This is a genomic window from Nocardioides sp. S5-5, from assembly GCF_054954065.1.
Genome location: NZ_CP199913.1, coordinates 1,126,213 through 1,182,697 on the forward strand (window position 1 = coordinate 1,126,213; position 56,485 = coordinate 1,182,697).

Consider the following 56,485-nt stretch of genomic DNA (forward strand, 5'->3'; position numbering starts at 1 on the left):
TGCCGGTTTTCGCGGAGTACCGCCTCACCGACCAGTACGACGCGATGCGCCTGGCCGGCGAGCTGGCCGGCGTACCCGTCCCGACGGTCGGCCTCAACGAGCCGACCGGCGAGGTGCTCGGCACCCCGTTCTTCCTGATGGACCGGCTCGACGGCGCGGTGCCACCGGACGTGCTGCCGTACCCGTTCGGCGACAACTGGCTCTTCGACGCCTCGCCCGAGCAGCAGCAGCGGCTGCAGCGCGGCACCGTCGCCGTGCTCGCCCGGCTGCACGCCATCCCCGGCGCCGCCGCCACCTTCGGCTTCCTCGACCCCGCGGTCACCGGCCACGCCGGCGCCACCCCGCTGGCACGGAACCTGGCGAAGACCCGGGCCTGGTACGACTACGCGATCACCACCGCCGAGGCGAGCCCGCGCTCGCCGCTGATCGAGCGCGGCCTGGCCTGGCTCGAGACCCACCTGCCCGCCGGCGAGGGGGAGCCGGTGCTGGTCTGGGGCGACGCCCGGATCGGCAACGTCATGTACCGCGACTTCGAGCCGGTCGCCGTCCTCGACTGGGAGATGGCCACCCTCGGTCCCCGCGAGATGGACCTCGCCTGGCTGGTCTTCGCCCACCAGGTCTTCCAGGAGATCGCGACCATGCTCGGCCTGCCCGGCATGCCGGACTTCCTGGCGACCGACGACGTCGTGGCGACCTACCGCGAGCTCACCGGCGTCGAGACCGGCGACCTGACCTGGTACCTGCTGCACGCCGCGGTCAGCTGGGGCTGCGTGTTCCTGCGCACCAGCGCCCGCCAGATCCACTTCGGCGAGATCGAGAGGCCCGCCGACCCGGAGTCCGTCTTCCACCACCGCCCGCTCCTCGAGCGACTCCTCGAGGAGGTCGGCGCATGAATCACCCCGCGAGCCTGCACGACGAGTACGTCGGCCTCGGCCCGCTCGACGAGTTCCCGATCCACCAGCTCCCGCGGCCCGTCGCCTGGGCGGGCAGCAGCGACCGCAACTTCTACGACCGCTGCTATCTCAACGCCCACGACCGCACCGGCGACCTGTTCCTCATCACCGGCCTCGGCTTCTACCCGAACCTCGGCACCAAGGACGCCTTCGTCCTGCTCCGCCGCACCGTCGACGGAAGGGACGAGCAGACCGCCGTCCACCTCGGCGACGCGGCCGACCCGCGCGGCGCCGACCGGATGGCCCAGCAGGTCGGCGGCTACCGGATCGAGGTGCTCGAGCCGCTGCGCAGGCTGCGCCTGGTCCTCGAGGAGACCGAGGGGATCGCGATGGACCTGACCTGGGAGGGCTCGTTCCCGGTCGTCCAGGAGCTGCCCCACGTGATGCGCCAGGGCAGCGGCACGACGCTCGACACGCAGCGCTTCGCCCAGCTCGGCACCTGGGAGGGCGTGCTCAGCGTCGACGGCACCGACATCGCGGTCACCCCCGAGCGCTGGGTGGGCAGCCGCGACCGATCGTGGGGCATCCGCCCCGTCGGCGAGGCGGCACCGGCCGGCAAGCCGGCCGACCCGGCCTTCGAGGGGATGTGGTGGCTGTACGTGCCGCTGCGCTTCGAGGACTTCTGCGTGGTCCTCATCATCCAGGAGACCCCCGACGGATTCCGCACGCTCAACGACTGCACCCGGGTCTGGCGCGACGGCCGGGTCGAGCAGCTCGGCTGGCCGCGGGTACGGATCCGCTACCCGCCCGGCACCCGGATCCCGACCGGCGCCACCATCGCCTGCACCACGCCCGACGGCGAGGAGCTCACCCTCGAGGTGACCTCCAGGCTGCCGGTGCCGCTCCACGTCGGCGGCGGCTACGGCGGCGACTCGGACTGGACCCACGGCCTGTGGAAGGGGCCGGCGTTCGCCGAGCGGCTGACCTACGACCTGAGCGACCCGGCCGTCGCCGGCCGGGTGATGTTCGGCGTGATCGACCACGTCGGGCAGGCCACGGTGCACGGCCCGGGGGCCGGCGTACCCGACGGCTCCGAGGGGTGGGGCCTGTTCGAGCACGGCGCCCTCGGGCGACACGACCCCTCCGGATTCAGCGACTGGTTCGATCTTGCGAAGGAGAACTCATGACCCTCGACCGCGACGCCCTGTTCATCGGCGGCAGCTGGGCGAAGCCCGCCACCGATGCCGTGCTGGAGGTGGTCTCGCCGCACTCCGAGGAGGTCATCGCGCGGGTTCCCGAGGGCAGCACCGCCGACATCGACGCTGCCGTCGCCGCCGCCCGCAGGGCCTTCGACGAGGGCCCGTGGCCGCGGCTGAGCCCGACCGAGCGGATCGAGATCGTGCAGAGCCTGTCCGGGCTCTACGCCGCCAGGCTGGAGGAGATGGCGAGGATCATCTCCACCGAGATGGGCTCGCCGATCTCCTTCAGCAACCTGGCCCAGGCCCCGGCCCCGTGGATGCAGATCGAGGCCTTCCTCGGGATCGCCCGGGAGTTCTCGTGGGAGGAGCGGCGTCCCGGCGTGCTCGGCGCCGACGTCGTGGTCCGGCACGAGCCGGTCGGTGTCGTCGCGGCCATCCCGCCGTGGAACGTCCCGCAGTTCACGATCCTGTCGAAGGTGGTCCCGGCGCTGCTGGCGGGCTGCACCGTGGTCGTGAAGCCGGCGCCGGAGACCCCGCTCGACGCGTACCTGCTCGCCGAGCTGCTGGTCGAGGCCGGCGTCCCCGAGGGTGTCGTCTCCATCGTCGCGGGTGGTCGCGAGGTCGGCGAGCACCTGGTCCGCCACCCGCTCGTCGACAAGGTCGCCTTCACCGGATCCACCGCCGCCGGCCGCCGGATCGGCGCGATCTGCGGCGAGCAGCTCAAGCGGGTCTCGCTCGAGCTCGGCGGCAAGTCCGCGGCGATCATCCTGGACGACGCCGACGAGTCCGCCGCGATCGAGGGCCTGAAGTTCCTCGGCGTGATGAACTCCGGCCAGGCCTGCGTCGCCCAGACCCGGGTGCTGGTCTCGCGGGAGCGGCACGACGCCTTCGCCGACGCCCTCGCCACCGCGATCGGCGACATGGTGGTCGGCGACCCGCTCGACCCGGCCACCGAGATCGGCCCGATGGTCGCCCGGCGCCAGGCCGAGCGGGTGGCGTCGTACATCCGGATCGGGCAGGACGAGGGCGCCCGGCTGCTCACCGGCGGCGACGGCCGCCCCGAGGGCCTCGACCGGGGCTGGTACGTCCGCCCGACCGTGTTCGCCGGCGTCGACAACCGGATGCGGATCGCCCAGGAGGAGATCTTCGGACCGGTCCTCTCGGTCGTCCCGTACGTCGACGTGGCCGACGCGGTCCGGATCGCCAACGACTCGGAGTACGGCCTGGCCGGCACCGTGTGGACCGCCGACCAGGAGGCCGGCCTCGAGGTGGCCCGCGGCGTGCGGACCGGCACCTACGGCGTCAACACCTACACCATGGACTTCGCGGCCCCCTTCGGCGGCTTCAAGGCCTCCGGGCTGGGCCGCGAGTTCGGACCCGAGGGGCTGGCGCAGTACACCGAGGCGAAGTCGGTCTACCTGCCGCCGCCGGCCTGAGCCGCTCGATACCGCTGGTGATGACCACGAGGCGAGGAAGCCGAGGTCGCGGCCTGGCCGGAACCGCTGGACCCGCAAGGGCACTTGACACTGCGGGGGAGTGTGTAAAGCAGCACATCTGTTACCGATCGGTAGCCGAGGGTGACCCTGCTCACCTACCCTCGTCCCATGAGCGAAGCGATTCCCGGTTCCGGTGGCCCGGTCGTGGACGGCCCGCACGATCCCGAGCACGACCCGCGGGCGTCGTACGCCCTCGAGCCGGAGCACGTCGCCCGGCTCACCGAGCGCATCGTCGCGACCACCGGGCGGACCACCCAGGTCTCCTCGCCGATCAACGGCGCCCCGCTCGCCAACATCCCGCAGTCGAGCACCGAGGACGTCGCCGAGGCGTTCCGCCGGGCGCGGGTCGCGCAGGCCGCGTGGGCGCGGGTGTCGATCGACGAGCGGGCCCGGATCCTGCACCGGCTGCACGACCTCGTGCTCGACCGCCAGGCCGAGATCATGGACCTGATCCAGCTCGAGTCCGGCAAGGCCCGCAAGCACGCGTTCGACGAGCCGCTGCACATCGCGCTCACCGCGCGCTACTACGCCCGCACCGCCCACCGGCACCTCGACACCCAGCGCCGTCCGGGTGTCGTGCCGGTGCTCACCAAGGTCGAGCTGAACCGGGTGCCGAAGGGCGTCGTCGGCATCATCTCGCCGTGGAACTACCCGTTCACGATGGCCCTGTGCGACGGTCTCCCGGCGCTGCTCGCCGGCAATGCCGTGGTCACCAAGCCCGACGCCCAGACCATGCTGTCCGCGCTGCTCGGCGCGCAGCTGCTCGAGGACGCCGGCTTCCCGCGCGACCTGTGGCAGGTCGTCGCCGGCCCCGGCCGTGAGCTCGGCACGCCGATCATCGAGCGCGCCGACTACATCTGCTTCACCGGCTCCACCGCCACCGGCAAGATCATCGCCAAGCAGGCCGCCGAGCGGCTGATCGGCTGCTCGCTCGAGCTGGGCGGCAAGAACCCGATCCTGGTGCTCCGCGACGCCGACGTGGAGCGGGCCGCCGAGGGCGCCGTACGGGCCTGCTTCTCCAACGCCGGCCAGCTGTGCGTCTCCACCGAGCGGATGTTCGTCGCCGACGCCGTCTACGACCGGTTCGTCGAGCGCTTCGTCGCCCGCACCAAGGCGATGAGCCTGGGCGCCACGCTCGACTGGGACGCCGACATGGGCACGCTGATCTCGGCGGACCAGCTCGAGACGGTCACCGCCCACGTCGAGGACGCGGTCGCCAAGGGCGCCCGGGTGCTGGCCGGCGGCAACGCGCGGCCCGACCTGGCGCCGCACTACTTCGAGCCGACCGTCCTCGAGGGCGTCACCCCCGAGATGACCTGCTTCGGCGACGAGACCTTCGGCCCGGTCGTCTCGATCTACCGCTTCCACGACGAGGCCGACGCGATCGCCCGCGCCAACGACGGCGAGTACGGCCTCAACGGCTCGGTCTACACCCGCGACACCGCCCGCGGCCGCGCGATCGCCCGCCAGATCAAGTGCGGCACGGTCAACGTCAACGAGGCCTTCGGCGCGACCTTCGCCAGCATCGACGCCCCGATGGGCGGCATGCGCGAGTCGGGCATGGGCCGGCGCCAGGGGGCCGAGGGGATCCACCGCTACACCGAGACCCAGTCGGTCGCCACCCAGCGGCTGATCCGGTTCGGGCCGATGCTCGGGATGTCCGACGAGGGCTACGCGAGGTTCATGTCGGCCTCGCTGCGGATCATGGACAAGCTGGGGCGGGCGTGAGACATGACTGACTTCGACTACGACGTCCTCGTCATCGGGTCCGGCTTCGGCGGCTCGGTCACCGCGCTGCGGCTGACCGAGAAGGGCTACAAGGTCGGCGTCCTCGAGGCCGGCGCGCGGTTCACCGACGCCGACTTCGCCGACACCTCCTGGGACCTGAAGAGATACCTCTACGCGCCGTCGGCCGGCTGCTACGGCATCCAGCGCATCGACATGGTCAAGGACTGCCTGATCCTCGCCGGCGCCGGCGTCGGCGGCGGCTCGCTGGTCTACGCCAACACGCTCTACGAGGCGCTCGAGCCGTTCTACGCCGACCCGTCGTGGGCCCACATCACCGACTGGAAGGCCGAGCTGGCGCCGTACTACGACCAGGCCAAGCGGATGCTGGGCGTGGTCACCTACCCGCGGATGACGCCGTCCGACGAGGTGATGAAGAAGGTCGCCGACGAGATGGGTGTGGGCGACAGCTTCCACGCCACGCCCGTGGGCGTCTTCTTCGGTGGCCCGGGGGCCTCGGCCGGGACGTCGGTCGAGGACCCGTACTTCGGCGGCGTGGGCCCGATCCGCAACACCTGCCGCGACTGCGGCGAGTGCATGACCGGATGCCGGCACAACGCGAAGAACACGCTGGTCAAGAACTACCTCTACCTCGCCGAGCGCAACGGCGCCGAGGTCCACCCGCTCACCACGGTCACCCGGGTCCGGCCCCTGGCCGGGGGCGGCTACCGGGTCGACACCCGCTGGACGAAGGCGAAGCTGTCGCGGCGCAGCGCCACCAAGACGTTCACCGCCGAGCAGGTCGTCTTCTCGGCGGCGGCGCTCGGCACCCAGAAGCTGCTCCACCGGCTCAAGGCGACGGGGGACCTGCCGCACGTCTCCGACCGGCTCGGGCACCTGACTCGCACCAACTCCGAGTCGATCCTCGGCGCGATCGCGCCGCAGGGCGCCGACGTCGACTACACCGACGGCGTCGCGATCACCTCCTCGTGGCACCCCGACGCGCACACCCACATCGAGCCGGTGCGCTACGGCAAGGGCAGCAACGCCATGTCGCTGATGCAGACCGTGCTCACCGACGGCGACGGCCCCGGCCCGCGCTGGAAGGTGTGGCTCAAGGAGCTGTGGAGGGAGCGGCGCCGGGTCCGCGACCTCTACGACGTCAGGCACTGGTCGGAGCGGGTGGTCATCGCGCTGGTCATGCAGTCGGTCGACAACTCGATCACGACCATCCCCAAGCGCGTCGCCGGCAAGTGGATCCTGTCCTCCAAGCAGGGCCACGGTGAGCCGAACCCGACCTGGATCCCCGCCGCCAACGACGCCGTACGCCGGATGGCGGCCGCGATGGGCGGCGGCACCGCCGGCGGCACCATCGGCGAGCCCTTCAACCGGCCGCTGACCGCCCACTTCATCGGCGGCTGCACCATCGGTGACAGCCCCGCGACCGGTGTGGTCGACGCCTACCAGCGGATGTTCGGCCACCCCGGACTGCACATCGTGGACGGCTCGACCATCTCGGCCAACCTCGGCGTGAACCCGTCGCTGACGATCACCGCCCAGGCCGAGCGGGCGATGGCGTACTGGCCCAACAAGGGGCAGGCGGACCCCCGTCCGGCCCTCGGTGAGGCCTATGCCTCGATCGAGCCGGTCGCTCCCCGCGCGCCCGTCGTCCCCGACGACGCCCCGGCGGCGCTGCGGCTGCCGATCGTCGGCGTGAGCTGAGGACTCGGCCGGCGCCAGAACTTTTCCCAACTTGTCCGAGACCGGCGTAACCCGCCCCGCGCGGCCTCGTTGATCCGAGCGAGCCCGGGAATCACGCTCCCTCCCGAAGCCCGGGCTCGGTCCAGGCACTGTCCATCAGCTGCGTGGACAATCAGGGCCCGGCCACCCTCCCTCCCCGGCCGGGCCCTGGTGCGTTTTCCAGGGTGGTTTCTCGCTACGATTCGCCCATGACGGCCGAGGAGAACCAGCCCGAGCACGATCTGGTCCTGGTGGTGGACTTCGGGGCGCAGTACGCCCAGCTGATCGCCCGCCGGGTGCGCGAGGCGCGGGTCTACTCCGAGATCGTGCCCCACACGATGCCGGTGGCCGAGCTGGTCGCGCGCAACCCGAAGGCGATCATCCTGTCCGGTGGCCCGTCGTCGGTCTACGAGGAGGGTGCGCCGGCGGTCGACCCGGCCATCTTCACGGCAGGCCCGTCGGTGTTCGGCATGTGCTACGGCTTCCAGCTGATGGCCGCCCACCTCGGCGGCACCGTCTCGGCGACCGGTGCCCGCGAGTACGGTCGCACCCGGGTCGCGATCCACCACCCCGGGACCCTGCTGAGCGGCATCCCGGCCGAGCACAGCGTGTGGATGTCCCACGGCGACTCGGTCAGCGCCGCGCCCGAGGGCTTCGCCGTCCTCGCCTCGACCGAGGTGACCCCGGTCGCCGCGTTCGAGGACGTCGACCGCGGCCTCGCCGGCGTCCAGTGGCACCCCGAGGTGCTGCACTCCGAGCACGGCCAGAAGGTCCTCGAGCACTTCCTCTGGGACATCGCCGGCTGCCGCCAGACCTGGACCATCGGCAACATCGCCGAGGAGCAGATCGCTCGGATCCGCGAGCAGGTCGGCCCCGAGGGCCGCGCCATCTGCGGCCTGTCCGGCGGCGTCGACTCCGCGGTCGCCGCGGCCATCGTGCAGAAGGCGATCGGTGACCGCCTCACCTGCGTGTACGTCGACCACGGCCTCATGCGCAAGGGCGAGACCGAGCAGATCGAGCGCGACTTCGTCGCCGCGACCGGCGCCAGGCTGGTCGTCGTCGACGCCGAGAAGCAGTTCCTCGACGCCCTCGCCGGCGTCTCCGAGCCGGAGGCCAAGCGCAAGATCATCGGCCGCGAGTTCATCCGCGCCTTCGAGGGCGCCGAGCTGGAGGTCGTCGAGGACGCCCCCGAGGGCGCCGGAGTCGGCTTCCTCGTCCAGGGCACGCTCTACCCCGACATTGTCGAGTCCGGTCACGGCGCCGGTACGTCGACCATCAAGTCCCACCACAATGTCGGCGGCCTGCCCGAGGACCTCGAGTTCGAGCTGGTCGAGCCGCTGCGCGAGCTGTTCAAGGACGAGGTGCGCGCCGTCGGCGCCCAGCTGGGCCTGCCCAGCGTCATCGTCCAGCGCCAGCCCTTCCCCGGTCCCGGCCTCGGCATCCGGATCATCGGCGAGGTCACCCGTGAGCGGCTCGACATCCTGCGCGAGGCCGACGCGATCGCCCGCGAGGAGATGACCGCCGCCGGCCTCGACGGCGACATCTGGCAGATGCCCGTCGTCCTCCTCGCCGACGTCCGCTCGGTCGGCGTCCAGGGCGACGGCCGCACCTACGGCCACCCCGTCGTCCTTCGGCCCGTCACCTCCGAGGACGCGATGACCGCCGACTGGGCGCGGCTGCCGTACGACGTGCTCGAGCGGATCTCCACCCGGATCACCAACGAGGTGGCCGAGGTCAACCGGGTGACGCTCGACGTCACCTCGAAGCCGCCGGGCACCATCGAGTGGGAGTGACCCGGGACCTCGGTCCCGGGGCGGCGGGTTCGGCTCCGCCCGGCCCGGCGCGTCCGTAGCATGGAAGGTCGGTGGAGCCGCCGTCTCGGAGAGCGCCTCGGCCGGCTCCCGGGAACGAGGTCACCATGGCGGGTGCTGCGCAGGCACTGACTGCGGAGCGGATCGCACGCGCCCTCGACCACGGGGACGTGGTCGTCCACTACCAGCCCTGCTACGACCTGCGCACCGGCGAGATGGTCGCGGTGGAGGCGCTGGCGCGGCTCTTCGACCGCGAGAGCGGTGACCTGGTGGAGCCGGCGGGCTTCCTCGACTCGCTCGAGGACTCGGGGCTGATCGTCCGGCTCGACGAGCTGGTGCTGTCGGTGGCGGCCGCCCAGGTCGCGCGGTGGCGCGGGCTCGCGGCCGGGCAGCGGCTGTGCCTGGCGGTCAACCTGTCGCCGGCCGACCTCGACGACCCGATGCTTCCGCGGCGCTTCCGTGGGGCGACCGAGGCGGCCGGGCTGCCGCTCGACGCGGTGATCGTCGAGCTCACCGAGACCGTGCTCTCGCGCACCGGGCAGGGCCACGAGCAGGTGCTCGCCGAGCTGGCCGAGCTCGGCTGCAACGTCACCCTCGACGACTTCGGCACCGGCAACGCGAGCTTCGACTACCTGCGCCGGTTCCGGGTCGACGGGGTCAAGATCGACCGCTCCTTCGTGCAGTTCCTGGGCTCGGGCGGCGCTCACGAGCGGATGGCCGAGTCGCTCGTCCGGTTCTGCCTGTCGCTGGGCGTCCACGTCGTGGCCGAGGGGATCGAGCGGCCGCAGCACGTCGCCGCCCTGCGTCGGCTGGGCTGCCCGTTCGGCCAGGGCTTCTTGATGAGCCGGCCGCTGGACGCCGAGGGGCTCGAGACGCTGCTGCGGACCGACGAGGTGCCGGCGGCGCTCGCCCACCCCGCGGACCACGGTGAGCTGCCGGCCCTCACGGCGGCGCCCACGGCACGGGTCTCGCTGCTGGAGCGGCTGGTGCCCCGCGTGCTCGCCGGCCTGGTGAGCCTGGTGCTCGTGCTGGTCGCCGCGCTCGTGGTGATGGGCCGGGCCGACACCGACGCCTCGCTGACCAGCGCCGCCGAGAACCGGCTCGAGGCGATCGACTCCCTGGCGGCCCGCGGGGTCGATCTGCGGCTGGGCGGGCTGCGCGACGCCGTGACCGCGTTCAGCCGCAGCGACGCCGTACGACGCGCGGTGGTCACCGGCGACCAGGAGCGGATGGACCTCGCGCTCGCGGCCCTCAGCTCGGCGACGACCGGCGTCTTCAACACCTCGCTGTACGACGCCTCCGGCACCATGCTCGACCTGGCGCCGCCCCAGCGCGAGCCGGAGGTGATCGGGCACGACTTCTCGTACCGGGAGTGGTACCGGCCCGCGGGTCGGCGCGACACGGCGTACGTGTCCCAGGCCTACCAGCTGATGACCCCTGAGCAGACCTGGGCGATCGCCGTCGCGGCCGCGGTGCGCGACCCCCGGGGCCGGATCCGCGGGTACGTCGTGGCGACCCTCGCGCTGTCGGGGATCCAGGCCGAGATGGAGGCGGTCTTTCGCCGGTACGGCGTCGCGGTCACCGTCGTCGACCGGCACGGCACCACCCTCGCCGACTCCAGCGGCGGGGTCGGCGTCACGACGACCGACCCGCGACTGCTCGGCGCGCGGGGCGCGGTCGACGGCACGGACGGCGAGCGGCTGTGGGCGGTCAGCGAGGTGGCCGCGATCGGCGGCTGGCTGCTGGTGGAGCAGGACCGGGACGCCGCCGTCGGGAGCGTCGAGGGCGGCACCGACCCGCTGCTCGCGGGCCTGGTCGTGGCGATCGGCTTCGTGCTGGTGCTGCTGTGGCTGGCCACCGACGCGAGGCGCCGGCGGCTCAAGGCCGACCTGCGCCGGTCGAACGCCTGGCTGACCTCGATCCTGGGCGCGACGCCCACGCCGGTGCTGGTGAGCGACACCGAGGGCCGGGTCCACCAGGCCAACGCCGCCGCGGCACAGCTGCTGGGCGTCCCCGTCGACTCCCTGCGCGGCCAGACCGTGCGCAGCTGGCTGACCACGCGGGACCAGCCGGCGACCGACGGCGGAGCGTTCACGGCCACCGTGGTGACCCGCGCCGGCGACGTGCGCCTGGTCGAGGTGCAGGTCCGCGGTCTCACCGGGCCGGGCGGCGAGCCGATGCGGCTGCACTCCCTGGTCGACGTCACGCCCCACCGCGAGGAGCAGGACCGGCTGCGCGCCCAGGGCCGGATCGACCCGCTCACCGGCGTGGCGAACCGGATCGCGCTCCAGGAGGCGCTCGCCGCCGCCTCGGCGCCCGGCCGGTCGCCGCACGCGCTGGTGATGCTCGACCTCGACCGGTTCAAGGCGGTCAACGACGACCTCGGGCACGCCGCCGGCGACAGCGTGCTCTGCGCGGTGGCCGACGTGCTGAACGATGCCGTCCAGGCCGACGACACGGTCTCCCGGGTCGGCGGCGACGAGTTCGTGCTCGTGGTCCGCCTCGACGAGCGCACCAGCCACGAGGTGCTCGCCGAGCACCTGCGCGGCCGGGTGCAGGAGGTCCTCGACGCGCACCCGTTCGCCTTGCACGTCCCGGTCGGGGTCAGCGTCGGCTCGGCCGCCGTCGGCCCCGACGGGCGTGACGCCGACGAGCTGCTGCGTCTCGCCGACGTGCGCATGTACGACGCCAAGCGGCGCCGTGGCCCGCGGGATCTACCGGGGCATCCGCACTCCGCGACGTCAGGCGGACTCTAGGTGAACAGGCTCACGCCGCCGGGCCCGACCAGCAGGCCGACCACGATCAGCACGATTCCCCAGAGCAGCTCACCCCGGAACAGGCTGAAGATGCCGGAGACCACCAGGATCACTGCCAGGATCCACAAGATGAGTGCCACGATTCCCTCCTTCGTCGGGGGCCTTCCGGCCCGGACATGAAGTACCCGGGTGTCGTCCGGGTAGACGTCACTCCTGCTCGTCGTCGGGAATGACGTGCATCGCTGCCTCCTCGGCGCTGGCCCCGGCGCCGTCGATGCCGACGTCCTCGGCCACCAGGTCCTGCTCCAGGTCGTCGCCGAGGCCCTCGTCGGGGTCGACCAGTCGCCCGGCGCGGTCGTCGCCGACCTCGGTCCCGGGCTGGTCGGCCTCGTGGGCGATCCCGTCGTCGGCACGCTCCGCCTCGGCCCGCGGGTCCGGCTCGGGCTCCTCCTCCGCGAGCCGGTCGTCGAGCGGCTGGTCGTGCGCCTGCTCCCACGGGGTGTTGCCGTAGCGCTGCCCCGCCGAGTACCTCTCCGGCGGGGAGTAGCCGCGGTCCAGCTCGTCGGCCACGTCGCCGTCGGCGAGGGTGTCCTCGGGCTGGAGCTGGGTCTCGTCGTCGACGCTGTAGTCGTCGTACTGCTCGGGGTCGTTCGGCTCGTTGGTCGTCATGCGCCTGCGGTACCCCATGGTCTCCGCGTCCTACGCGCTGGGCGCGTGGAATCACTCGCCCTGGCGTTCTCCTCGGGCTGGGCCGGTTCCGCGCCCACGGCTCAGTCGACGAGCAGCTCGGTCCGCTCCGCGGCGAGCAGCACGGCGCCGAGCAGCGAGGCGCGCTCGCCGAGCCGGCTGGAGACGACGGGGGTGAGGGCGAGGGTGTCGAGGGCGTGGCGGCGCAGCCCGATCCGGACCGACTCGAGCAGCAGCTCGCCGGCCCGGGCCATGTCGCCGCCGATGACGACGACCGAGGGGTTCATCAGGTTGACCACGGCGGCCAGGCCCCAGCCGAGGTGGAGGCCGGCGTCCTCGAGGGCGCGGCGGGCCAGCACATCGCCGGTCTCGGCGGTCGCGATGATCTCGTCGAGGCCGGCGCCGGGGAGCTGGCTGGCGAGCAGGCCCTGGACCGCCTGCACGGAGGTGTAGGTCTCCAGGCAGCCGCGGCTGCCGCAGCGGCACAGCGGGCCCTGCTCGTCGAAGGTGAGGTGCCCGATCTCGCCGGCGCTCCCGGCGGTGCCCTGGAACAGCTCGTTGCGCAAGATGATGCCGGCACCGACGCCGGAGGAGATCTTGACGAACACCGAGCTGTCGGCGCCGCGGCCGACGCCGATCCGGTGCTCGGCGAGGGCGCCGAGGTTGGCGTCGTTCTCGACGTCGACGGGTGCGCCGAAGGCCGCGGAGCCGACACTGCGGGCGTCGACGCTGCGCCAGCCGGGGAAGATCGCTGCGCTCTGCACCACCCCGTCGGTGACCGGCGCCGGCAGGCCGAGCCCGACGTGGCGCAGGGTCGCGCCCGCGGGCCGCAGCTCGTCGGCCATGGCGACGGCGAGCGCGAGCGCCTCCTGGTGGGGGAACTCCGGCGGGATCGCGCGGCGCTCCTCGGCGAGCACCCGGCCGGTGAGGTCGCCGATCGCGACGGCGAGGTGGCTGTGGCCGAAGTCGACGCCGGCGACGATGCCCGCCCCCTCCGAGAGTCGTACGGCGGAGCCGCGGCGCCCGCTGCCGGCCTCGGCGTCGACCAGCCCCGCCTGCCCGAGGTCGCGCACGATATTGGACACCGTGGCCCGGGCCAGCCCGGTCACCCGGGCCAGCTCCGCCTGCGTGAACACCGTCGCGGTCTCGCCGTCGGTGGTGGTGCGCAGGGCGTCGAGCACGCGCCGCTGGTTCGCCGTCCGCAGGGACGCGGTCGACCCGGGGGCGGCGAGGTCCGGGCGCTCCGACGTCATGGCGACACTGTGCATGCACGCGAGGTAATGGTCAAGAAATGGCCACAAAGTTGCTCTGGCGACAGTTTCGACGAAGTTTGTGTTCATGTCTTGACGTCTACGACGTGACGCACAACACTCGAACCACTGCTCAACGTCCGATCGAGGAGAGCCATGTCCACATCAGCTCGTCGTGTCGCCGCCGCCGGTGCGGCCCTGTTCCTCGGTGCCGTCGCGCTCAGCGCGTGCGGTGCCAACGACGCCGAGAAGGGCGGCAGCGACGGTGGCAGCGCAGGCACCATCGCGCTGCTCCTGCCGGAGTCCAAGACCACCCGCTACGAGGCCCACGACCGCCCGATCTTCGAGGCGAAGGTCAAGGACCTGTGCAGCGACTGCAAGGTCCTCTACTACAACGCCGACCAGGACGAGGCCAAGCAGGCCCAGCAGATGACGACCGCGCTCGACCAGGGCGCCGACGTCGTCGTCCTCGACCCGGTCAACGGCGAGGGCGCCACCGGCATGGTCGACGAGGCCCAGGGCCAAGACGTCCCGGTCATCGCCTACGACCGGTTCATCGAGAACGCCGACTACTACATGTCCTTCGACAACGAGACGGTCGGCAAGATGCAGGCCCAGGCGCTGGTCGACGCGATGGGCGACAAGGGCGACATCCTGATGCTCAACGGCGCCCCGAGCGACCCGAACGCCGCGCAGTTCAAGGCCGGCGCCCACAGCGTGCTCGACGGCAGCGGCGTGACGATCCTCGCCGAGTACGACAACCCGGACTGGAGCCCGGAGAACGCCCAGCAGTGGACCTCCGACCAGCTCAACAAGTACGACCCGGCCTCGATCGGGGGCGTGTACGCCGCCAACGACGGTCAGGCCGGTGGCGTGGTCGCCGCGCTGACCGACCACATCGCGGCCGACAAGCTGCCGCCGATCACCGGCCAGGACGCCGAGGTCGCCGCGATCCAGCGGATCTTGGCGGGCGAGCAGACGATGACGATCTACAAGCCGATCAAGATCGAGGCCGAGACCGCCGCCGAGGTCGCCGTCCTGCTCGCGCACGGCGACGACGTCCCGGACACCACCGACACCGGCATCACGAAGTCGGAGTACAAGAGCGTGCCGTCGTACATCTTCACGCCGATCGTGGTCACCAAGGACAACGTGGCCGACACCGTCATCGCCGACGGCTTCTACGAGGCCTCGGAGATCTGCACCGGCGAGTACGCACAGGCCTGCACGGAGGCCGGCGTCTCCTGATGTCGGTCATCGAGAACGAGGTCGCGGTCAGGGGCACGGGCGAGGTCGTCTTGTCCCTGACCGGGATCAACAAGAGGTTCGGCGCCGTCCAGGCGCTCACCGACGTCGGCCTGAGCGTCCGGGCCGGCGAGGTGGTCGCCCTGGTCGGCGACAACGGCGCGGGCAAGTCGACCCTGGTGAAGACCATCGCGGGCGTCTACCAGCCCGACGGCGGCGTCATCGAGTTCGCCGGCTCGCCGGTCACGGTCGCCGGTCCCGCGGGTGCCCAGCAGCTCGGCATCGCGACGGTCTTCCAGGACCTCGCGCTGTGCGACAACCTCGACGTCGTCGCCAACCTGTTCCTCGGCAAGGAGCACCATCTCGGCCCCGTCATCAACGAGGTCACCATGGAGCGGGAGGCGTGGCGGCTGCTGCGCAGCCTGTCCGCCAAGATCCCGTCGGTGCGGATCCCGGTCGCCGGCCTGTCCGGCGGCCAGCGGCAGACCGTCGCCATCGCCCGCTCCCTGGTCGGCGACCCGAAGGTGGTCATGCTCGACGAGCCGACCGCCGCGCTGGGCGTGGCCCAGACCGCGGAGGTGCTCAACCTGGTCGAGCGGCTGCGCGAGCAGGGCCTCGCGGTGATCATGGTCAGCCACAACATGGCCGACGTGCAGGCGGTGTCCGACCGGATCGTGGTCCTGCGCCTGGGGCGCAACGCCGCGGAGTTCCACACCGAGGAGGCGACCACCGACCAGCTGGTCGCCGCCATCACCGGCGCGTCCGACAACGTCGTGGCCCAGCGCGCCGCCCGCCGCGCCGGCCACCCCGAGGAGGAGCAGTGACCGACCAGCGCACCGTCCAGCCCCCACCCGCCGTCGACGCCGCCGACGAGCGGCTCGTCCGGGTCGTCTCGCCGGGCGACTACCTGCGCCAGCTCGGCGGCCGCCTGCGCGGCGGCGACCTCGGCATGCTGCCGGTCGTCCTCGGCCTGGTCGCGATCTGCGTGTTCTTCTACAGCCAGGAGCCCACCTTCCTGTCCTCGCGCAGCCTGGTCACGATGACCCTGTACGCCGCCCCGCTCGGTGTGATCGCGCTCGGCATCGTGCTCGTGCTGCTGCTCGGCGAGATCGACCTCAGCGTCGGCACCGTCTCCGGCTTCACCTCCGCGACCACCGCCGTCATGTTCGTCAGCCACGGGCAGTCGCTCGCGCTGTCGATCCTCGCGGCGATCGCGCTCGGCGCCCTCATCGGGGCCGGGTACGCCGTGCTCTTCGTCTGGATCGGCGTCCCCAGCTTCGTGTTCACGCTGGCCGGCCTGCTCGCCTTCGAGGGCGCGCTGTACTGGGTGCTCGGCGACCAGGGCACCATCAACCTGCCTCGTGACTCCGGGCTGCCCGTCTTCACCCGGCAGAAGTTCCTCACCGACGCGCAGGGCTACGCCCTCGTGGCGATCGTGGTCGCCGTCTACGTCGGCTCGCGGCTGTGGACCATCCGCCAGCGGCGCGCCGCCGGCCTCACCCCGCCCAACCTGCTCGGCGTGATCGTCAAGGGCGCCGCGCTGGCGGTCGGCCTCGGCTGGCTGACCTACTACCTCGGCATCGACCGCGGCTGGGGCTATCTGCCGGTGCTCTTCGCGGGCCTGGTCGTGCTCATGGACCTGCTGCTGCGGCGTACCCGCTGGGGGCGCTACGTCTACGCCGTCGGCGGCAACGAGGAGGCCGCCCGCCGGGCCGGCATCCGGGTGGGCCTGGTCTACGGCTCGGTGTTCGTGCTCTGCTCCACCTTCGCGGCCCTCGGCGGCGTGTTGGTGGCGGGCCAGCTCACGACGGTCTCGCAGTCCAGCGGTACGACGGACACCAACCTCACCGCGATCGCCGCCGCCGTCATCGGCGGCACCAGCCTCTTCGGCGGCCGCGGGTCGGCGTACTCCGCCCTGCTCGGCATCTTGGTGCTGCAGGCGATCCGCACCGGCCTCAACCTGATGAACGTCGACTCCGACGTCCGCCTGATCGTGACCGGCGCGGTGCTGCTGCTCGCGGTCGCGATCGACTCGGTCGCCCGCCGGGCCCGCTCCAGCAGCGGCAGAGGCTAGACCCGCACGGGGGGCTCACCGTAGAGCGTGGTGCGTTCGCGTACCGGCCGGTCGATGCCGTTGCCGATCTGGGTGAGCTCGGCGACGGTCTTGGCGGAGCCGTGCTCGGAGCCGGCCATGCGGGAGATGGTCTCCTCCATGAGGGTGCCGCCGAGGTCGTTGGCGCCGGCGTTGAGCATCGCTTGGGTGCCGGTGGTGCCGAGCTTGACCCAGGAGGTCTGGATGTTGTCGATCCTGCCGTGGAGCAGGATCCGGGCCATGGCGTGGACGGCGAGGTTGTCGCGCAGGGTGGGTCCGGGGCGGGCGACGCCGGCGAGGTAGATCGGCGCGCTGGTGTGGACGAAGGGGAGGGGCACGAACTCGGTGAACCCGCTCGACCCGTTCTCTCGGGCGGTGTCTTGGACCGACTTGAGGACGTTCAGGTGGCCGACCCAGTGGCGGGGGTTGTCGACGTGGCCGTACATCATCGTCGAGGTGGTGGGCAGGCCGATGCGGTGGGCGGTGGAGACGATCTCGACCCAGGTCCGGGCGGGCAGCTTGCCCTTGGTCAGGACCCAGCGGACCTCGTCGTCCAGGATCTCCGCGGCGGTGCCGGGCAGGGACCCGAGGCCGGCCTCGCGGGCCTTGATCAAGAAGTCCTCGACCGACAGGCCGGTGCGGGCGGTGCCGTTGACGACCTCCATCGGGCTGAACGCATGGACGTGCATGTCGGGGACGCGTTGCTTGACCGCGGCGGCGATGTCGAAGTACGCCGAGGCGGGCAGCTCGGGGTCGATGCCGCCCTGCATGCAGACCTCGGTCGCGCCCAGCTCCCAGGCCTCGGCGGCGCGGTCGGCGACCTCGGCGTAGGACAGGGAGTAGGCGTCCGCGTCACTCTTGCGTTGCGCGAACGCGCAGAACCGGCACCCGACGTAGCAGACGTTGGTGAAGTTGATGTTCCGGTTGACCACGTAGGTGACCGTGTCGCCCACGGTCTCGCGGCGCAGGTCGTCGGCCAGTCGGACCACCTGGCGCAGCAGGTCGCCCTCGGCGGTCATCAGCGTCAGCGCGTGCTCGTCGGACAGGTTGCCGGGATCGGCTTCCGCGGCCGCCATCGCCTCGCGGCCCTCGGCGTGCAGCACCGCGGGCGCGCCGTCGATCAGTCCGGTGATCGCGGCTGCCTCGCCGACCGCGGCCCAGTCGCCGTACACGGAGCCGAAGTCCGAGCGCCGGTCCTCGGTCCTGCCGTCGGTGTCGACAGCCGCATGCAGGTCGGTCCGGCCCCAACTGTTGCCGGCCGACTCGAAGCCGCCGTCGGGCTCCTGCCAGGGCAGCCCGGTGGGCCGGACCTCCGGGATCGCCAGACCCGGCATGGGGCCGTCGAGGTCCGCGAGCGCGGCGACGTGGGCGTGCAGGCGGGGGTCGATCCAGGCCTGACCGTCGCGCAGCGAGCCGACGACGTACTCGGGGTGGACCGTGAGCCGCGCCCGGAGCTCGAACCCGCAGGACGTGGTGATCGAGCGGAGCCGCTCCAGCGAGGGCCAGGGCCGCTCGGGGTTGACGTGGTCGGGGGTCAGCGGCGACACGCCGCCCCAGTCGTCGACACCGGCATCGAGCAGCGCCCGGCACTCGGCCAGATCAACGAGGTTGGGGGGTGCCTGGATCCGAGCCTTGGGACCGAGTACGAGCCGGGTGAGCGCGATCGCGGCCCGGTACGCGGCCAGGTCGAGGTCGTCGACATGACGCATCGCGGTGTCGGGCTTGGCCCGGAAGTTCTGGACGATGACTTCCTGGACCGACCCGTAGGCCCGCGAGACCTGCCGGAGCGCGAAGATCGTCTCGGCCCGCTCGCTCAGCGTCTCGCCGATCCCGACCAGCACACCGGTGGTGAACGGGATCGAGTGCCGTCCCGCGTCCTCGAGGACCCGGAGCCGGACCTCGGGGTCCTTGTCCGGCGAGCCGAAGTGCGCCAGCCCCTTGGTCGAGTAGAGCCGCGACGAGGTGGTCTCGAGCATCATCCCCATCGACGGGGAGACCGCCTTGAGCCGGTTCAGCTCCTCCCAGCTCATGACACCCGGGTTGAGATGGGGCAACAGCCCGGTCTCCTCCAGCACCCGGATCGCCATCGCCCGGACGTAGGCCAGCGTCGAGTCGTAGCCCTGCTCATCGAGCCAGGCCTGCGCCTCGGGCCAGCGGTCCTCGGGCCGATCACCCAACGTGAACAACGCCTCCAGACAGCCCAGCTCGGCGCCCTGACGGGCGATGTCGAGGATCTCGTCCGGCGACAGATACGGCGCCCGCCCCTCCCGAGCCGCCTGGGCCGGGGTCTCCACGAACGTGCAGTAATGACACCGGTCACGACACAACCGGGTGACCGGGATGAACACCTTCGGGGAATAGGTCACCACCCCCCGCCCATCGACAACACGCCCGGCCGCGACCAGGCCCGCGTCGCGGACCTTCGCGGCCGCGGCACACAGCCGGTCGAGCTCCTCACCGGTCGCGGCGAGCAAAGCGGACGTCTCCGCGAGGTCGAGCGCGGCACCACGCTCGGCACGCGCGAGCGCCCGGCGGATCTGCTGGGGGGTGGGACCATCCGTCATGACCCACTCAGGCTACCGGGCATCCCTGCGGATGGTTCGGGTGGTCGCGGGTCGGACCGTCGTACGGCCGCCGGTCAGTTCGGGATCTTCGCCGTCAGCCTGCCGACCCGGGCGACGAAGCTGCCGTGGTACGAGCCGGGGAAGCTCCAGGTCACCACGCTGCCGCGCCCGCCCGGTGCCGCGGTGACGGTGTTGGTGCAGCCGCCGCTGACCGACATGCAGCTGCCGCCGTTGCTGGTGAAGGTCGCGGTCACGGGGGCGAGGTCGCGGAACCCGGCGTAGTGGAGGCGGAAGGCGTAGCAGCCGGGCTCGGCGGTGCAACCGGTCTGGCGCTTCCACCAGATCCGCCGTGGCTTGGCCTTGCCGCAGAGCTCCTGCTCGGCGTGTGCCGTCGAGCCCCACGGGTAGGTCGTCACCGCCTGCGCCTGCACACAGGCCCGTGCGCCGCCCTCCTCGGTGTCGACCTTGGCCGACGTGCCGTCGAGGGGCGTCCAGGCCCCGGGCCCGCCGGTGCTGATGACGACGTCGCCCTCGGGGACGGCGAAGGTGAACTCCACCGCGCGGTACGCCGGACGGGCCGTCGCCTGCGGAGCCGGCGGTGTCTCCAGATAGCACTCGTCGAGCGCCGCGACCGCCGTCGCGGCGTCCACCTCGACGGTCTCCTTGTCGTCGGCGATGGTGAGGGTGCGCGCGAACCAGGCGCTCATCGTCGAGACGCCGACGTCGTCGAGACAGTCGGTGTCCGCGAGGTCCCACTCGGCGCCGACCTGCTTCGCCCAGTCGCCGGTGCAGTCGAGCAGGCTCGCGTAGTAGGCGGTGGCGTCCGTGGCCCGCCACTCGCCCCGGTAGGCCCAGCCGTCACCCGTGCGCTCGACCAGCCCGCGCTGCTCCAGCCCGCCCGAGCGGTGCTCGTGGACCAGGTCGTCGACCGCGCACTCGACATCGGCCGCGCCCGCCCACGCGGGCCGCTCGACACCGTCGACGATCGCCTCGGCGGCGTCCTTGTCGGCGGCACTGAGCGGGCCGATCCCGAACCGCCCGGTCGCGTACAGCCAGCCGGTCACGCCCAGAGCGACCACCAGGACCAGCGCGAGGACCCCCGCGATCACCAGGCCGACCCGGCTCCTGCGTGGCGGGGGCGGGCCGAAGCCGCCGTGCCCGGGGTAGGGGCCGTACGGCGGCGGGGGCGGGCCCGCCGGCGGTGGGGTCCACTGCGGCGGCAGGGCGGTGGGTGCCTGGGCGGGTGGGATCGAGGTCGGTGGTCCGACCGGCCGGCCCGGTGTCGTCTCGTCGCCCATGTGGCAGGTCCCTTGCTCCCACGGGCCGCCCGTTCGGCCCGTGGGAGCATCGTAGGCAATCGCGTCGACGAGGCTCAGACGCGCGTGGTCAGCCGGCCCGGATCGGCGGCCTCGGACTCGACCGCGGGCATGCCGTCGTCGAGCCTGCTCGGCCACCAGATCCTGCCGCCGAGGTCGAGGTTGAGGGCGGTGACCAGGACGGACCGGACGATCATGGTGTCGAGGAGGACGCCGAGCGCGACCGCCGTACCGAGCTCGACCAGGAACACCATCGGCAAGGTGGCCAGCGCCAGGAAGGTCGCGGCGAGCACCAGGCCGGCCGAGGTGATCACGCCACCGGTCGAGGAGAGCGCGATCAGCGAGCCCTTGCGGGTGCCGTGGTTGATCGACTCCTCGCGGACCCGGGTCATCAAGAAGATGTTGTAGTCGATGCCGAGGGCGACGAGGAAGACGAAGGCGAACAGCGGGAAGCCGGGGTCCGCGCCCTCGAACCCGAAGACGTACTCGAAGATCAGCGCCGACAGGCCGAGGGCCGCGCCGAACGACAGCACCACGGTGCCGAGCAGGATCAGCGGAGCGACCAGGGCCCGCAGCAGTCCGATCAGGATCAGCAGGACGACGACCAGCACGATCGGGATGATCAGCCTGTTGTCGTGGTCGGACGCGGTCTTCGTGTCGAGGTAGAAGCCCGCCGAGCCGCCGACCAGCGCATCGGCCCCCGGTACGGCGTGGGCCCGGTCGCGCGCCGCCTGCAGGATGTCCCACGCGGGCTGCGAGGCCATGTCCTCCGTGAGCGCGTACTCGAACCAGGACCGGCCGTTGCCGAGGTCGCTGACCGCGCCGGCGGTGCCGAGCCCGTCGACCTTCTCGACGGCCGCCCGGACCGCGTCGACCCGGTCGGTCGCGGTGACCACCTGGACCGTGTTCGAGCTGTCGGCGAGGCCGTGGTCGGACATCAGCCTCATCGCGGTGATCGACGCGAAGTCGTCGGTGACCGACTCCTCGCTGGTCAGCCCGCCGGCGTCGAGCCGGAACAGGCCGAGGCAGATCACGCCGAGGCCGAGGGCGGTGCCGATCCACACCCGGCGCGGGCTGCGGCCGATCCGCTCGCCGATCCGCGCCCAGAAGCCGTGGGAGGTGGGCTCGTCGGAGCCGAAGGCCGGCCGCTTGGGCCAGAACACCCAGCGCCCCAGGATCACCAGCAGGGCCGGCAACAGGGTCACCATGACCAGCACGGTCACGGCGACGCCGACGGCGAGCACCGGGCCCAGGCTGGCGGTGGAGTTGAGGTCGGCGAAGGACAGGCAGAGCAGGCCGATCACGACGGTCGCGGCGCTGGCCAGCACCGCCGGGGCGGCTCGGTGCAGGGCCACGGCCATCGCCTCGTGCCGGTCGTCGTGGCGACGCAGCTCCTCGCGGTAGCGGGCGACCAGGAGCAGCGCGTAGTCGGTGCCGGCGCCGATCACCAGGATGCTGAGGATGTACTGGCTCTGGTCGTTGACGACCAGGTCGGCGTACTTCGCGAGCAGGTAGACCACGCCGCCCGCCATCACGTTGGCCACGACCGCGCTGATGATCGGCAGCAGCCACAGCACGGGGCTGCGGTAGGTGAAGATCAAGATCACGATCACCACGAGCAGGGTGATCATCAGCAGGTTCATGTGGGAGCCCTCGAAGGACTCGGCGAAGTCGGCCGCCTGGCCGCCGTACCCGCCGACATAGACGTCGACGCCGTCGATCGCGGTGAGGTCGCGGATGTCGTGGACCGGGTCGGGTACGGCGTTCCAGCCGCCCTTGCCGAAGTTGAAGACGAAGTAGGTGTAGGCGACCTCGCCGTCCTGGGACACGAGGTCGGGGACGGGCGCGCCCTGGGCGCGGGCGGCGGCCGCGGCGTTGGGCGTCAGCACGCCCTGGTCGGTCTGCACACCCTCGACGGCAGTGATCTGCTTCGCCTGGTCGTCCATGGCCGCGAAGTCGGCGTCGGTGAGGCCGCCCTTGCGGTGGTAGACGACCAGGGTCGGGATGTCGTTGGGGTCGACGTCGCGTGAGAGCTCGTCGGCGACCTTGGTGGACTCCGCGGAGCCGGGGAGCCAGGAGGAGGACTCGTTGTTCTTCACGTCGGCGAGCTTGCTGCCGAGGAACCCGAGACCGGCTACGGCGACGATCGTGAGCACGAGCACGATCCACTTGGTGACGGGGCCGGTCAGCCGGCCGGCGATCTGACGGTGCATGGCGCTCACACTTCTCCACGGGGCGGGGACATCGACATCGGGGATTCCTCCGGACCGACCCTGAGATCGCCCCTGACTCATCGCGGGGCCGGGAACTCTTTGCCTACCGAGGATTCTGTGCCGCTCACCAGACACCCGACGACCCCGAAATGTGACATTCCGGGGTCGTCGTGCGCCGTGTGTGGTGGGTCAGAGGCCGAGGAAGCGCCCGATGATCTCCTTCTGGATCTCGGTCGTGCCGCCGTAGATCGTCTGGATCCGGGTGTCGGCGTACGCCTTGGCGATGGGGTACTCGAGCATGTAGCCGTAGCCGCCGTGCATCTGCAGGCCCTGGTCGACGATCTTCTTCTGCAGCTCGGTGGTCCACCACTTCGCCATCGACGCCAGCGCGGTGTCGACCTTGCCCTCATTGAGCAGCTCGACGCAGTGGTTGACGAAGGTGCGGGCGACGTAGGCCTCGGTCGCCATCTCGGCCAGCACGAAGCGGGTGTTCTGGAACGTGCCGATCGGCTTGCCGAAGGCCTCGCGGCTCTTGACGTAGTCGAGGGTCAGGTCGAGGACGTGCTCGATCGCCGCGATCGCGATGGTGGCGATCGAGACCCGCTCCTGGGGCAGGTTCTGCATCAGGTAGACGAAGCCCTGGCCCTCCTCGCCGAGCAGGTTGGCCTTCGGCACCCCGACGTCGTCGAAGCTCAGCTCCGCGGTGTCCTGCGCCTTGAGCCCGAGCTTGTCGAGGTTGCGGCCGCGGGTGAAGCCCGCCATGCCCTCCTCGACGACGAGCAGGCTGATGCCGTGGGCGCCGGCGTCCGGGTTGGTCCGGGCGACCACGATCACCAGGTCGGAGTGGATGCCGTTGGTGATGAAGGTCTTCGAGCCGTTGAGGACGTAGTGATCGCCTTTGTCGACGGCGGTGGTGCGGATGCCCTGCAGGTCGGAGCCCGCGCCCGGCTCGGTCATCGCGATGGCGGTGACGAGGTCGCCGGAGACCGTGCCGGGCAGCCAGCGCGCCTTCTGCTCGTCGTCGGCCAGGGCCACCAGGTAGGGCACCGTGATGTCGTTGTGCAGCGCGAAGCCGAGGCCGCTGGCGTGCGCGCGGGCGATCTCCTCGGTCAGCACCATGTGGTAGCGGAAGTCCTTGATCCCCGGGCCGTCGTACTCCTCGGGGACCTCGAAGCCGAGCAGGCCCGCCTGGCCGGCCTTGCGCCAGACCTCGCGGTCGATGAGGCCGTCCTTCTCCCACTGCTCGTGGTGAGGCACGACCTCGCGCTCGAGGAAGGTGCGCGCGGTCGTGCGGAAGTCCTCGTGCTCGGTCTCGTAGATGCTGGGACGCTCGGGCATCAGCTCACCCACTCCTTCATTCGTGCGATGGTGCCGGCGGCCGCGGCGCTGTCGGGCGACGCCGGCGAGACGGACAGGTTGGTCACGCCGGACTCCCGGAAGGCGGCGATCCGCTCCCGGACGTACGACGCCGGGCCGACCAGGTTGCCGGCCTCGAGCCACTCGAGGGGGACGAGTGCCTCGGCCTCCTTCTTCTTGCCGTCCAGGTAGAGGTCCTGGATCTCCTTGGCCTCCTTCTCGAAGCCGTACTCACAGGCCAGCTGGTTGTAGAAGTTCTTGTCGCGCGCGCCCATGCCGCCGACGTACAGGGCGTAGAGGGGGCGCATGAAGTCGAGCAGCGCCTTGGTCTCGGGGCCCTCGCCGATGGCGACCATGCCGCCGGCGGAGATCTCGAGCGGCTTCAGGTCGGCGGAGCGCTTGGCGGCGCCGCGCGCGAGGGGCTCGCCCCAGACCTCCGCGGCCTTCTCGGGGTAGTAGAGGAAGGGCAGCCAGCCGTCCGCGACCTCGGCGGTCATGGCGACGTTCCTGTCGCCGAGCGCCGCGACCCAGATCGGCAGGTCGGCGCGCTCGGGGCGGTTGAGCAGCTTGAGGGGCTTGCCCAGGCCGAGGCCCTGGCCCTCGGGGAGCGGGACCTGGATCGTCTTGCCCTGGTAGTCGAGGCGCTCGCCGCGCAGGCCGGCCCGGAGCACCTCGATCACCTCGCGGGTGCGGGTCAGCGGGCGGTCGTAGGCCAGGCCGTGGAAGCCCTCGATGACCTGGGGTCCGGAGGCGCCGAGGCCGATCACGGCGCGGCCGCCGGAGACGTTGTCGAGGCCGGCCGCGGTCTGCAGCAGGGCGCCCGGGGTGCGGGAGTAGACGTTGAGGATGCCGGCGCCGATCTCGACGGTCTCGGTCTTCGCGGCGAGGTAGCCCATCAGCGTGGGCGCGTCGAATCCGTACGGCTCGGCGACCCAGATGGTGTCGAGTCCGGCCTTCTCCAAGGCGACGACCTGGTCGGCCGACTCGCGCGGGTTCCCCGCGTAGACGAGGGGCATCGACAGCTTCATGACAGTCCCTTCCGGCCTCTCGGCCACGGTGACGGGTTGCCGGTGATGCGTCACCGACAGCGCAACTGTGACAGTAACGCTGTCACAATGTCCATGGCTGCCGAGGGTGAGACGGGCCGCCGTCGCCCGTCGTCCCCGTGATAGGAGGAAGCGTGACTTCTTCAGACACCTCCACTCGTTACACCGTCGCCGTGATCGGCGGCACCGGCCCCCAGGGCAAGGGCCTGGGCTACCGCTTCGCCCGCCACGGCCACGACATCGTCCTCGGCTCCCGCGCCGCGGAGAAGGCCGAGGCCGTCGCCGAGGAGGTGACCTCCCGGCTGGCCGACGTCGCCGGCGCCGGCACCGCCCGCGGCGCCGCCAACGCCGATGCCGTCGCCGCCGCCGACGTCGTGCTCCTCGCGGTGCCGTACGACGGCCACGACGAGCTGGTCGCCTCCCTGGCGGAGGGCGGCGCGCTCGACGGCAAGACCGTGATCTCCTGCGTCAACCCGCTCGCCTTCGACAAGCGCGGCGCCCACGGCCGGGTCATCAACGGCGGTGAGGGCTCGGCCGCCGAGTCCGCCGCCGAGCTGGTCCCCGGCGCCACCGTGGTCGGCGCCTTCCACAACGTCGCCGCCCCCGCCCTGTGGGGCGAGGACGAGTTCCTCGACGAGGACGTGATCGTCGTCGGCGACTCCGCCGAGGGCAAGCAGGTCGCCATCGACCTGGCCGCCTCCGTCACCGGACGTCCCGGCGTCGACGGCGGCAAGCTCCGCCTGGCCCGCGTCCTCGAGCCGTTCACCGCCGTGCTGATCTCGATCAACCGGAAGTACAAGACCCACTCGGGCATCCGGGTCACCGGGCTCGACCACTGAGGCCGAGCCGACACTAGCGGGCCAGCCCCTCGACGACCTCGGCCCCGGGGGCCTGTGCGAACAGGTCCCCGGGCACGAGCAGCTTGGAGCGGCGCAGCCCGGAGCCGATCACCGCCAGCTCCATCTCGGGCACCCGGGCGTCGACGAGCAGCCGCCAGCCGGCGGGCAGCCCGACGGGCGTGATGCCGCCGTACTCCATCCCGGACTCGGCCACCGCCCGCTCCAGCGGCAGGAACGACGGCTTGCGGACGTCGAGCAGGCGCTTGACGGTGTGGTTCACGTCGGCCCTCGTGTCGGCGCGGACCAGGCACGCGGCGACCCGCTCCTCGCCCTCCCGTTTGCCGGCGACCAGCACGCAGTTCGCGCCGGTCGTCATCGGCAGGTCGTACGCCGCGCTCATCGCGGCCGTGTCGGCATGCTCGGGGTCGATCTCCACGACCGCGATCCGCTCGGCGCCCGGCCACGCGGCCAGGGCTGCGGCGACCGGGGGAGCGACCAGGTCGGGGTGCTCGAGGGCGACGAGGGAGGCCAGTGCGGCCAGCCGGGGGAGGGTCACTGCCAGCCCCGCATCCGGTGGCCGTCCCAGCCCTGCTGTCCCTGGTCGTGACGGGGCCCGCGGAGCACGGAGGCGATCAGCCCGGCCGCTCCGGCGGCGAGCCAGGGCAGGCCCATGATCCAGCCGGCCCGCTCGATCCGCACCGTGTCGGTGATCGCCAGCGCCCACACGATCACCAGGCCGGTGAACGCGACGCCCATCACCAGGTGGCCGGTGTTGACCCGGTGCCATCCGGTACGACGCTCGCCGGCGGTGGGTCGCTCCTCACGGGGGAGCTCGGTGGTCTGCTCGTCGTGGCTCATGTCGTCGTTCATGCTGCGCTCCGGAACTCGATCTGGCCGAGGTCGAGGTCGGCGTTGATGGTCAGGGTGGGGTCGCCGGCGACGGTGCCGTTGTCGCCGCTGAGGTCGTCGCTGGTCCTCTTGCCGAAGATGGCGACCTCGCCCGCGTCGATGGTGCCACGCGCCTCGACGTTGAGGCCGTCCTTCGGGACGATCACCAGAATGTGGCCGACGCCGAGCTCGAGGTCGAGGGTCCGCCCGTCGAGCTGGTCGAGGTCACGCACCTCGCTGAGGTCGATCCGAAGCTCGCCGACGCCGAGGTCGTAGGAGCTCTTCAGGTCCGATGCCTGCTGCAGGACCGGTCGCTCCTGCCCGACCTCGAGGCTGTCGGCGACCGCGGTCGCCCCGGTCGCGCCGGCGGCGAGCAGCCCGACCAGGATCAGGCCGCCGGCCCGGCCGTAGAACGCGCCGACCAGCAGCATCAGGCCGGTGACGCCCAGCACCGTCGCCGGGTACGCCGACGGGGTGATGTCGACGCCCGCGAGCTGCAGCGTGGCCAGGGTGCCGAGGCCGAGGGCGGCCAGGCCGAGGGTGAACGGGAACAGCAGCGGTCCGCGCTTGCGCGGGCCGACCGGGCGGCGGTACGCCGGCGGCGGGGTCCGGTAGGCCGAGTAGGTCGCCCCGGTCGTCGGCGCCCCCGGCTCCGGCGGGGGAGGCGGGGCCGGGGTGCCGCGCAGCCACGGGTGCGTCGGGCCGCCCGGCTTGACGGCGTTCTTGCCGGCGAGGACCAGGATCAGGATCAGCCCGATCGCCAGCGGCGGCCAGGGGAAGCCGGGGCCGCCGACGGTGTCGCCGATGACCGAGGCGACGGCGATCACGCCACCGATGATCAGCGCTGCCGTGCGGATGCCCTCGTCGACGCGGATCACCGCGTCCTCGGTGCCCTCCTCGGGCACGAAGACCCAGCACACGGCGTACAGGATCAGGCCGCCGCCGCCGAAGAAGGTCAGGACCGCGAACGCGATGCGCACCAGCAGCGGGTCGATGTCGAGGTGCCGCGCGATGCCGGCCGCCACGCCGGCGACCTTGCGGTCGTCACGGCTGCGGCGGAGCCGGGCGAGGTCGCGGACCTCGTCGCGGGTCACCCGAGGACCCTCGCGGTGCGGCTCGTTCTCGGCGTCGGTCGGTGCGCTCATGTCGTCCAGCATGCTGTCACGACGGCGTGCGGACCATCGGGGACCGCCCTGATCCGCACCGGTCCCCTCCGGGGCGGCGTCAGGGTCGGGTCAGGGTGCTTCCCCCTGCTGGCGCGGGTTCGGCTGTGTGACGATGGGAGCACCATGACGACCACCGCGCCCCTGCCCGCACCGCCCGCGCCGCCTCGCGACGTACGGCGGGCCTGGCGCGACCTGCGCGAGCCGATGATCGGCGGCGTCGCGTCCGGTCTCGCCGTCCACCTGGGCGTCTCGGTGCTGATGGTGCGGGCCGGGTTCGTGATCGCGACGGTGGTCGGCGGCTCCGGCGTCATGGCGTACGCCGCCCTGTGGATCCTGCTGCCCGCCGGCCCGCCCCCGGAGTACCTCGCGCCGGGCCTCGCCAGCGCGTCGCGCGACGGCCGGCGCCCCGGCCGCCGCGGTCGCCGGCTCTCCGACGTCGGTCCGGTGATCACCCTGGCCGTCCTCGGCATCGGCGCGGTGTTCACCATCGAGGCCCTGCTCGGCACCGGTTGGTGGATCTGGCCGCTCGGCATCGCGGTCGTCGGGGTCGCGCTGCTGTGGCGCCAGGCCGACGAGGCGCAGCGGGAGCGTTGGCTCGACGCCACCGGCAAGGTCGATCCGGTCCGGCTGGTGCTCGGCGGTGGCGGTTGGGCCGCGTGGGCCCGGATCGGTGCCGGCGTGGTCCTCGTCGTCGTGGCGCTCGCGCTGTTCACCCTGCGCGACGGCTCGCTGAGCGTCGCCGGCGACGCGATGCTCGCGATCCTGCTCGCCTTCTTCGGCGTGGGGATCGTGCTGGGGCCGTTCGTCTACCGGCTGATGTCCGACCTCACCGACGAGCGGGCCGAGCGGGTCCGCACCCAGGAGCGCGCCGACGTCGCCGCCCACCTCCACGACTCGGTGCTGCAGACCCTCGCCCTGATCCAGAAGAACCCCGCCGACGCGGCCCGGCTCGCCCGCGCCCAGGAGCGCGACCTGCGTGCCTGGCTGTACGCCGGGGAGTCGCTCGACGAGGCCACCGTCGCCAGCGCCCTGCGCGCGGCCGCCGCCGAGATCGAGGACGCCTACGGCATCACCGTCGACGTGGTCGCCGTCGGCGACTGCGACTACGACGAGTCGGCTCGCCCGATCGTCCAGGCCGCCCGCGAGGCGACCACCAACGCCGCCAAGCACGCCGGCGTCGCCCGCATCGACGTGTACGCCGAGATCACCCCCGCCGGCATCGACGTCTTCGTCCGCGACCGCGGCGCCGGCTTCGACCCGGAGGCGACCCCGGAGGACCGTCTCGGCGTGCGGCGCAGCATCATCGACCGCATGGAGCGCCACGGCGGCCGGGCCGAGATCCGGTCCGCGCCCGGCGAGGGCACCGAGGTGCGCTTGCATGTCGGGTTCACGCGTGGCCCGGAGCCCAACAGAGTCGAGGAGAGCAAGCATGGGTGAGCTGGTGCGCGTGGTCGTCGTCGACGACCACGCCATGTTCCGTCGCGGCGTCAGCGCCGAGCTGGGCGCCACCGGCGCCGGCCGGGTCGAGGTCGTGGCCGAGGCCGCCGACGTCGACGAGGCCGTCGCCGCCGTCGTCGCGCACCGGCCCGACGTCGTGCTGCTCGACGTGCATCTCCCGGGCGGCGGCGGGGTCGAGGTGATCCGCCGGGTCAAGGACGGCGAGGTCCGGTTCCTCGCCCTGTCCGTCTCCGACGCTGCCGAGGACGTCATCGGCACCGTCCGCGGCGGCGCCCGCGGGTATGTCACCAAGACCATCACCGGCCCCGAGCTGGTCGACGCGATCACCCGGGTCGCCGAGGGCGACGCGGTGTTCTCGCCCCGGCTCGCGGGCTTCGTGCTCGACGCCTTCGCCGGCGCCGGGCTCTCCGCCGACCTGGCCAGCGTCGACGAGGACCTCGACCGGCTCACCGAGCGGGAGCGCGAGGTGATGCGGCTGATCGCCCGCGGCTACTCCTACAAGGAGGTCGCCAAGGAGCTGTTCATCTCGATCAAGACGGTCGAGACCCACATGTCGTCGGTGCTGCGCAAGCTCCAGCTCTCCTCGCGCCACGAGCTGACCCGGTGGGCCTCGGACCGCCGGCTGCTGTGAGGCGGGCCGCCGCCCTCGTCGCGGTGGCCCTGCTCCTGGCCGGGTGCTCCGACTCCTCGTCGCCCGTGACGCGCCCGACTCCCGCCCCCGCGCCGACGACCTCGAGCGCCACGCCGAGCGCCACGCCGAGCAGCGCGGCGCCGAGCAGCGGCCCGGCGTACTCCGACTGGGAGCTGGGGGTGCATGTCCTGCCCCGGACCGCCCAGGGGTTCGGCGAGATCCGGGCGACCCCGAAGGCGCTGCGGGTCCGCCGCTACCCGACCACCGACCTGCTGCCGCCGCCCGCCGACGGCGGGTTCCACGCCGGCGTCGGCCCGGTCACCGACGCGATCCGCGAGCGGATGGGGGAGACCTGGTCGCCGGCCTGCCCGGTCGCGCTGGCCGACCTCGCCTATGTCACCGTGACCTTCCGCGGCTTCGACGGCCTGGCCCACACCGGCGAGCTGGTGCTGGCAGCGGCGCAGGCCGAGGACGTCGTGTCGGTCTTCCGGGCGCTGTTCGCGGCCGACTATCCGATCGAGGAGATGCGGCTCCCGACGACCGCCGACCTCGAGGCCCCACCCACCGGCGACGGCAACGACACCGCCGCCCTGGTCTGCCGGGCCGCGCGCGGCCAGACGTCCTGGTCGGCCCACGCGTACGGTCTCGCGATCGACGTGAACCCCTTCCTCAACCCCTACACCAAGGGCGACGTGGTGCTCCCGGAGCGGGCCTCGGCGTACCTCGACCGGAGCCGGACCCAGCCCGGGATCATCCACGCCGGCGATCTGATCGTGCGGGAGTTCAAGCGGATCGGCTGGTCCTGGGGCGGCTCGTGGAGCTCCCTGAAGGACTACCAGCACTTCACGGCGACCGGTCGCTGAGACCGGGCCCGCGGCTGGATAGGGTGCGGGCATGGAGACCCTGCGCCTGATCCTGCTCATCCTCCACATCCTCGGCTTCGCGGCCCTGATCGGCGGGCTGCTGGCGCAGGCCGGCCCCGGCGACAAGAGGGTCACCGGCGTGATGCGCGACGGTGTCGGCACCGCGTTCCTCGCCGGCCTGCTCCTCGTCGGCGTCCTCGAGGGCGGCGACGACCCGGTCAACCACGCCAAGGTCGGCGTCAAGCTCGCCATCGGCCTGGTGCTGCTGGTGCTGGTGATGGCCAACATGCGCAAGGCCAAGATCCCCAACGGCCTGTGGGCCGGCCTGCTCGTCCTCGCCGTCGCCGAGGTCTGCATCGCCGTGCTCTGGTCGCCCGTGCACAGCAGCTGATCCGGCACCCGTACCGTCGGAGGGGAGCCGTAGGCTGGCCGGAGCATGATCGACTCCGCGACGCCCCCGGCCCTGACCGCAGAAGCCCTCCTCGAGGGGCTCAACGAACCGCAGCGTGCGGCCGTCAAGCACGAAGGCTCACCGCTGCTCGTCGTCGCGGGCGCGGGCTCGGGCAAGACCCGGGTGCTGACCCGCCGGATCGCGTGGACGATCGCGGTCCGCAAGGCCCACCCCGGCTCGATCCTCGCGATCACCTTCACCAACAAGGCCGCCGCCGAGATGAAGGAGCGGGTGGCCGAGCTGATCGGCAACCGTGCCCGGATCATGTGGGTGAGCACGTTCCACTCGGCCTGTGTGCGGATCTTGCGCAAGGAGGTCGAGCACCTCGGCTACGAGCGGGTGAGGTCGAACTTCTCGATCTACGACACCGCGGACCAGAAGCGGCTGATCCAGCTGGTCTGCAGCGACCTCGAGCTCGACCCGCGCCGCTACCAGCCGGGCCCGGTGCTGCACTGGATCAGCAACCAGAAGAACGAGCTGCGCGAGCCCGACGAGGTCGCGGCGGAGGCCAAGAACTCGATCGACGAGACGTTCGCCGCGGCGTACGCCGCCTACCAGCGTCGGCTGCGCGAGGCGAACGCCATGGACTTCGACGACCTGATCATGGAGACGGTGCGGCTGTTCCAGCTCAAGGCGGAGATCCGTGAGACCTACCGGCGCCGGTTCCGCCACCTCCTGGTCGACGAGTACCAGGACACCAACCACGCGCAGTACGCCCTCATCCACCAGCTCTGCGGCCAGGACCTCGAGGAGCACGACCCGACCACCCTCGACGGGCTGCCCGCCCACCGGGTGCCGCCGTCGGAGCTGATGGTCGTCGGCGACGCGGACCAGTCGATCTACGCCTTCCGGGGCGCCGACATCCGCAACATCATGGACTTCGAGAAGGACTTCCCCGACGCCACGACCGTCCTGCTGGAGCAGAACTACCGCTCCACGCAGACCATCCTGACCGCCGCCAACGCGGTCATCGAGCGCAACGAGGGCCGCAAGCCCAAGCGGCTGTGGTCGGATGCGGGCGACGGCGAGAAGATCGTCGGGTACGTCGCCGACGACGAGCACGACGAGGCCCGGTTCGTCTCCGGCGAGATCGACAAGCTCACCGACGACCAGCAGCTCGGCCTGCGGCCCTCCGACGTCGCGGTGTTCTACCGCACCAACGCGCAGTCGCGGGTGTTCGAGGAGATCTTCGTCCGCACCGGCCTGCCGTACAAGGTCGTCGGCGGCACCCGCTTCTACGACCGCAAGGAGATCCGCGACGCGCTGGCCTACCTGCGGGTGCTGGTCAACCCCGACGACCAGGTCTCGCTGCGCCGCATCGTCAACACCCCGCGCCGCGGCATCGGCCAGCGCGCCGAGGCCGCCGTCGCCGCCTTCGCCGAGCGGGAGCGGATCACCTACTGGGAGGCGCTCCAGCGCGCCGCCGAGGCGCCGGGTCTGGCCACCCGCAGCCAGACCAGCATCGAGTCCTTCGTGAAGCTGCTGGCCGAGCTGCAGCAGATGGTGGAGGCCCGCGAGCGGCCCGACGTGATCCTCGAGACCGTGCTCGACCGCTCCGGCTACCTGGTCAGCCTGGAGAGCTCCGACGACATGCAGGACGAGACCCGGCTGGAGTACCTCGCCGAGCTGGTCGCCGTGGCCCGCGAGTTCGCCGAGGACCCGGTCGCCGGTCCCTCCGCCGACCCCTCCGACGTCGACGCCGGGATCCTCGAGCCGGGCCTGGCCGACTTCCTCGAGCGGGTGGCGCTGGTCGCCGACGCCGACCAGATCCCCGACGCCCCCGCCGATGACCCCGACGCGCCCGAGGACCAGGGCGTCGTCACCCTGATGACGCTCCACACCGCCAAGGGCCTGGAGTTCCCCGTCGTCTTCCTGACCGGCATGGAGGACGGCGTCTTCCCCCACTCCCGGGCCCTCGGCGACCGGCCCGAGCTGGAGGAGGAGCGCCGCCTGGCGTACGTCGGCATCACCCGCGCCCGCCAGCGCCTCTACGTCTCGCGGGCCATGGTCCGCTCGGCCTGGGGCGCGCCGGCCATGAACCCGGCATCCCGCTTCCTCGGTGAGCTCCCCATCGACCTGGTCGACTGGCGCCGCACCGAGGCCGACCAGACCCGCTGGACCCGGCCGTCGTACGACTCCGGTCGGTCGGGCGGCGCCGACGACTACGCCGGCAACCGCTTCGGTCAGCCCACCGCCGCCGGGCGCCGCAACTTCAGCTCGGCCGCCGCGCGGGCCGACGCCGCAGCCAAGGCCAAGCCGGCGCGCCCGATCCCGGTCCTGGCGCCCGGCGACAAGGTCACCCACGACTCCTTCGGCCTCGGCACGGTCGTGACCGTCGAAGGCGCCGCCGAGAAGTCGGTCGCCTCGATCGACTTCGGCTCCGAGGGCGTCAAGCGGCTGCTGCTGCGCTACGCCCCGGTCGAGAAGCTCTAGGGCAGCGGCACGCTCGTCGTCCAGGTCACCGCGGCGGTGTCCGGGCCGGCGCCGTCGGCCTTGGTGCCCTCGACCGTGCGCGCCACCTGGATCCCGGTGGCCGGTCCCTCGGCCACGACGCGCGCGACGAGGGTGGTCAGCCGGGCGTCGACGACCTCGCTCGTGGACGCCGGGGTGCCGGTGAGCGTGGAGGCGTCGGCGATGGCCGAGGTGGTGTAGCGCGACCCGCGGCGGGTGAACTCGTCGACCCGGGTCTCGACCTGGGCGACGGTCCAGCCCTGGTCCGACCAGCCCCGACCGGGCAGGTACGGCACGGTGGCCGCCGTCCAGGTACACGCCACGCGCGCCGTGCCGCCCGCGACGTCGCCGCCCCCGCACTCGCCCGAGGACGGCTCGGCCGGGTCGGCGAAGGCGGTGGCGAGCTCGCCGTCGACCTCGCCGGTGCCGGTGTCGACCCGGGCGGCGACGCCGCCGAAGTCGACGGTGAGCACCGGATCGGCGCCGGTGGGCAGGGCGACATGGACGATGCCCGCGGTGCGGGCGTCGGCGGGGGTGCTCGTCGTGGAGGCGACGTCGCCGAGGGGGTAGGTCTCGTCGGCGACGGAGAGGGCGAGGGTGGTGCGCGGTCCGTCGTCGTCGGCCATCAGGGTGCGCTCGAATGCCGGCAACCCGGCCCCGGGCTCGAAGCGCCAGTCGACGGCGACCCACGCACCGCCGTCGGGCGCCGGGTGGCGGTGGCCGTCGGCCGCCTGCTCGTCGCCGATCTCGTCGGCGGGCTTGCCGAGGGTGATCGTGACCTGCCCCGAGGGCAGCTGGACGACGTACGCCTCGCCGGTGAGCTCGCCGGTGCGGCCCTGCACGAGGTCGCCGATCTCGGCGTCCTGCTCGGACCCGGTGCAGCCGCCCAGGACCAGGACCGCGGCCGTGAGCGCGACCAGGGTGGTGCGCCGCATCAGGCCCAGCGCTCGCGCTTGTACTCGGCGAGCACCTGCAGCCAGCCGGCCACCATGTCGTTGGCCGCCACGGTCAGCGCCGCCCCGAGCCCCTCGCCGCCGAGACGGGCGGCGGTGCCGGGCTGGAGACGTACGGCGAAGTGGCGCATGCCGATCGACGACACCTCCACGTCCCCGCCGGCGGCCACACCGGTGACGTGGGCCTGCTCGGTCGAGTCCTCCAGCTGGTCGCGCATCCGGCGCAGGGTCACCGGGTCGGGCTGCAGGTGGACCTCCATCAGCCGGTAGTACTCGCGGGTCCGGGCGACGAACAGCGCTCGCGCCAGGCGCTCCAGGGCCCGCTCCAGCTCGGCGTCGGGCTGGAGCGTGGCGGCCTCGGCCACGACGACCCGGACCTGATACCAGCCGGTCAGCTCGGCGTACAGCCGGCCCTGGTCGGCGTCGGCGGAGACCCGCATCTGGTCGACGGCCTTGCCGAAGGGGCTGATGTGCCCCTCGGTCTGCGGCAGGTACTGCAGGTTCCCGGTCATCCGTCGTAGCCTCCCAGACCCCCGGGGCCCTGGGCGAAGCCGGTGGGCTTGAACTTGAAGCGGGGGTACTCGTCCCCGGCGAACTGGGTCCGGTCGATGTCCGTGTTGACCGCCGCCGCGAAGTCCCGCAGGCCGTCGCGGATCTCCTGCTGTCGGGTGCTGACGTGCTCCTCGACCTTGCCGACGGCCTTGTAGAAGTCGTCCATGATGTCTTCGGGGCTGTCGCCGCTGAAGTCCAGGCTGGTGGCGGCGGCGCCGGTGCTGGCCGCACCCGAGGCGACCGCGATGGTGATCGCGACGCCGGCGGCGGTGCCGGTGCCGGCGGTGAGGACGGTGACCGCCACGGTGCCGACCGCGGCGAGCACGGTCAGCGCGAACGTGCCGGCGGCGCTCCCGCGCCCGTCGGCGGCCTCGAGGGCAGAGAGCGTCTTGTTGCCGATGTCGAGGATCGACTCCTTCGCCGACCCGTAGAGCTCCTTTTGGGCCTCGACGGCCGCGGCGAGCACCGAGATGCCGGTGAAGTTGGAGTCGGCGACGTAGGGCAGCTGCGCGTAGTAGTTGTCGTTGAAGTCGTCGGCGGAGTCACCCGTCCAGTCCAGGACGTCGGGGATGATCCGGGCCATGTTGGCGAACGCCTGGTTGGGCGTGACCACGCCGGTCCCGAGGACGTCGGAGCTGCCCTGCCCCGGCACGGCCACGCTGTTGAGCGCGGTCGACAGGTCGGTGCGGGTGCCCTCCAGCTTGGTGACCGGCAGGTCGTCGTAGTGGCTGAACGACGGGCCGATGTCGGCGTACGAGCCGCCGATGGTGACATACCCCGGCGGTGTGCCCTCGATCAGCTCCGAGGCCTTGGCGCCGACCTGGCAGCCGATGTCGTAGCACGAGGTCATTCGAGTGTCCCTCCCGCGGCCAGGTACGCCGCCTTGATCGCCTCGTCGGTCTTGGCGAAGTCGCGCGCTGTGGTCACCAGCGCCGCCGACACGTCGTCGAGCACGCTCCCCGAGCGCTGGGTCGACGAGGTCATCGCCTCGATGAGCGAGTCGAACGACGTCTGCGGACAGTTCGCGGAGAACGGGCCGTCGTCGACGAACATCCCGCTCGTCGTGATGCCCGACAGTGCCGTGCTGGCGCCGCTGAAGGCGTCGGCGATGGCCGGCAGCTCGGTGAGCCCCGCCTTCTCCAGCTCCTCCAGGCTCGCGCCCATTTCCTGCTTCGTGCCCACGTGGCCCCCTTGTCGACTTCGCTGGCGACGACCTACCCGGTGGCCAACCGACGAAACAAGGCCGGCCGCTCAGGAGAGGACGCGGGGCCGAGTCGCGCAGCGAGCGGGGAGGAAGAAACGGCGCCGAAGGCGGCGCGACATGCGAGCGGAGCGAGCCAGAAGCTACGGCGTGACGCCGTGCTGCCGCAGCGCCGCGTCCGGGTCCACCGGGTCGCCGCCGCCGGGGCGGACCTCGAGGTGGAGGTGGGGGCCGGTGACGTGGCCGGTGCTGCCGACGTACCCGATGACCTCGCCGGCACGGACGGTGTCGCCGGCGGAGACGTTGAAGGAGGTCTGGTGGCAGAACCAGAGCTCGGTGCCGTCGTCGAGGGTGACCACGGTCTTGTTGCCGTAGGCGCCGTCGAACTGGGCGGAGGTGACCGTGCCGTTGGCGACGGCGCGGATCGGGGTGCCCGGAGGGGCGGCGAAGTCGAGGCCGGTGTGGTAGCTGGACCACAGGCCGTACTCGCCGAAGGTGGCGGTGAGGCGGTAGCTGTCGAGCGGCAGCACCCACTTGTTGAGCGCGATCTCGGAGGCTTCCTTCTGCGCCTTGGCGGTCAGGTCGCTGAGCGCGGTGGTGCGCTCGGCGGCGGAGCGCTCGGCCGCCTTGACCAGGTCCGAGTCGGCGCCTTGGGCGAGGGCGTCACGGTCGGAGTCGCGGCTCACGGTGGCGGTGCGGTCGCCGACCGTGCCGCTGCCGAAGGAGCCGGTCAGCGCGTTGGGAGAGGTGAGCCGGTCGCCGGCGGAGGCCAGCTGCGGGTCGGCGGAGGTGACGACGCCGCCGACCGCGATCGCGATCGTGGCGACGCCGACGGCGACGGGCAGCGTGGGCAGGGCGCGCAGCGGTCCGGGGCTGCCGGCGCGCTTGACCGCGCGGCGCTTGCCGGCGGGCTGGACGGCCCGCAGCGTGGTCGAGGAGTCGGACAGGGCGTCGGGGAGCGGGATGTCGCGCAGTGCGGGCAGCTCGACGGTCGGCATCCGGTCGAGGGTGCGGACCGGGGCCACGGCCTCGGCGGCCAGGGTGGGCTCGGTGATCGGCTCGAGGACCGGCCTGGCCACGGGTACGGCGGGCGCGATCGTCGCGAGGGGTACGGCGGGCTCGAGCGGGGCGGGGGTGGTGGCCGGCCGGGCGACGCGCTTGCCGACGTACGTCGACGGGGTCTCCTCGACCGCGGCCCGCCGGGCCACGCGCTTGCCGACGTACGAGGAGTCGGAGGGGGAGCCGAGGGGCGATTCCGGGCGCGGCGCGGGGTGCTCCGCTCGGTGGTTACCCATCGACTGCTGACTCCTTGGGGGGACGTTCGTGCAGGCGCGCTTCTCCCCGTGTGCCCGGCTCCTGGCGCCCCGAGTGACGGCCCCAGCCGAGGTGGCCGTCGGGTGACAGCCGGGTGAAACGTGCGTGCCGACCCTAACCGATGCCGACACGGCCCCGAAATCGTACGTCCCGCCCCTGGGGACGGTCAGGCGAACGCCGAAACCCGTGGCGGTGCGTGAGCCCGGTCACGTCCGGCCCCCACATCGGTTCCCGGACTCGTCCTACTCGTGGGTCAGGACTATCGTGCCCGGGGGTGTGCCGCTGTGCGCACCGAACCTCTGACCAAGACGTGAGGACGTATCAGTGGACCTGATGGAGTACCAAGCGAAGGAGCTCTTCGCGAAGCACGGTGTGGCCACGACCCTCGGGACGGTCGTCGAGACCGCCGAGGAGGCACGGGCGGCGGCCGAGCAGATCGGCGGCGTGACCGTCATCAAGGCGCAGGTCAAGGCCGGTGGTCGTGGCAAGGCGGGTGGCGTCAAGCTCGCGAAGACGGCGGACGAGGCGTTCGAGCACGCGTCCAACATCCTCGGCATGGAGATCAAGGGCCTGACGGTCAACCGCGTCCTGGTCACTCCGGCGACCCCGCCGGAGGAGGAGTACTACTTCTCCTTCCTGCTGGACCGGTCCAACCGCCAGTACCTGTGCATCGCGTCGGTCGAGGGCGGTGTGGAGATCGAGGAGGTCGCCAAGACCAACCCCGACGCCGTCAAGCAGATCGGCATCGACCCGGGCAAGGGCGTCGACGCGGCCAAGGCCCGCGAGATCGCGACCGAGGCGAAGTTCCCCGAGGCCGTCTTCGAGCAGGCCGTGAAGATGATCGAGGACCTCTACAAGGTCTTCGTCGAGGAGGACGCGACCCTCGTCGAGGTCAACCCGCTCGCCCGCCTCGCCGGCGACAAGCTCGAGGCGCTCGACGGCAAGGTCTCGCTCGACGAGAACGCCTCCGAGGTGCGCCACCCCGAGCACGAGGAGTTCGAGATCCGCGAGGAGGCCGACCCGCTCGAGGCGAAGGCCAAGGACCTCGGTCTCAACTACGTCAAGCTCGACGGTCAGGTCGGCATCATCGGCAACGGCGCGGGTCTCGTGATGAGCACCCTCGACGTCGTCGCGTACGCCGGCGAGAACCACGGCGGCGTGAAGCCCGCCAACTTCCTCGACATCGGTGGCGGCGCCAACGCGCAGGTGATGGCCAACGGCCTCGACGTCATCCTCAACGACGAGCAGGTCAAGTCGGTGTTCGTCAACGTCTTCGGTGGCATCACCGCGTGCGACGAGGTCGCCAACGGCATCAAGGGCGCCCTCGAGCTCCTCGGCGACAAGGCCACCAAGCCGCTCGTCGTCCGTCTCGACGGCAACAACGTCGACCAGGGCCGCGCGATCCTCGACGAGCTGAACCACCCGCTCGTGACGCAGGTCGACACCATGGACGGCGCGGCTGACAAGGCCGCCGAGCTGGCGAACGCCTGAGGGGACGAGACATGAGCATCTACCTGAACAAGGACAGCAAGATCATCGTCCAGGGCATCACGGGTGGCATGGGTGCCAAGCACACCGCCCTGATGCTCGACTCGGGCGCGACGATCGTCGGTGGCGTCAACTCGCGCAAGGCCGGCACCACGGTGACCCACCAGGACCACGACGGCAACGACGTCGAGCTCCCGGTGTTCGGCACCGTCGCGGAGGCCATGAAGGAGACCGGCGCGAACGTGTCGGTCCTCTTCGTGCCGCCGGCGTTCACCAAGGACGCCGCGATCGAGGCGATCGACGCCGAGATGCCGCTGATCGTCGTGATCACCGAGGGCGTCCCGGTGCAGGACACGGCCGAGGTCTGGTCGTACCTGCAGGGCAGGTCGACCCGGATGATCGGCCCGAACTGCCCCGGCATCATCACGCCGGGCGAGTCGCTGGCCGGCATCACCCCGCACACCATCGCGGGCAAGGGCCCGGTCGGCCTCGTGTCGAAGTCGGGCACGCTGACCTACCAGATGATGTACGAGCTGCGGGACTTCGGCTTCTCCACCGCCATCGGCATCGGCGGCGACCCGATCGTCGGCACCACGCACATCGACGCGCTCCAGGCCTTCGAGGAGGACCCGGAGACCAAGGTGATCGTGATGATCGGCGAGATCGGCGGCGACGCCGAGGAGCGGGCCGCGGACTACATCAAGGCCAACATCACCAAGCCGGTCGTCGGCTACGTCGCGGGCTTCACCGCCCCCGAGGGCAAGACCATGGGCCACGCCGGCGCCATCGTGTCGGGCTCCGCGGGCACCGCCCAGGCGAAGAAGGACGCGCTCGAGGCCGTCGGCGTCAAGGTCGGCAAGACGCCGTCCGAGACGGCCGCGCTGGCTCGGGAGATCCTCCAGGCGCTCTGACGCGCTCAGCAACGCCGAGGCCCGCCACCCTCAAGGTGGCGGGCCTCGGCGTCTCGGGCTCGGTGGGCTCAGCCGCCGGGCTGGAGCAGCGCGGCGGCGCGCGGGACCATCCGCTCGACGGGGGTGCCGTCGACGAAGTCGTAGTCCTGTCCGACGATCGTGGAGCTGAGCACGGCGATCCGGTCCCCGACCCGGATCAGGCCCGTCTCCGCGATGAACGCCAGGTCGCCCGTCTCGTCGATGTCCTTCGGCACCGGGCCGTAGTGGGCGTCGACGACCTGGGCCTGGCTGTCCTCGAGTCCGGTGGCGACCGGCCGCGGGTCGAAGGCGGTGTAGTCGGGGCTCTCGGTGGCGGCGACCTGCTCGGAGCAGTCCTGCACCCAGTCGGCGATGGTGTCGTACGCCGCGGCCGCGCTCGCGGCGTCCGGGAACTGCGCGATCGCCTCGGCGAAGGAGTCCCCGGTGACCGCGACCGACGGGTCCTGGGTGTTGCGCAGCTCGAACTCGCGCTGGAGGACGGCGCTCGCGCCGAGGCCGGTGAGGCTCTTGCGGGCGCACAGGTGGAAGGCGGCCTGACCGTCGCCCTCGAAGGTGTCGGTGGCGAACCAGTCCGCGCCGTCGCTGTAGACGGTGTCGTCGTCGGTCAGCAGATCGTGCTGGCCCAGCGGGTGGCTGCGGGCCGGGTCCTTGGTGGTCAGGTCCCCGTCCGGTCCCCCGTGGCCGGCGAGCAGCAGGATCGGGGTGGTGACGGCGGCGACGGCGAGGGCGGCGCCACCCGCGACGAGCGCGGTACGCCGCCGGCGGATCCGGTCGCCGCGGTGCCGTACGTCGGCAGCAGAGAGCGGCATGTCTCCTCCTGCGCGGCCGAGCTCGGCTCCGAAGCGGGCGAGCTCCTCGATGGGGTCGTGCTCAGGCATGGGTCGTCCCTCCTCCCGCCAGGCCGGGCTCGTCGGCCAGCAGTGCGGCGAGCGCCGTCCGGCCGCGGCTGAGCCGGGCCTTGATCGTTCCCTCGGGCACGCCGACCTCGGCCGCGACCTGCTGGACGGGGAGGTCGGCGATGTGGTGCAGGACCAGCGCCTGGCGCTGGGTCTCGGGCAGCCGGCGCAGGGCCGCGACGAGGGCGACGTGCGACTCGTCGACGGCGGCCGCCGTACCGACGGGCTGGAGGGCCCGGTCGGGAGAGCGCTCACCGCGCCTGCGGCGTCGCCAGCGGCTCACGGCGAGGCGATAGGCGGTGGTGCGGACCCACGCCTCGGGGTACGCGGTGCGCTCCAGCCGGCGGCGGTGCGCCCAGGCCCGGGCGAACGCCTCCTGGGTGCAGTCGGCGGCCTCGTCGTAATCGCCGATCATCGCGTAGACCTGTCCGGTCACTCGGCGCAACGAGGTCGCATAGAACTCGTCGAACTCCGTTGCGTCCACGCCGACCTCCTCTCGTCCTGTGCGGGACTGTCGAGGTGGATACGCTCGAGGCCGGGAGCTGGTTGCATGCTCCCGCGATCTTTTCGCTACGGAGCGTAGGGAGTCGCGCGGGCCAGGCGCTCGAGGGCGCGCTGCGCGAGCGCCACGAAGTCCTCGTTCGCCATGGTCGCCTTGGGTGCCGCGACATAGGCGAGGACCGAGACCGCGGTGCCCTGGCGGAGCACCGCGACGTCGTACTCGATGGTGCGGTCGCCGGGCAGGGCCGTGCTGAGGTGCCAGGCGGAGAGTGCCTGCGGGCCGGTGCCGGTCGTGAGCAGCTCCTGGACCTCGGTGCCGGCGGTGGCGTCGAGGTCCGGGCACGCGGCCATCTGCTCGCGGAAGCGGGTCACGAAGCCGCCCGCGGCGCCGGCGGGCAGGGTGCCGACGGTCTGGGTGAGGCCGACCTGGGGAGGCAGCTTCGCGCCGCTGAACACGAAGGTGCGGAAGTCGTTGCCCTGGATCGTCTTGGCGCGGAACGTGCCGTAGAGGTGGACGGTGTCGCAGCCGATCGCACCGGCGTCGATCCGGTCCTCGGCCAGCCTGGCCGCCGGGGTGCCGACCCACGGGCCCGGGTCGGGCGTGATCGGCGGCAGGTCGATCTCGGAGAGCATCCAGGTCGTCGTACCGGCGGGGAAGGGGGCGCGCGGGGTCGGCGCCGGGCTCGGGGCGGCGCAGCCGCCGGCGTCGGGCAGCTCGCAGATCCGGGTGACGGCGGTGCCGAGCAGACGGGCCACGCCGGCCCGGTTGGCCCTGGCCGGCGGCGCCGTCGTGGCCAGCGAGGTGACAATGGTGAACAGGCCGCTGCGGGCCACGCCCACGACGTAGGTCATCGCGTCGGCGCGCGAGCGCAGCACGAACAGCGTCGACTGGTCGCCCACGCCGGGGATCTCGGAGGTGCTCACCAGCTGCACCCGCGGGACCGTCGCGGCGTCCTCCTCGGGGGAGGGGCAGGTCGCGAACCAGCGGCGGGCGTGCCGGTAGGTGCGGACCGCCCGCTGCTCCGAGGACGACGCCTCGGCGACCTGGACCAGGTTGCGCTGGGCCTGCGGCCTGGTGCTGTCGCGGAAGGAGCGCACCCAGGCGGCGGTGCCCTGCGGGTCGGCGTACCGCACCGGCTGGCAGGGGAGCACCAGGCCGTTGCCCGTGGAGTTGTCGCTCGTCGTGCCCTGCTGCCAGCCGCGGCCGCTGACGGCCTGCCGGACCGCGTCGACCGGGAGCAGCGTGGTGTCGGGCAGGGTGGTGATGGCGGGTCCGGCCGGCGGCGGGCCGGCGGCGGCGGGCAGGTCCTCGCGGTCGAGCGTGGGGCGTACGCCGGTGCTGTCGGTGGCCAGCGCGCCGCCGGCCACGAGGGCGACCACGGCCACGGCCCCGCCGACGATGGTGTGGGCCCGGCGGCGCGCCGCGCCGGCGCGCCGGATGATCGTCACCCGTGGCCAGGTCACCGTCCGGGTCGCGTCGGCGAGCCCGTTGAGCGCCAGCGGGATCGCGGAGGTCGGGATCTCGAGCGCGGTGGCGAAGTGGGCGGCACCCAGCTGGAGCTCGCGCTCGGCGGCCTCGGCGGGCAGCCCGATCTCCTGGGCCATCTCCTCCATCGTCACCGCGGCGAGCTGGGTGAGCAGCAGCGCCTTGCGCTGGACCACCGGCAGGGCACCGAGCGCCTCGAGGGTGCGCCGGGTCTCCTCGCCGAGATCCCTCTTGCGGTGCCAGGGGCGGGTGCTGGCGCGGCGCAGCGCCTTGCGCCAGGCGTCGGGGCGCACCGCGGACTCGGGCTCCGTCAGCCGCCCGGTCTTGCGCCAGTGGTGCCAGGACACGACGAACGCCTCGCGCACCGCGCTCCGGGCGAGTGCCAGGTCGCCGGTCAGCGCGAAGGTCTGCAGCAGCAGACGGTCACGGGCGTCCTTGTAGAAGGTGTCGAAGCTGTCCGTCAGGTCCGCATGGCTCACGTAGACGGACCGGGGCTGCTCGGTGCTGGGGGTCACCTGGTCGTCCGCGGTCATGGCCGCACCAACCTACCCCGGACCGGGAGTAGCGCCGAGCGCGGTCGTCTCGCGCCGGTCTTCGACGGATCCCGGCGTGGCGGGGCCGAACCGGCCGGGTCGCGCGTGAAGATGGACGGACCATGACCTCCCTCCAGTCGCCGCCGGCACGCCGCAGTGGACCCGGGCGCTCCCGGGCCGCCTCGGACGCCGACCTGCGCCGCCAGCTGGCCACGACCCGGCCGCTGGTGCCGACGGCCAGCATCGGTGGCGTGATCGCCGCGGGCGCCCCGCTCCTGGTCTGCCTGGCGGTGGCGGTGGTCGGCTGGTTCCTCACCGACGCGGGCGGCGAGGGCGCGCCGAGCGGGGCGCTGCGCGTCGGCGCCCACGGCTGGCTGATGGCCCACGGCTCCACCGTCGCGGTCGAGGGCGTGCGGATCACCGCGATGCCGCTGGGCCTGAGCGCGCTCTGCGCCTGGGTGGTCTGGCGGGTCGGGCACCGGGTCGGCGAGTCGATCTCCGGGCACGGCCCCGACGCCGACCGGATCGCCGACGGCGCCCGCGACCTCACCGTCCCGTACGCCGCCGGCCTGTTCACCGTCGGGTACGCCGTCGTCGGCGTCCTCACCGCCTCGGTCGCCGCCACCGCGGCCTCCTCGCCGTCCGAGGCCCGGGTCGTGGTCTGGTCGGTGCTGCTCGGTCTCGGCGTGGGGGCGCCCGCCATCGCGTTCGGGTCCGGGCGCGCGGCGATCTGGCTGCCCGTCGTACCCGCCGCGGTGCGCGACGCCGCCCTCGTCGCCCGCCGGATCCTCACCCGCTGGGCCCTGATCTGCCTGGTCGCGCTGGTCGCGGCCTTCGTGCTCGACTTCTCGACGGCCGCCAACGTGGTCTCGCAGCTGCACGCCGACACCGGCGCGGTGCTGCTGATGACCGTGCTCACGCTGCTGCTGCTCCCCAACGCGCTGCTCTTCTCCAGCGCCTACCTGCTCGGTCCGGGCTTCACCGTCGGCGCCGGCACCACCGTCTCCACGACCGCCGTCGTGCTCGGCCCGCTGCCGATGTTCCCCCTGCTCGCGGCACTGCCCGACCAGGGCAGCCAGCCGTGGTGGACCGACTGGCTGATGCTCACCCCGCTCCTGCTCGCCGCCCTGGTCGCCGGCCAGGTCCAGCGCGACCGCCCGGTGCTCGCCTGGGACCGGGCCGCGATCCGGGGCTGCGCCGGCGGGATCGGCGCGGGTGTCGGGCTCGCCCTGGTCTCGGTCTTCGCCGGTGGCGCCGTGGGGCCGGGCCGGATGCAGGACGTCGGGCCGTACACCTTCGACGTGCTGCTCCACGCGATCACGTCGTTCGGGATCGGCGGCGTGCTGGGCGCCCTGGTCGTGTGCTGGTGGCAGCGCGACGCCGACGGCCGGGTCCGCCGGACCCTGCGGGCGGTCGGCGCCCGGCTGCCGCGTCGGTCCTGAGCGACCCGAGGTCCTAGACTCTGGGCCGTGCCCGCTCGTCCTCGCCTCGTCGTCCTCGTGTCGGGCTCCGGCACCAACCTCCAGGCGCTGCTCGACGCCGGCGCCGACCCGGCGTACGGCGCCCGCGTGGTCGCCGTCGGCGCCGACCGCGACGACATCGAGGGCCTGGCCCGGGCCGAGCGGGCCGGTGTGCCGACCTTCGTGGCCAAGGTGGGCGACTACAGCAGCCGGGGCTACTGGGATCGGGCGCTGGCCGACAAGGTCGCCGCCTTCGAGCCGGATCTGGTGGTGCTCGCGGGGTTCATGAAGCTGGTGGGGGAGAAGTTCCTCGACCGGTTCGGCGGGATCACGGTCAACACCCACCCGGCGCTGTCGCCGTCGTTCCCCGGCATGCAGGGGCCCGCGGACGCGCTGGCGTACGGGGTGAAGGTCACCGGCGCGACCCTGTTCGTCGTCGACGCCGGGGTCGACACCGGCGCGATCGTGGCCCAGAGCGTGGTGCCGGTGGAGGACGACGACACCGTCGAGAGCCTCCACGAGCGGATCAAGGTGGCCGAGCGGGCGATGCTCGTCGAGTCGGTCGGCCGGATGGCCCGGGAGGGGTTCACGGTCGACGGCCGGCGGGTTCGCCTCGGGGGCTGAGCCGCCGTAGAATCACGGTCACACGACTGGCGCAGGTGGGCCACCACCAGGGAGTGACGAGTCGGCATCGATCGCCTGGGTGCCCTCATCGAGACCGACGACCGATGAGGAGCCCCTCGATGTCCGCCACCTCCGACACCCCCGAGATCGGTGCAGTGAAGATCAAGCGCGCGCTGGTCTCCGTGTTCGACAAGACCGGTCTCGAGGACCTGGTCCGCGGCCTGCACGACGCCGGCGTGGAGCTCGTCTCCACCGGCGGCTCGGCCGCGCTCATCGAGTCGCTCGGCCTCCCCGTCACCAAGGTCGAGGACCTCACCGGCTTCCCCGAGTGCCTCGACGGCCGCGTGAAGACGCTGCACCCGCGCGTGCATGCCGGCATCCTGGCCGACCGCCGGCTGCCCGACCACGTCCGCCAGCTCGAGGAGCTCGAGGTCGCGCCCTTCGACCTGGTCGTGGTCAACCTCTACCCGTTCGCCGCGACCGTCGCCTCGGGCGCGGGCGTCGACGACTGCATCGAGAAGATCGACATCGGCGGCCCGTCGATGGTCCGCGCGGCCGCCAAGAACCACCCGTCGGTCGCGATCGTCACCGACGGCGCCGACTACGCGGCGGCGCTGAACGCCGCGCAGGGCGAGGGCTTCACCTACGACGAGCGCAAGGCGCTGGCCGCCAAGGCGTTCGTCCACACCGCGACGTACGACGTCCAGGTCGCCTCCTGGATGGGCTCGGTGCTCACCGACTCCACCGAGGGCACCGGCTTCCCGGCGTGGATCGGCGGCACCTGGGACAAGCACGCGGTGCTCCGCTACGGCGAGAACCCCCACCAGCCCGCCGCGCTCTACCGCGCCGGCCACGGCCCGGGTGGGCTCGCCGCCGCCGAGCAGCTGCACGGCAAGGAGATGTCCTACAACAACTACGTCGACACCGACGCGGCCCGCCGCGCGGCGTACGACCACGGCGCGGCGCCGACCGTCGCGATCATCAAGCACGCCAACCCGTGCGGCATCGCGGTCGGCGCCGACGTCGCGGAGGCGCACCGCCGGGCTCACGAGTGCGACCCGGTCTCCGCCTTCGGCGGGGTGATCGCCACCAACGTCTCGGTGTCGGTCGCGATGGCTCAGCAGGTCGCCGAGATCTTCACCGAGGTCATCGTCGCGCCCGGCTACGACGAGGGCGCGGTCGAGGTGCTCTCACGCAAGAAGAACATCCGGATCCTCGTCGCCGAGCCGCTGGCGGCGGGCGGGGTGGAGACCCGCCCGATCAGCGGTGGCCTGCTGATGCAGCACGCCGACCGCTTCCAGGCCGACGGCGACGACCCGGCCAACTGGACGCTCGCGACCGGCGAGGCCGCCGACGAGGCCACGCTGGCCGACCTCGCCTTCGCCTGGCGCTCGGTGCGGGCCGCCAAGTCCAACGCCATCCTGCTCGCCAAGGACGGCGGCGCGGTCGGCATCGGCATGGGCCAGGTCAACCGGGTCGACTCCTGCCGGCTCGCCGTCGAGCGCGCCAACACCCTGGTCGAGGGCGTGGAGCGGGCGCGCGGCTCGGTCGCCGCGTCCGACGCGTTCTTCCCGTTCGCCGACGGCCCGCAGATCCTCCTCGACGCGGGTGTGAAGGCGATCGTCCAGCCGGGCGGCTCGGTGCGCGACGAGGAGACCATCGCGGCCTGTGCCGCCGCCGGGGTCACCCTGTACGTCACCGGCACCCGCCACTTCTTCCACTAGGCCGACCCGGCGCAAAGTAGACAGACCGCGCCCGCCGACCCGGCGCAAACCGCCCCGGCTCGCTGGCGCTCGCGGGCAGTTTCCGCCGGGTCGGCTACGGCGCCTCGCTTCGCTCGCGCCCCTGACGGGACGTACGTTCGCAAACTGAGAGGATGAGCACGTGACTGCACACAAGCTCGACGGCAACGCCACCGCTGCCGCCGTCAAGGACGAGCTCCGCGTCCGCATCGAGAAGCTGCGCGAGCAGGGGATCACCCCCGGGCTCGGCACGGTGCTGGTGGGCGACGACCCCGGCTCGCGGTGGTACGTCAACGGTAAGCACAAGGACTGCGCCGAGGTCGGCATCGCCTCGATCCGCGTCGACCTGCCCGAGGTCGCCACGCAGGAGGAGATCGAGGAGGCCGTCGCCGGCCTCAACGCCGATCCGGACTGCACCGGGTACATCGTCCAGCTCCCGCTCCCGCGCGGACGCGACGAGAACCGCGTGCTCGGGCTGATCGACCCGGCCAAGGACGCCGACGGGCTGCACCCCACCAACCTGGGCTGGCTGGTGCTCGGCAACGAGGCGCCGCTGCCGTGTACGCCGTACGGCATCGTCGAGCTGCTGCGCCGCCACGACGTCCCGATCGCCGGCGCCGAGGTCGTGGTCGTGGGCCGCGGCATCACCGTCGGCCGCCCGCTGGGTCTGCTGCTCACGCGGCGCTCCGAGAACGCCACCGTGACCCTGTGCCACACCGGCACCGTCGACCTCGCCGCGCACGTGCGCAAGGCCGACATCGTGGTCGCGGCGGCCGGCGTACCGGACATCATCGGCGGCGACATGGTCAAGCCCGGCGCCGCGGTCCTCGACGTGGGGGTCAGCCGGGTCGACGGCAAGATCGCCGGCGACGTCGCCGCCGACGTCTGGGACGTCGCCGGGTGGGTCTCGCCCAACCCCGGCGGAGTGGGCCCGATGACCCGAGCGATGCTGCTCGCCAACGTGGTCTCGATGGCCGAGAAGCAGGCAGCGCTCGGCGCGAAGGCAACGCGCTGAACGACGAGAGCCCCGAGCCGCCCGAGGAGCCGCGCCGGTACCCCTCGACGATCGGTGGCGCCTGCTACATCGCCGTCTTGGTGGTCGTCGGCGTCGGTCTGGTCGTCGCGGCCGCCTCGGACTGGCGCGTCGGCCTGCGGATCATGTCCGGGGGGTTGGCCGCCGCCGCCGTGCTGCGGCTCGGCCTGCCGGAGAAGGACGCCGGCATGCTCGCCGTACGGCACCGGTTCCTCGACGTCGCGATCCTGGTCGCCGTCGCGGTCGGTCTCGTCCTGCTCGCCGGGAGCATCCCGGAGCAGGGCTGAGCACCCAGCAGGTACGGCGAAGGGCCGGTGCCGCCCCGGCACCGGCCCCTCGTGGTGGGGATCAGATCAGGCCGAGCTCGGTGACCGCGGCCTTCTCGTCAGCCAGCTCGGCGACGGACGCGTCGATCTTGCCGCGCGAGAAGTCGTCGATCTCGAGGCCCTGGACGATCTCCCAGTCGCCACCCGAGGTGGTGACCGGGAACGAGGAGACCAGGCCCTCCGGGACGCCGTAGGAGCCGTCGGAGACGACCGCCATCGAGACCCAGTCGCCGGCGGGGGTGCCGTTCAGCCAGTCGCGGGCGGCGTCGCAGGTCGCGGACGCGGCCGAGGCGGCCGAGGAGGCCCCCCGGGCGTCGATGATCGCGGCGCCGCGCTTGGCGACGGTCGGGATGAAGGTGTCGGCGATCCAGGCCTGGTCGCCCACGACCTCGGCGGCGTTCTTGCCGGCGATCTCGGCGTGGAAGATGTCGGGGTACTGGGTGGCCGAGTGATTGCCCCAGATCGTGATCTTCTTGATGTCGGTGACGGCCGAGCCGGTCTTGGCGGCCAGCTGCGAGATCGCCCGGTTGTGGTCGAGACGGGTCAGCGCCGAGAACCGCTCCTTGGGGATGTCGGGGGCGTTGCTCGCGGCGATCAGCGCGTTGGTGTTGGCCGGGTTGCCGGTGACCCCGATCCGCACGTCGGACGCCGCGACCTTGTTGAGGGCCTTGCCCTGCGCGGTGAAGATCGCGCCGTTGGCGGAGAGCAGGTCGCCGCGCTCCATGCCCGGGCCGCGCGGGCGGGCACCGACGAGCAGGGCGAGGTTGACGCCGTCGAAGATCTTCTCGGGGTCCGAGCCGATCTCGACGCCGGCGAGGTTCCGGAACGCGCAGTCGTCGAGCTCCATCACGACGCCCTCGAGGGCCTTGAGCGCGGGCTCGATCTCGAGCAGCCGCAGCTCGACGGGACGGTCGCCGGCGATCGCGCCGCTGGCGATGCGGAAGAGCAGGCTGTAGCCGATCTGGCCGGCCGCGCCGGTCACGGCCACCTTGAGCGGGGTGGTGCTCACTGGGTCTCCTCAAGAGGTTGCGGTGGGACGCTCGTGACGCTAGCAGCGCCCGGCCCCGCGCGGTGAGCCGGTCCGGGTGCTGCGACGATGACGGCCATGCGCAGACGTGCGACCAGGGCGATCGCGGCCCTCATCCTCGCCCTGCTCGCCGGCGCGGCGCTGGCCGGCTGCGGGTCCGCGTCCGCGCCCAGCCCGCCCACCGGCGTCGACGGCCTGGTCATCCCGACGCCCGATCCGGCCCCGGCCGACTTCGTCGCCCGCATCGACAACCCGTGGCTCCCGCTGGCCCTCGGCTCCCGGTGGGAGTACGCCGACCTGACGAGCGGCGAGCCCACGCTGACCCTCACCGTGGAGGCCGGGCCCTCGGTCGAGGGGGTGGGGACCACCGTCTTGGTCCGCACCAGCGCCGACGGCACCGTCGTCCGGGACCTGTACGCCGAGGACCGGGCCGGCAACGTGTGGTGGTTCGGCCGCGAGGGGGAGTGGCAGGCCGGACAGAGCGGCGCTGAGGCGGGTCTCGCGATGCCTGCCGCCCCCCGGTTCGGCGACGGCTTCCGCACCGCCTCGGCCCCCGGGCTCGCCGAGGTCGCCACCGTCGAGGCGGTCGGCGAGGAGACCCGGACCCCGCTCGCGACGTACGGTCGCACGGTGACGTTCGAGGTCGAGACGGCCCTCGGCTCCCGCACCGAGGTCTACGCCCGCGGCGTCGGGCTGGTCCGGACAGACAGAACGGGGCTCGTCGGGTACGACGAGCCCCGTTAGGTCGAGCGAAGCCGGTACTACTGCGGCGGTCGCACCTGCGTCTGGTCGCTGGCCGGCGGGGCCCACCCGGTCTGCGGGTCGGGCGCGGCGGGAGCGGCCGGGGCCGCCGGGGTCGCCGGCTGCTGGGCGGGGATCCACTGCTGGGCGGCCGGGTCCCACTGCCAGCCGTCCTGGATGATCGGCTGTCCCTGCTGCTGCATCGGCTGGGCGGCCTGCTGGGCCGGCTGGGCCTGGTGCTGGCCGTACGCCTGCTGCTGGCCGTAGGCCTGCTGGTTCCACTGCTGGGTGAAGGCCGGGTCGGACGAGCCGCCGGCGCCGAAGTTCAGGCCGGAGCCGGGGACCGGGTCGGTGCCGTGGCCGAAGACCAGCGGGTACAGCACGCCCGCGACGGCGCCACCGATCAGCGGGGCCACGATGAACAGCCAGAGCTGGACGATCGCGTCGCTGCCGGAGAAGAAGGCCACGCCGATGGAGCGGGCCGGGTTGACCGACGTGCCGGTGGCGGGGATGGCCACGAAGTGGATCGCGGCGAGGGTGAGGCCGATGGTCAGCGGGGCCATCGCGGCGACCGCGCGGTTGCGCTCGTCGGTGGTGCCGAGGATGACCGTCACGAAGATGAAGGTCAAGATGATCTCGATGAGCAGGGCGCCGAGCAGCTCGGCGCCGCCGTGGTCGCCGAAGCCGTTGGAGCCGAGCGGGTCGCCGAACTCCCAGCCGAAGTCGCTGGCGAGCGCGGTGAGCGCGAGCAGCAGGCCTCCGATGAGGCCGCCGACGATCTGGGCGACGCTGTAGAGACCGGCGTCCTTCCAGGAGATCCGGCCGCCGAGTGCGGCACCGAGTGAGACGGCGGGGTTGAAGTGCCCGCCGGAGACCCGGCCGAAGGTGTAGACCATCGCGATGATCGCGATGCCGAAGGACAGGCCGACCGACGTGATCGTGAACAGACTGCCGGCGGTCTGGCTGACGACGACCGCCGAGCCGCACCCGATGAACACGAGGACGGCCGTGCCGAGCGCCTCGGCAGCGATCTTCTGGATGAGGGTGGGGGGTGTGGACGTATCCACTGCTGCATCTGACATGTGCTGGACCTTCTCCTCCATGGGGCTCCCGAAAACCGCCGGGTTACACAGTGCAGCCTAGTCATTACTGTGGCTGCCGAAGGGGACGTGCGCCCCGGCATCAGGTATCTTGACGTCAAGAATCCCATCCACGGCCCAGGAGTGACGCCCGGACATGTCGAGCATCATCTACACCCACACCGACGAGGCGCCGCTGCTCGCGACGTACTCCTTCCTGCCGATCGTCGAGGCCTTCGCCGCCAAGGCCGGCGTCGCCTTCGAGACCCGCGACATCTCCGTCGCCGCCCGCATCCTCGCTCAGTTCGGCCTCGCCGACGACGCGCTGACCGAGCTCGGCGAGCTGGCCAAGACGCCGGATGCCAACATCATCAAGCTCCCCAACATCTCCGCCTCCATCCCGCAGCTCAAGGCCGCGGTCAAGGAGCTGCAGGCGCAGGGCTTCGAGGTCCCGGACTACCCGGAGAGCCCGACGACCGACGAGGAGAAGGAGATCCGGGCCAAGTACGACAAGGTCAAGGGCTCCGCGGTCAACCCGGTCCTGCGCGAGGGCAACTCCGACCGCCGCGCGCCCGCGTCGGTGAAGAACTACGCGAAGACCCACCCGCACACCAACAAGCCGTTCGCCGACGGCTCCAAGACCAACGTCGCCACCATGGGCGAGCACGACTTCGCGAGCAACGAGAAGTCGGTGACCCTGGCTCAGGACGACCTGCTGTCGATCGTCCTCGAGACCGAGGCCGGCGAGACGGTCGTGCTCAAGGAGGGTCTGAAGGTCCTCGCCGGCGAGATCGTCGACGGCACGAAACTGGAGGTCGCGCACCTCCACGCCTTCCTCCGCAACGCGCTCGCCGAGGCCAAGGCCCAGGACGTGCTCTTCTCGGTCCACCTCAAGGCCACGATGATGAAGGTCTCCGACCCGATCATCTTCGGCCACGTCGTGAAGGCCTACTTCGCCGACGTCTTCGACCGGTACGGCGAGGCGCTGGCCGCCGCCGGGCTCTCGGCCAACGACGGCCTCGGCGCCATCCTGGCCGGTCTCGACGCGCTCGAGAACGGCGCGGAGATCAAGGCCGCGTTCGACGCCGCGCTGGCCGCCGGCCCGCGCCTGTCCTACGTCAACTCCGACAAGGGCATCACCAACCTGCACGTCCCCTCCGACGTCATCGTCGACGCGTCGATGCCGGCCCTGGTCCGCAACGGCGGCCGCCTGTGGGGCGTCGACGGCGGCGAGGACGACACCCTCGCGGTGATCCCGGACTCGTCGTACGCCGGGGTCTACCAGGCCGTCATCGACGACGTGAAGAAGAACGGCCCGCTCGACCCGGCCACCATCGGCACCGTCCCCAACGTCGGCCTGATGGCCCAGGCGGCCGAGGAGTACGGCTCGCACGACAAGACCTTCGAGATCCCGACCGCCGGCACGGTCCGCGTGCTCGCATCCAACGGCGACGTGCTGATCGAGCACGACGTCGCGGCCGGCGACATCTGGCGCGCCTGCCAGACGAAGGACATCCCGGTCCAGGACTGGGTGAAGCTCGCCGTCACCCGCGCCCGCGCCGCGCAGACGCCGGCGATCTTCTGGCTCAACGAGTCGCGCGCCCACGACGCCGAGCTGATCAAGAAGGTCAACGCCTACCTGCCCGAGCACGACACGTCCGGCCTGACGATCGAGATCCTGTCGCCGGAGCTCGCCACGTCGTACTCGCTGGAGCGGATGCGCAAGGGCGAGGACACCATCTCGGTGACCGGCAACGTGCTGCGCGACTACAACACCGACCTGTTCCCGATCCTCGAGCTCGGCACGTCGGCGAAGATGCTCTCCGTCGTGCCGCTGATCGCCGGCGGTGGCCTGTTCGAGACCGGTGCGGGCGGCTCGGCGCCGAAGCACGTGCAGCAGCTGGTCGAGGAGAACTACCTGCGCTGGGACAGCCTCGGTGAGTTCTTCGCCCTCGTCCCCTCGCTGGAGAAGTACGCCGAGCAGGCCGACGCCCCCGCGGCGACGGTGCTCGCCGACGCGCTCGACCGCGCCACCGGCACCTTCCTCAACGAGGACCGCTCGCCGGGCCGCAGGCTCGGCACGACCGACAACCGCGGCTCGCACTTCTACCTCGCGCTCTACTGGGCCGAGGAGCTCGCCGCGCAGACCGTGGACGCCGACCTCGCGGCCGCGTTCAAGCCGTTGGCCGAGACGCTGCGCGCCAACGAGGCCACGATCGCCGAGGAGCTGATCGCCGTCCAGGGCAAGCCCGCCGACATCGGTGGCTACTACCGCCCGGACGCCGAGAGGACCTCGGCCGTGATGCGCCCGAGCGCCACGCTCAACGAGGCGCTCGCCGGGTTCTGATGATCTGCTGAGCAGCAACGGCGGCCCTGGACTCGGTCCGGGCCGCCGTTGGTCTTCGTGCGCGTCGGGTCAGGGCGCGATCAGCTCGATCGTCGAGAAGTAGGTCCGGTAGCGGGTCGCGTCCCGAGTCAGCAGGCGGAGTCCCGCGGTTGCCGCATGGGCTCCGATGTAGAAGTCCGGCAGTGGTGTCTGCCGGGTGCCGCCTCGACGTCGGTAGGTGACGAATGCCTTGCCGGCCACGAATCCGGCGTCGTAGGGGAGCGGCAGGCGCTTGAAGTCGGTCTCGGGGATGAAGGAGTCGAGCTCCTCGATCCCTGCGAAGCCCACCGACACCTCGGCGTAGACGATCGGGTTGATCGCGACCGTCCCATCGTCCAGTGCCCGGGCGAGCTCACGCTGTGACCACTCCAACCAGACCGGGTCCTCGGTCGCCAGGTCCAGCAGGACGTTGGAGTCGACGAGGGTGACGGGCCGATCAGTCGCCACGGAGGAGCGCCATCAACTCGTCCGTCGTCTTGCCGGTCAGCGTGCCCGCGCCGCGCATCCGGGAGACCACCCGGTCCCCACGCGTGGGTGCGCCGGAGCGGCGCACGATCCGCAAGGAGCTGCCGTCCTCGACCACGTCGACCTCGTCGCCCTCCGCGAGGCCGTGCTTGTGTCGCAGCTCGGCCGGGATCGTGACCTGGCCCTTGCTGTTCAGTCGCATGGGTCGCCTCCGGGGTGTATTACGTCGCACTCCTACTACATACTACGCGGCGTCGATAGCCGTCGCACAGGATGCCGGAGACCGACGTCGACCTGCTGGCCGCCGCCCACGAGCTCAGCCCGCTGAGTCGGCGGGAGGCTCTCAAACACCTGTGAGCACGGCATCTCGCCGGAAGATATTCGGAGGCGAAGTGTCGGTACCGGAACCTACGCTGGTCCCGATGTCCACCACGCTGACCCGCCCCGACACCCGCGAGCGGCACTCCGTCGGCGGCGACCCGGCGCGTCGCGTCGACTGGCGCCGCCTGCGTACGCCGGCCGCCGGCTTCGCTGTGGGCGCCGTCGCCGTGGCCGCGCTGGGTCAGGCGCTCGGCACCGTCGTGGCGGGCCGGATCGCCGACCACCCCACGCAGGGTCTGGTCGCCTGGCTCGCCTTCTTCGTCGTGGGTGCCGCGGCCGTCGACACCGCCGGCCGGGTCGTGTGGGCCGGCGTCGTCGACCGCGCCGAGGGCCGGCTGCGCGGCGACCTGCTCAGCGCCGCGCTCCAGCAGCCGTTGGAGCACCTCACCGAGCAGGCCGTGGGCGAGGTCCTCGACCGCGTCGACGACGACACCCACGAGGTCGGCACCCTGCTGCGCCAGCAGATCTGGCTGGCGATGCGCACCGGCTTCGCCTCGGTCCCGATGTGGCTGGTCGCCGGATTCACCTGGTGGCCCGCGTTCGTGCTGTTCCCGGTCGTCGGCGCGATCACGGTCTGGGTGATGCGCCCGGCGCTGGTCGAGATCGCGCAGCGCAAGGTGATCGAGGAGGCCGCCTGGACCGACCACGCCGCAGCCCTCGAGGAGGGCATCGCCGGGCGCGACGACCTGCGCACCAGCCTGGGCCAGGCGTTCGCCGTACGCCGGCTGGCGCAGCTCTCGGCCGACGTCCACGAGAAGTTCCGCCGGGTGCTGATGATCGAGGCCCGGCTGGCGATCAAGGTCGGGCTGCTGCTCCACGGGCTGCTCGCCGCGATCGCGATCTCCGGCGTCGCGCTGGTCAGCGGCGACCACCTCGGCGTCGCGCGGCTGGTCACGCTGTTCCTGGTCACGACCATCTTCGTCGGCCAGATCAACAACCTCGCCCACCAGCTGCCCGACATCCAGGCCGGCCTCGGCGCCGTGCTCCGGCTGCGCCAGCTGCTCGCGGTCGAGGCGGAGCCCGAGGGCGGGGCGTCCGTGCCGACCGGCGCGCTCGACCTGCGCATCCGCCACCTCGACTTCAGCTACAACGAGAGCTCGTTCGCGCTGCGCGACGTCACGCTGTACGTCGAGGAGGGGCACACCCTCGCGCTGGTCGGCCGCACCGGCTCCGGCAAGTCCACCCTCGCCTCGCTGCTCTCGCGCGCCGCG

General features: G+C 72.2%; 49 protein-coding genes and 1 riboswitch (2 of these 50 running past the window's edge). Of the genes, 26 read left to right on the forward strand and 23 right to left on the reverse strand.

What is annotated here, in order from left to right; all coding sequences use genetic code 11:
• The 7 genes from ACUP6Y_RS05345 to ACUP6Y_RS05375 all read left to right on the forward strand — a co-directional run.
• Window positions 1-893 carry the 3' portion of a phosphotransferase family protein gene (locus ACUP6Y_RS05345; RefSeq protein WP_462554612.1) on the forward strand. 262 nt of this gene lie to the left of the window's left edge, so 893 of the gene's 1,155 nt are visible here — the last part of the coding sequence; the start codon falls outside the window, past its left edge; it ends in the stop codon at window positions 891-893.
• On the forward strand, window positions 890-2,080 hold the full coding sequence (locus tag ACUP6Y_RS05350; protein WP_462554614.1) for a hypothetical protein: 1,191 nt from the start codon (window positions 890-892) through the stop codon (window positions 2,078-2,080). The genes ACUP6Y_RS05345 and ACUP6Y_RS05350 overlap by 4 nt, the downstream gene beginning before the upstream one ends.
• Complete coding sequence (locus tag ACUP6Y_RS05355) at window positions 2,077-3,528, forward strand: aldehyde dehydrogenase (protein ID WP_462554615.1); 1,452 nt, start codon at window positions 2,077-2,079, stop codon at window positions 3,526-3,528. Before ACUP6Y_RS05350 ends, ACUP6Y_RS05355 begins: the two co-directional genes overlap by 4 nt.
• A gap of 168 nt (window positions 3,529-3,696) precedes the next feature.
• Entirely contained in the window at window positions 3,697-5,316 is a 1,620-nt protein-coding gene (locus tag ACUP6Y_RS05360) for a succinic semialdehyde dehydrogenase (RefSeq protein ID WP_462554616.1), read from the forward strand.
• Between the two features lie 3 nt (window positions 5,317-5,319).
• The gene (locus tag ACUP6Y_RS05365) at window positions 5,320-7,035 is read left to right on the forward strand and encodes a GMC oxidoreductase (protein ID WP_462554617.1); all 1,716 of its coding nucleotides are present in this window, start codon (window positions 5,320-5,322) and stop codon (window positions 7,033-7,035) included.
• A 227-nt stretch (window positions 7,036-7,262) separates the two neighbouring features.
• Window positions 7,263-8,846: a glutamine-hydrolyzing GMP synthase gene (gene guaA / locus ACUP6Y_RS05370; RefSeq protein WP_462554618.1), complete on the forward strand. Its 1,584-nt coding sequence runs from the start codon at window positions 7,263-7,265 to the stop codon at window positions 8,844-8,846.
• Window positions 8,847-8,971: 125 nt separating this feature from the next.
• A complete protein-coding gene (locus tag ACUP6Y_RS05375) occupies window positions 8,972-11,620 on the forward strand; it encodes an EAL domain-containing protein (RefSeq protein WP_462554619.1) in 2,649 nt (882 codons plus the stop codon).
• Here the strand turns inward: ACUP6Y_RS05375 and ACUP6Y_RS05380 are convergent.
• From ACUP6Y_RS05380 to ACUP6Y_RS05390, 3 genes are all read right to left on the reverse strand, one after another.
• Complete coding sequence (locus ACUP6Y_RS05380) at window positions 11,617-11,760, reverse strand: GPGG-motif small membrane protein (protein WP_174245237.1); 144 nt, start codon at window positions 11,758-11,760, stop codon at window positions 11,617-11,619. The two genes, ACUP6Y_RS05375 and ACUP6Y_RS05380, sit on opposite strands and share 4 nt — an antisense overlap.
• A gap of 67 nt (window positions 11,761-11,827) precedes the next feature.
• The gene (locus ACUP6Y_RS05385; RefSeq protein ID WP_462554620.1) at window positions 11,828-12,289 is read right to left on the reverse strand and encodes a DUF5709 domain-containing protein; all 462 of its coding nucleotides are present in this window, start codon (window positions 12,287-12,289) and stop codon (window positions 11,828-11,830) included.
• A 101-nt stretch (window positions 12,290-12,390) separates the two neighbouring features.
• Window positions 12,391-13,560 carry an ROK family transcriptional regulator gene (locus ACUP6Y_RS05390; protein WP_462554621.1) on the reverse strand — a complete coding sequence of 390 codons (1,170 nt, stop codon included), beginning with the start codon at window positions 13,558-13,560 and terminating at the stop codon, window positions 12,391-12,393.
• 153 nt (window positions 13,561-13,713) lie between these two features.
• On the opposite strand from ACUP6Y_RS05390, the gene ACUP6Y_RS05395 reads away from it, so the two are divergent.
• Genes ACUP6Y_RS05395 through ACUP6Y_RS05405 form a run of 3 tightly spaced genes read left to right on the forward strand, consistent with a single transcriptional unit; the run spans window position 13,714 to window position 16,876 of the window.
• The gene (locus tag ACUP6Y_RS05395; protein WP_462554623.1) at window positions 13,714-14,805 is read left to right on the forward strand and encodes a substrate-binding domain-containing protein; all 1,092 of its coding nucleotides are present in this window, start codon (window positions 13,714-13,716) and stop codon (window positions 14,803-14,805) included.
• Window positions 14,805-15,626 (forward strand): ATP-binding cassette domain-containing protein, encoded by an 822-nt coding sequence (locus ACUP6Y_RS05400; protein ID WP_462554624.1) that lies wholly within the window; start codon window positions 14,805-14,807, stop codon window positions 15,624-15,626. The genes ACUP6Y_RS05395 and ACUP6Y_RS05400 overlap by 1 nt, the downstream gene beginning before the upstream one ends.
• Window positions 15,623-16,876 (forward strand): sugar ABC transporter permease, encoded by a 1,254-nt coding sequence (locus tag ACUP6Y_RS05405; protein ID WP_462554625.1) that lies wholly within the window; start codon window positions 15,623-15,625, stop codon window positions 16,874-16,876. The genes ACUP6Y_RS05400 and ACUP6Y_RS05405 overlap by 4 nt, the downstream gene beginning before the upstream one ends.
• Here the strand turns inward: ACUP6Y_RS05405 and ACUP6Y_RS05410 are convergent.
• From ACUP6Y_RS05410 to ACUP6Y_RS05430, 5 genes are all read right to left on the reverse strand, one after another.
• Complete coding sequence (locus tag ACUP6Y_RS05410) at window positions 16,873-19,458, reverse strand: bifunctional FO biosynthesis protein CofGH (RefSeq protein ID WP_462554626.1); 2,586 nt, start codon at window positions 19,456-19,458, stop codon at window positions 16,873-16,875. The two genes, ACUP6Y_RS05405 and ACUP6Y_RS05410, sit on opposite strands and share 4 nt — an antisense overlap.
• A gap of 74 nt (window positions 19,459-19,532) precedes the next feature.
• Window positions 19,533-20,756 carry a hypothetical protein gene (locus ACUP6Y_RS05415; protein WP_462554627.1) on the reverse strand — a complete coding sequence of 408 codons (1,224 nt, stop codon included), beginning with the start codon at window positions 20,754-20,756 and terminating at the stop codon, window positions 19,533-19,535.
• 74 nt (window positions 20,757-20,830) lie between these two features.
• On the reverse strand, window positions 20,831-22,987 hold the full coding sequence (locus ACUP6Y_RS05420; protein ID WP_462554628.1) for an MMPL family transporter: 2,157 nt from the start codon (window positions 22,985-22,987) through the stop codon (window positions 20,831-20,833).
• Between the two features lie 189 nt (window positions 22,988-23,176).
• Entirely contained in the window at window positions 23,177-24,325 is a 1,149-nt protein-coding gene (locus ACUP6Y_RS05425) for an acyl-CoA dehydrogenase family protein (RefSeq protein ID WP_462554629.1), read from the reverse strand.
• Window positions 24,325-25,371 carry an LLM class F420-dependent oxidoreductase gene (locus tag ACUP6Y_RS05430; protein WP_462554630.1) on the reverse strand — a complete coding sequence of 349 codons (1,047 nt, stop codon included), beginning with the start codon at window positions 25,369-25,371 and terminating at the stop codon, window positions 24,325-24,327. The genes ACUP6Y_RS05425 and ACUP6Y_RS05430 overlap by 1 nt, the downstream gene beginning before the upstream one ends.
• Window positions 25,372-25,523: 152 nt before the next feature.
• Between ACUP6Y_RS05430 and npdG the strand changes: the two genes are divergently transcribed.
• Window positions 25,524-26,228: an NADPH-dependent F420 reductase gene (gene npdG / locus ACUP6Y_RS05435; RefSeq protein WP_462554631.1), complete on the forward strand. Its 705-nt coding sequence runs from the start codon at window positions 25,524-25,526 to the stop codon at window positions 26,226-26,228.
• Between the two features lie 13 nt (window positions 26,229-26,241).
• Here the strand turns inward: npdG and ACUP6Y_RS05440 are convergent, their stop codons facing one another.
• The 3 genes from ACUP6Y_RS05440 to ACUP6Y_RS05450 are packed head-to-tail and all read right to left on the reverse strand — an operon-like array spanning window position 26,242 to window position 28,261.
• Complete coding sequence (locus ACUP6Y_RS05440; protein ID WP_462554632.1) at window positions 26,242-26,784, reverse strand: YbaK/EbsC family protein; 543 nt, start codon at window positions 26,782-26,784, stop codon at window positions 26,242-26,244.
• Complete coding sequence (locus ACUP6Y_RS05445; RefSeq protein ID WP_462554633.1) at window positions 26,781-27,098, reverse strand: hypothetical protein; 318 nt, start codon at window positions 27,096-27,098, stop codon at window positions 26,781-26,783. The genes ACUP6Y_RS05440 and ACUP6Y_RS05445 overlap by 4 nt, the downstream gene beginning before the upstream one ends.
• Entirely contained in the window at window positions 27,095-28,261 is a 1,167-nt protein-coding gene (locus ACUP6Y_RS05450) for a PspC domain-containing protein (RefSeq protein ID WP_462554634.1), read from the reverse strand. Before ACUP6Y_RS05450 ends, ACUP6Y_RS05445 begins: the two co-directional genes overlap by 4 nt.
• Window positions 28,262-28,405: 144 nt before the next feature.
• On the opposite strand from ACUP6Y_RS05450, the gene ACUP6Y_RS05455 reads away from it, so the two are divergent.
• Genes ACUP6Y_RS05455 through pcrA form a run of 5 tightly spaced genes read left to right on the forward strand, consistent with a single transcriptional unit; the run spans window position 28,406 to window position 34,118 of the window.
• A complete protein-coding gene (locus ACUP6Y_RS05455; RefSeq protein ID WP_462554635.1) occupies window positions 28,406-29,719 on the forward strand; it encodes an ATP-binding protein in 1,314 nt (437 codons plus the stop codon).
• Window positions 29,712-30,371, forward strand: a complete 660-nt coding sequence (locus tag ACUP6Y_RS05460) for a LuxR C-terminal-related transcriptional regulator (protein ID WP_462554636.1) — start codon at window positions 29,712-29,714, stop codon at window positions 30,369-30,371. The genes ACUP6Y_RS05455 and ACUP6Y_RS05460 overlap by 8 nt, the downstream gene beginning before the upstream one ends.
• Complete coding sequence (locus tag ACUP6Y_RS05465) at window positions 30,344-31,234, forward strand: M15 family metallopeptidase (protein ID WP_462554637.1); 891 nt, start codon at window positions 30,344-30,346, stop codon at window positions 31,232-31,234. Before ACUP6Y_RS05460 ends, ACUP6Y_RS05465 begins: the two co-directional genes overlap by 28 nt.
• 31 nt (window positions 31,235-31,265) lie before the next feature.
• Window positions 31,266-31,625, forward strand: a complete 360-nt coding sequence (locus ACUP6Y_RS05470) for a hypothetical protein (RefSeq protein WP_462554638.1) — start codon at window positions 31,266-31,268, stop codon at window positions 31,623-31,625.
• Between the two features lie 45 nt (window positions 31,626-31,670).
• Entirely contained in the window at window positions 31,671-34,118 is a 2,448-nt protein-coding gene (gene pcrA, locus ACUP6Y_RS05475; protein WP_462554639.1) for a DNA helicase PcrA, read from the forward strand.
• On the opposite strand, the gene ACUP6Y_RS05480 is transcribed toward pcrA, so the two are convergent.
• The 5 genes from ACUP6Y_RS05480 to ACUP6Y_RS05500 all read right to left on the reverse strand — a co-directional run bounded on the left by ACUP6Y_RS05480 (window position 34,115) and on the right by ACUP6Y_RS05500 (window position 38,137).
• The gene (locus ACUP6Y_RS05480; RefSeq protein WP_462554640.1) at window positions 34,115-35,071 is read right to left on the reverse strand and encodes a hypothetical protein; all 957 of its coding nucleotides are present in this window, start codon (window positions 35,069-35,071) and stop codon (window positions 34,115-34,117) included. The two genes, pcrA and ACUP6Y_RS05480, sit on opposite strands and share 4 nt — an antisense overlap.
• Complete coding sequence (locus ACUP6Y_RS05485; protein ID WP_462554641.1) at window positions 35,071-35,601, reverse strand: hypothetical protein; 531 nt, start codon at window positions 35,599-35,601, stop codon at window positions 35,071-35,073. The genes ACUP6Y_RS05480 and ACUP6Y_RS05485 overlap by 1 nt, the downstream gene beginning before the upstream one ends.
• Complete coding sequence (locus ACUP6Y_RS05490; RefSeq protein WP_462554642.1) at window positions 35,598-36,491, reverse strand: hypothetical protein; 894 nt, start codon at window positions 36,489-36,491, stop codon at window positions 35,598-35,600. The genes ACUP6Y_RS05485 and ACUP6Y_RS05490 overlap by 4 nt, the downstream gene beginning before the upstream one ends.
• The gene (locus tag ACUP6Y_RS05495; RefSeq protein ID WP_462554643.1) at window positions 36,488-36,823 is read right to left on the reverse strand and encodes a hypothetical protein; all 336 of its coding nucleotides are present in this window, start codon (window positions 36,821-36,823) and stop codon (window positions 36,488-36,490) included. Before ACUP6Y_RS05495 ends, ACUP6Y_RS05490 begins: the two co-directional genes overlap by 4 nt.
• A 162-nt stretch (window positions 36,824-36,985) precedes the next feature.
• Complete coding sequence (locus tag ACUP6Y_RS05500; protein ID WP_462554644.1) at window positions 36,986-38,137, reverse strand: M23 family metallopeptidase; 1,152 nt, start codon at window positions 38,135-38,137, stop codon at window positions 36,986-36,988.
• Window positions 38,138-38,480: 343 nt separating this feature from the next.
• Here ACUP6Y_RS05500 and sucC point away from each other — a divergent pair, with 343 nt between their 5' ends.
• Both sucC and sucD read left to right on the forward strand, forming a co-directional pair.
• Window positions 38,481-39,647: an ADP-forming succinate--CoA ligase subunit beta gene (gene sucC, locus ACUP6Y_RS05505; protein WP_462554645.1), complete on the forward strand. Its 1,167-nt coding sequence runs from the start codon at window positions 38,481-38,483 to the stop codon at window positions 39,645-39,647.
• 11 nt (window positions 39,648-39,658) lie between these two features.
• A complete protein-coding gene (sucD, locus tag ACUP6Y_RS05510) occupies window positions 39,659-40,555 on the forward strand; it encodes a succinate--CoA ligase subunit alpha (protein ID WP_462554646.1) in 897 nt (298 codons plus the stop codon).
• Between the two features lie 68 nt (window positions 40,556-40,623).
• On the opposite strand, the gene ACUP6Y_RS05515 is transcribed toward sucD, so the two are convergent.
• The 3 genes from ACUP6Y_RS05515 to ACUP6Y_RS05525 all read right to left on the reverse strand — a co-directional run bounded on the left by ACUP6Y_RS05515 (window position 40,624) and on the right by ACUP6Y_RS05525 (window position 44,010).
• Window positions 40,624-41,472 (reverse strand): hypothetical protein, encoded by an 849-nt coding sequence (locus tag ACUP6Y_RS05515; protein WP_462554647.1) that lies wholly within the window; start codon window positions 41,470-41,472, stop codon window positions 40,624-40,626.
• On the reverse strand, window positions 41,465-41,974 hold the full coding sequence (locus tag ACUP6Y_RS05520) for an RNA polymerase sigma factor (protein WP_462554648.1): 510 nt from the start codon (window positions 41,972-41,974) through the stop codon (window positions 41,465-41,467). Before ACUP6Y_RS05520 ends, ACUP6Y_RS05515 begins: the two co-directional genes overlap by 8 nt.
• Before the next feature lie 86 nt (window positions 41,975-42,060).
• Entirely contained in the window at window positions 42,061-44,010 is a 1,950-nt protein-coding gene (locus ACUP6Y_RS05525) for a hypothetical protein (RefSeq protein ID WP_462554649.1), read from the reverse strand.
• A gap of 122 nt (window positions 44,011-44,132) precedes the next feature.
• On the opposite strand from ACUP6Y_RS05525, the gene ACUP6Y_RS05530 reads away from it, so the two are divergent.
• The 5 genes from ACUP6Y_RS05530 to ACUP6Y_RS05550 all read left to right on the forward strand — a co-directional run bounded on the left by ACUP6Y_RS05530 (window position 44,133) and on the right by ACUP6Y_RS05550 (window position 49,156).
• The gene (locus ACUP6Y_RS05530) at window positions 44,133-45,452 is read left to right on the forward strand and encodes a cell division protein PerM (RefSeq protein WP_462554650.1); all 1,320 of its coding nucleotides are present in this window, start codon (window positions 44,133-44,135) and stop codon (window positions 45,450-45,452) included.
• Between the two features lie 27 nt (window positions 45,453-45,479).
• The gene (purN, locus tag ACUP6Y_RS05535) at window positions 45,480-46,094 is read left to right on the forward strand and encodes a phosphoribosylglycinamide formyltransferase (RefSeq protein ID WP_462554651.1); all 615 of its coding nucleotides are present in this window, start codon (window positions 45,480-45,482) and stop codon (window positions 46,092-46,094) included.
• Between the two features lie 12 nt (window positions 46,095-46,106).
• Window positions 46,107-46,182: riboswitch (ZMP/ZTP riboswitch) on the forward strand.
• A gap of 31 nt (window positions 46,183-46,213) precedes the next feature.
• Window positions 46,214-47,818: a bifunctional phosphoribosylaminoimidazolecarboxamide formyltransferase/IMP cyclohydrolase gene (gene purH, locus ACUP6Y_RS05540; protein WP_462554652.1), complete on the forward strand. Its 1,605-nt coding sequence runs from the start codon at window positions 46,214-46,216 to the stop codon at window positions 47,816-47,818.
• A 160-nt stretch (window positions 47,819-47,978) separates the two neighbouring features.
• Window positions 47,979-48,851, forward strand: a complete 873-nt coding sequence (locus ACUP6Y_RS05545; protein ID WP_462554653.1) for a bifunctional methylenetetrahydrofolate dehydrogenase/methenyltetrahydrofolate cyclohydrolase — start codon at window positions 47,979-47,981, stop codon at window positions 48,849-48,851.
• Between the two features lie 80 nt (window positions 48,852-48,931).
• A complete protein-coding gene (locus ACUP6Y_RS05550) occupies window positions 48,932-49,156 on the forward strand; it encodes a DUF3017 domain-containing protein (RefSeq protein ID WP_462556634.1) in 225 nt (74 codons plus the stop codon).
• A gap of 61 nt (window positions 49,157-49,217) precedes the next feature.
• Here ACUP6Y_RS05550 and ACUP6Y_RS05555 read toward each other — a convergent pair whose 3' ends face one another.
• Window positions 49,218-50,204 (reverse strand): malate dehydrogenase, encoded by a 987-nt coding sequence (locus ACUP6Y_RS05555; RefSeq protein WP_462554654.1) that lies wholly within the window; start codon window positions 50,202-50,204, stop codon window positions 49,218-49,220.
• A gap of 96 nt (window positions 50,205-50,300) precedes the next feature.
• Between ACUP6Y_RS05555 and ACUP6Y_RS05560 the strand changes: the two genes are divergently transcribed.
• Window positions 50,301-50,966: a hypothetical protein gene (locus ACUP6Y_RS05560; RefSeq protein WP_462554655.1), complete on the forward strand. Its 666-nt coding sequence runs from the start codon at window positions 50,301-50,303 to the stop codon at window positions 50,964-50,966.
• A gap of 17 nt (window positions 50,967-50,983) precedes the next feature.
• On the opposite strand, the gene ACUP6Y_RS05565 is transcribed toward ACUP6Y_RS05560, so the two are convergent.
• Window positions 50,984-52,045 (reverse strand): MIP/aquaporin family protein, encoded by a 1,062-nt coding sequence (locus tag ACUP6Y_RS05565; protein WP_462554656.1) that lies wholly within the window; start codon window positions 52,043-52,045, stop codon window positions 50,984-50,986.
• 154 nt (window positions 52,046-52,199) lie between these two features.
• Between ACUP6Y_RS05565 and ACUP6Y_RS05570 the strand changes: the two genes are divergently transcribed.
• Window positions 52,200-54,389: an NADP-dependent isocitrate dehydrogenase gene (locus tag ACUP6Y_RS05570; protein WP_462554657.1), complete on the forward strand. Its 2,190-nt coding sequence runs from the start codon at window positions 52,200-52,202 to the stop codon at window positions 54,387-54,389.
• A gap of 69 nt (window positions 54,390-54,458) precedes the next feature.
• On the opposite strand, the gene ACUP6Y_RS05575 is transcribed toward ACUP6Y_RS05570, so the two are convergent.
• On the reverse strand, window positions 54,459-54,875 hold the full coding sequence (locus ACUP6Y_RS05575) for a type II toxin-antitoxin system VapC family toxin (protein WP_462554658.1): 417 nt from the start codon (window positions 54,873-54,875) through the stop codon (window positions 54,459-54,461).
• Window positions 54,865-55,095, reverse strand: a complete 231-nt coding sequence (locus ACUP6Y_RS05580) for an AbrB/MazE/SpoVT family DNA-binding domain-containing protein (protein ID WP_462554659.1) — start codon at window positions 55,093-55,095, stop codon at window positions 54,865-54,867. Before ACUP6Y_RS05580 ends, ACUP6Y_RS05575 begins: the two co-directional genes overlap by 11 nt.
• A gap of 220 nt (window positions 55,096-55,315) precedes the next feature.
• Here ACUP6Y_RS05580 and ACUP6Y_RS05585 point away from each other — a divergent pair, with 220 nt between their 5' ends.
• Window positions 55,316-56,485, forward strand: partial view of an ATP-binding cassette domain-containing protein gene (locus ACUP6Y_RS05585; protein WP_462554660.1) — the beginning only. Its footprint extends 2,334 nt past the window's final position; 1,170 of the gene's 3,504 nt are visible here — the first part of the coding sequence; the start codon lies at window positions 55,316-55,318; the stop codon falls past the right edge of the window.

Coding starts and splice junctions, on each gene's coding strand:
- ACUP6Y_RS05350 (WP_462554614.1), top strand. CDS start 890: ATGAATCACCCCGCGAGCCTGCACGACGAGTACGTCGGCCTCGGCCCG.
- ACUP6Y_RS05355 (WP_462554615.1), top strand. CDS start 2,077: ATGACCCTCGACCGCGACGCCCTGTTCATCGGCGGCAGCTGGGCGAAG.
- ACUP6Y_RS05360 (WP_462554616.1), top strand. CDS start 3,697: ATGAGCGAAGCGATTCCCGGTTCCGGTGGCCCGGTCGTGGACGGCCCG.
- ACUP6Y_RS05365 (WP_462554617.1), top strand. CDS start 5,320: ATGACTGACTTCGACTACGACGTCCTCGTCATCGGGTCCGGCTTCGGC.
- guaA (WP_462554618.1), top strand. CDS start 7,263: ATGACGGCCGAGGAGAACCAGCCCGAGCACGATCTGGTCCTGGTGGTG.
- ACUP6Y_RS05375 (WP_462554619.1), top strand. CDS start 8,972: ATGGCGGGTGCTGCGCAGGCACTGACTGCGGAGCGGATCGCACGCGCC.
- ACUP6Y_RS05385 (WP_462554620.1), bottom strand. CDS start 12,289: ATGACGACCAACGAGCCGAACGACCCCGAGCAGTACGACGACTACAGC.
- ACUP6Y_RS05390 (WP_462554621.1), bottom strand. CDS start 13,560: ATGACGTCGGAGCGCCCGGACCTCGCCGCCCCCGGGTCGACCGCGTCC.
- ACUP6Y_RS05395 (WP_462554623.1), top strand. CDS start 13,714: ATGTCCACATCAGCTCGTCGTGTCGCCGCCGCCGGTGCGGCCCTGTTC.
- ACUP6Y_RS05400 (WP_462554624.1), top strand. CDS start 14,805: ATGTCGGTCATCGAGAACGAGGTCGCGGTCAGGGGCACGGGCGAGGTC.
- ACUP6Y_RS05410 (WP_462554626.1), bottom strand. CDS start 19,458: ATGACGGATGGTCCCACCCCCCAGCAGATCCGCCGGGCGCTCGCGCGT.
- ACUP6Y_RS05415 (WP_462554627.1), bottom strand. CDS start 20,756: ATGGGCGACGAGACGACACCGGGCCGGCCGGTCGGACCACCGACCTCG.
- ACUP6Y_RS05420 (WP_462554628.1), bottom strand. CDS start 22,987: ATGCACCGTCAGATCGCCGGCCGGCTGACCGGCCCCGTCACCAAGTGG.
- ACUP6Y_RS05425 (WP_462554629.1), bottom strand. CDS start 24,325: ATGCCCGAGCGTCCCAGCATCTACGAGACCGAGCACGAGGACTTCCGC.
- ACUP6Y_RS05430 (WP_462554630.1), bottom strand. CDS start 25,371: ATGAAGCTGTCGATGCCCCTCGTCTACGCGGGGAACCCGCGCGAGTCG.
- ACUP6Y_RS05445 (WP_462554633.1), bottom strand. CDS start 27,098: ATGAACGACGACATGAGCCACGACGAGCAGACCACCGAGCTCCCCCGT.
- ACUP6Y_RS05450 (WP_462554634.1), bottom strand. CDS start 28,261: ATGAGCGCACCGACCGACGCCGAGAACGAGCCGCACCGCGAGGGTCCT.
- ACUP6Y_RS05455 (WP_462554635.1), top strand. CDS start 28,406: ATGACGACCACCGCGCCCCTGCCCGCACCGCCCGCGCCGCCTCGCGAC.
- ACUP6Y_RS05460 (WP_462554636.1), top strand. CDS start 29,712: ATGGGTGAGCTGGTGCGCGTGGTCGTCGTCGACGACCACGCCATGTTC.
- ACUP6Y_RS05470 (WP_462554638.1), top strand. CDS start 31,266: ATGGAGACCCTGCGCCTGATCCTGCTCATCCTCCACATCCTCGGCTTC.
- pcrA (WP_462554639.1), top strand. CDS start 31,671: ATGATCGACTCCGCGACGCCCCCGGCCCTGACCGCAGAAGCCCTCCTC.
- ACUP6Y_RS05480 (WP_462554640.1), bottom strand. CDS start 35,071: ATGCGGCGCACCACCCTGGTCGCGCTCACGGCCGCGGTCCTGGTCCTG.
- ACUP6Y_RS05485 (WP_462554641.1), bottom strand. CDS start 35,601: ATGACCGGGAACCTGCAGTACCTGCCGCAGACCGAGGGGCACATCAGC.
- ACUP6Y_RS05490 (WP_462554642.1), bottom strand. CDS start 36,491: ATGACCTCGTGCTACGACATCGGCTGCCAGGTCGGCGCCAAGGCCTCG.
- ACUP6Y_RS05500 (WP_462554644.1), bottom strand. CDS start 38,137: ATGGGTAACCACCGAGCGGAGCACCCCGCGCCGCGCCCGGAATCGCCC.
- sucD (WP_462554646.1), top strand. CDS start 39,659: ATGAGCATCTACCTGAACAAGGACAGCAAGATCATCGTCCAGGGCATC.
- ACUP6Y_RS05515 (WP_462554647.1), bottom strand. CDS start 41,472: ATGCCTGAGCACGACCCCATCGAGGAGCTCGCCCGCTTCGGAGCCGAG.
- ACUP6Y_RS05525 (WP_462554649.1), bottom strand. CDS start 44,010: ATGACCGCGGACGACCAGGTGACCCCCAGCACCGAGCAGCCCCGGTCC.
- ACUP6Y_RS05530 (WP_462554650.1), top strand. CDS start 44,133: ATGACCTCCCTCCAGTCGCCGCCGGCACGCCGCAGTGGACCCGGGCGC.
- purH (WP_462554652.1), top strand. CDS start 46,214: ATGTCCGCCACCTCCGACACCCCCGAGATCGGTGCAGTGAAGATCAAG.
- ACUP6Y_RS05560 (WP_462554655.1), top strand. CDS start 50,301: ATGCGCAGACGTGCGACCAGGGCGATCGCGGCCCTCATCCTCGCCCTG.
- ACUP6Y_RS05565 (WP_462554656.1), bottom strand. CDS start 52,045: ATGTCAGATGCAGCAGTGGATACGTCCACACCCCCCACCCTCATCCAG.
- ACUP6Y_RS05570 (WP_462554657.1), top strand. CDS start 52,200: ATGTCGAGCATCATCTACACCCACACCGACGAGGCGCCGCTGCTCGCG.
- ACUP6Y_RS05580 (WP_462554659.1), bottom strand. CDS start 55,095: ATGCGACTGAACAGCAAGGGCCAGGTCACGATCCCGGCCGAGCTGCGA.